Origin of the sequence: Pseudomonas sp. CFBP 13711 (assembly GCF_014842265.1) — a bacterium.
Lineage (GTDB): Bacteria > Pseudomonadota > Gammaproteobacteria > Pseudomonadales > Pseudomonadaceae > Aquipseudomonas.
Genome location: NZ_JACYVI010000001.1, coordinates 576,717 through 634,387, shown reverse-complemented (window position 1 = coordinate 634,387; position 57,671 = coordinate 576,717). Strand labels below are relative to the sequence as shown.

48 protein-coding genes and 1 pseudogene (2 of these 49 cut by a window edge) are annotated in these 57,671 nt (G+C 60.9%); 18 read left to right on the top strand and 31 right to left on the bottom strand.

The window, feature by feature from the left end:
- The 8 genes from IFT47_RS02850 to IFT47_RS02815 all read right to left on the bottom strand — a co-directional run.
- On the bottom strand, window positions 1–4,104 hold the 5' portion of the coding sequence (locus tag IFT47_RS02850; RefSeq protein ID WP_192170941.1) for an Ig-like domain-containing protein. It extends 375 nt beyond the left edge of the window; only the first 4,104 of its 4,479 coding nucleotides appear in the window; it begins with the start codon at window positions 4,102–4,104; the stop codon falls past the left edge of the window.
- Window positions 4,105–4,321: 217 nt separating this feature from the next.
- Window positions 4,322–6,874, bottom strand: coding sequence for a hypothetical protein (locus IFT47_RS02845; protein ID WP_192170942.1), 2,553 nt, complete (start codon window positions 6,872–6,874; stop codon window positions 4,322–4,324).
- Between the two features lie 177 nt (window positions 6,875–7,051).
- Window positions 7,052–7,705 (bottom strand): HAD-IB family hydrolase, encoded by a 654-nt coding sequence (locus tag IFT47_RS02840; protein ID WP_192170943.1) that lies wholly within the window; start codon window positions 7,703–7,705, stop codon window positions 7,052–7,054.
- A gap of 133 nt (window positions 7,706–7,838) precedes the next feature.
- Window positions 7,839–8,825 carry an ABC transporter ATP-binding protein gene (locus IFT47_RS02835; protein WP_192170944.1) on the bottom strand — a complete coding sequence of 329 codons (987 nt, stop codon included), beginning with the start codon at window positions 8,823–8,825 and terminating at the stop codon, window positions 7,839–7,841.
- Between the two features lies 1 nt (window position 8,826).
- Window positions 8,827–9,624 carry an ABC transporter permease gene (locus IFT47_RS02830; RefSeq protein WP_122537490.1) on the bottom strand — a complete coding sequence of 266 codons (798 nt, stop codon included), beginning with the start codon at window positions 9,622–9,624 and terminating at the stop codon, window positions 8,827–8,829.
- On the bottom strand, window positions 9,611–10,453 hold the full coding sequence (locus tag IFT47_RS02825; protein ID WP_192170945.1) for an ABC transporter permease: 843 nt from the start codon (window positions 10,451–10,453) through the stop codon (window positions 9,611–9,613). Before IFT47_RS02825 ends, IFT47_RS02830 begins: the two co-directional genes overlap by 14 nt.
- Window positions 10,450–11,256 (bottom strand): alkaline phosphatase family protein, encoded by an 807-nt coding sequence (locus tag IFT47_RS02820; RefSeq protein ID WP_192170946.1) that lies wholly within the window; start codon window positions 11,254–11,256, stop codon window positions 10,450–10,452. Before IFT47_RS02820 ends, IFT47_RS02825 begins: the two co-directional genes overlap by 4 nt.
- 147 nt (window positions 11,257–11,403) lie before the next feature.
- A complete protein-coding gene (locus IFT47_RS02815) occupies window positions 11,404–12,471 on the bottom strand; it encodes an ABC transporter substrate-binding protein (RefSeq protein WP_192170947.1) in 1,068 nt (355 codons plus the stop codon).
- Window positions 12,472–12,831: 360 nt separating this feature from the next.
- Here IFT47_RS02815 and IFT47_RS02810 point away from each other — a divergent pair, with 360 nt between their 5' ends.
- Complete coding sequence (locus IFT47_RS02810) at window positions 12,832–13,551, top strand: UTRA domain-containing protein (protein WP_192170948.1); 720 nt, start codon at window positions 12,832–12,834, stop codon at window positions 13,549–13,551.
- Window positions 13,552–13,557: 6 nt separating this feature from the next.
- Here the strand turns inward: IFT47_RS02810 and IFT47_RS02805 are convergent, their stop codons facing one another.
- From IFT47_RS02805 to IFT47_RS02790, 4 genes are all read right to left on the bottom strand, one after another.
- Window positions 13,558–15,747, bottom strand: coding sequence for a mechanosensitive ion channel family protein (locus tag IFT47_RS02805; RefSeq protein ID WP_342345348.1), 2,190 nt, complete (start codon window positions 15,745–15,747; stop codon window positions 13,558–13,560).
- A gap of 242 nt (window positions 15,748–15,989) precedes the next feature.
- Entirely contained in the window at window positions 15,990–16,388 is a 399-nt protein-coding gene (locus IFT47_RS02800) for a hypothetical protein (protein ID WP_192170949.1), read from the bottom strand.
- 426 nt (window positions 16,389–16,814) lie between these two features.
- A complete protein-coding gene (locus tag IFT47_RS02795; RefSeq protein WP_192170950.1) occupies window positions 16,815–18,104 on the bottom strand; it encodes a M18 family aminopeptidase in 1,290 nt (429 codons plus the stop codon).
- A 544-nt stretch (window positions 18,105–18,648) separates the two neighbouring features.
- Window positions 18,649–19,350, bottom strand: a complete 702-nt coding sequence (locus IFT47_RS02790) for an OmpA family protein (RefSeq protein ID WP_133777092.1) — start codon at window positions 19,348–19,350, stop codon at window positions 18,649–18,651.
- Window positions 19,351–19,593: 243 nt separating this feature from the next.
- On the opposite strand from IFT47_RS02790, the gene IFT47_RS02785 reads away from it, so the two are divergent.
- Entirely contained in the window at window positions 19,594–20,091 is a 498-nt protein-coding gene (locus tag IFT47_RS02785) for a DUF6231 family protein (RefSeq protein ID WP_192171567.1), read from the top strand.
- A 10-nt stretch (window positions 20,092–20,101) separates the two neighbouring features.
- Window positions 20,102–20,575, top strand: coding sequence for a YchJ family protein (locus tag IFT47_RS02780; protein ID WP_192171568.1), 474 nt, complete (start codon window positions 20,102–20,104; stop codon window positions 20,573–20,575).
- Between the two features lie 41 nt (window positions 20,576–20,616).
- Here IFT47_RS02780 and IFT47_RS02775 read toward each other — a convergent pair whose 3' ends face one another.
- Window positions 20,617–21,222, bottom strand: coding sequence for a hypothetical protein (locus tag IFT47_RS02775; protein ID WP_192171569.1), 606 nt, complete (start codon window positions 21,220–21,222; stop codon window positions 20,617–20,619).
- 115 nt (window positions 21,223–21,337) lie between these two features.
- Here IFT47_RS02775 and IFT47_RS02770 point away from each other — a divergent pair, with 115 nt between their 5' ends.
- The 4 genes from IFT47_RS02770 (at window position 21,338) to IFT47_RS02755 (ending at window position 25,425) form a co-directional block, all read left to right on the top strand.
- Window positions 21,338–21,823 carry an LEA type 2 family protein gene (locus IFT47_RS02770; protein ID WP_065992587.1) on the top strand — a complete coding sequence of 162 codons (486 nt, stop codon included), beginning with the start codon at window positions 21,338–21,340 and terminating at the stop codon, window positions 21,821–21,823.
- Window positions 21,824–21,827: 4 nt separating this feature from the next.
- Window positions 21,828–22,034 (top strand): SEC-C metal-binding domain-containing protein, encoded by a 207-nt coding sequence (locus IFT47_RS02765; protein ID WP_192171570.1) that lies wholly within the window; start codon window positions 21,828–21,830, stop codon window positions 22,032–22,034.
- A 120-nt stretch (window positions 22,035–22,154) separates the two neighbouring features.
- Window positions 22,155–22,799 (top strand): glutathione binding-like protein, encoded by a 645-nt coding sequence (locus IFT47_RS02760; RefSeq protein ID WP_192171571.1) that lies wholly within the window; start codon window positions 22,155–22,157, stop codon window positions 22,797–22,799.
- Window positions 22,800–22,941: 142 nt separating this feature from the next.
- The gene (locus IFT47_RS02755; RefSeq protein ID WP_192171572.1) at window positions 22,942–25,425 is read left to right on the top strand and encodes a penicillin acylase family protein; all 2,484 of its coding nucleotides are present in this window, start codon (window positions 22,942–22,944) and stop codon (window positions 25,423–25,425) included.
- Window positions 25,426–26,117: 692 nt separating this feature from the next.
- Here IFT47_RS02755 and IFT47_RS02750 read toward each other — a convergent pair.
- From IFT47_RS02750 to minC, 4 genes are all read right to left on the bottom strand, one after another.
- Window positions 26,118–26,753, bottom strand: coding sequence for an RluA family pseudouridine synthase (locus tag IFT47_RS02750; RefSeq protein ID WP_192170951.1), 636 nt, complete (start codon window positions 26,751–26,753; stop codon window positions 26,118–26,120).
- 151 nt (window positions 26,754–26,904) lie between these two features.
- Window positions 26,905–27,159 carry a cell division topological specificity factor MinE gene (minE, locus tag IFT47_RS02745; RefSeq protein ID WP_037013831.1) on the bottom strand — a complete coding sequence of 85 codons (255 nt, stop codon included), beginning with the start codon at window positions 27,157–27,159 and terminating at the stop codon, window positions 26,905–26,907.
- Entirely contained in the window at window positions 27,159–27,971 is an 813-nt protein-coding gene (gene minD / locus IFT47_RS02740) for a septum site-determining protein MinD (protein ID WP_037013830.1), read from the bottom strand. Before minD ends, minE begins: the two co-directional genes overlap by 1 nt.
- 200 nt (window positions 27,972–28,171) lie before the next feature.
- Window positions 28,172–28,918 (bottom strand): septum site-determining protein MinC, encoded by a 747-nt coding sequence (gene minC / locus IFT47_RS02735; RefSeq protein ID WP_074890214.1) that lies wholly within the window; start codon window positions 28,916–28,918, stop codon window positions 28,172–28,174.
- Between the two features lie 142 nt (window positions 28,919–29,060).
- Here minC and IFT47_RS02730 point away from each other — a divergent pair, with 142 nt between their 5' ends.
- Together IFT47_RS02730 and IFT47_RS02725 are read left to right on the top strand one after the other, a co-directional pair.
- Complete coding sequence (locus IFT47_RS02730; RefSeq protein WP_192170952.1) at window positions 29,061–29,993, top strand: lipid A biosynthesis lauroyl acyltransferase; 933 nt, start codon at window positions 29,061–29,063, stop codon at window positions 29,991–29,993.
- 19 nt (window positions 29,994–30,012) lie between these two features.
- A pseudogene (locus IFT47_RS02725) lies at window positions 30,013–31,244 on the top strand (patatin-like phospholipase family protein).
- 30 nt (window positions 31,245–31,274) lie between these two features.
- Here IFT47_RS02725 and IFT47_RS02720 read toward each other — a convergent pair.
- The 3 genes from IFT47_RS02720 to IFT47_RS02710 all read right to left on the bottom strand — a co-directional run bounded on the left by IFT47_RS02720 (window position 31,275) and on the right by IFT47_RS02710 (window position 34,464).
- The gene (locus IFT47_RS02720; RefSeq protein WP_192170953.1) at window positions 31,275–32,129 is read right to left on the bottom strand and encodes a pirin family protein; all 855 of its coding nucleotides are present in this window, start codon (window positions 32,127–32,129) and stop codon (window positions 31,275–31,277) included.
- Window positions 32,130–32,369: 240 nt separating this feature from the next.
- Window positions 32,370–33,173 carry an MlaA family lipoprotein gene (locus tag IFT47_RS02715; RefSeq protein WP_192170954.1) on the bottom strand — a complete coding sequence of 268 codons (804 nt, stop codon included), beginning with the start codon at window positions 33,171–33,173 and terminating at the stop codon, window positions 32,370–32,372.
- A complete protein-coding gene (locus tag IFT47_RS02710; RefSeq protein WP_065986875.1) occupies window positions 33,166–34,464 on the bottom strand; it encodes a serine/threonine protein kinase in 1,299 nt (432 codons plus the stop codon). The genes IFT47_RS02715 and IFT47_RS02710 overlap by 8 nt, the downstream gene beginning before the upstream one ends.
- 221 nt (window positions 34,465–34,685) lie before the next feature.
- Between IFT47_RS02710 and IFT47_RS02705 the strand changes: the two genes are divergently transcribed.
- On the top strand, window positions 34,686–35,051 hold the full coding sequence (locus IFT47_RS02705; RefSeq protein ID WP_192170955.1) for a hypothetical protein: 366 nt from the start codon (window positions 34,686–34,688) through the stop codon (window positions 35,049–35,051).
- A 596-nt stretch (window positions 35,052–35,647) separates the two neighbouring features.
- Here IFT47_RS02705 and IFT47_RS02700 read toward each other — a convergent pair.
- Entirely contained in the window at window positions 35,648–37,246 is a 1,599-nt protein-coding gene (locus IFT47_RS02700; RefSeq protein WP_192170956.1) for a glycoside hydrolase family 17 protein, read from the bottom strand.
- A gap of 361 nt (window positions 37,247–37,607) precedes the next feature.
- Here IFT47_RS02700 and IFT47_RS02695 point away from each other — a divergent pair, with 361 nt between their 5' ends.
- The 4 genes from IFT47_RS02695 to IFT47_RS02680 all read left to right on the top strand — a co-directional run bounded on the left by IFT47_RS02695 (window position 37,608) and on the right by IFT47_RS02680 (window position 41,448).
- Window positions 37,608–38,465 (top strand): glycine betaine ABC transporter substrate-binding protein, encoded by an 858-nt coding sequence (locus tag IFT47_RS02695; protein WP_192170957.1) that lies wholly within the window; start codon window positions 37,608–37,610, stop codon window positions 38,463–38,465.
- A gap of 219 nt (window positions 38,466–38,684) precedes the next feature.
- On the top strand, window positions 38,685–38,996 hold the full coding sequence (locus tag IFT47_RS02690) for a DUF485 domain-containing protein (protein WP_108122019.1): 312 nt from the start codon (window positions 38,685–38,687) through the stop codon (window positions 38,994–38,996).
- Window positions 38,993–40,651: a cation acetate symporter gene (locus tag IFT47_RS02685; protein WP_192170958.1), complete on the top strand. Its 1,659-nt coding sequence runs from the start codon at window positions 38,993–38,995 to the stop codon at window positions 40,649–40,651. Before IFT47_RS02690 ends, IFT47_RS02685 begins: the two co-directional genes overlap by 4 nt.
- A 527-nt stretch (window positions 40,652–41,178) precedes the next feature.
- Window positions 41,179–41,448, top strand: coding sequence for a hypothetical protein (locus tag IFT47_RS02680; RefSeq protein WP_192170959.1), 270 nt, complete (start codon window positions 41,179–41,181; stop codon window positions 41,446–41,448).
- Window positions 41,449–42,006: 558 nt separating this feature from the next.
- Here the strand turns inward: IFT47_RS02680 and IFT47_RS02675 are convergent.
- On the bottom strand, window positions 42,007–42,165 hold the full coding sequence (locus tag IFT47_RS02675; protein WP_020290439.1) for a DUF3309 family protein: 159 nt from the start codon (window positions 42,163–42,165) through the stop codon (window positions 42,007–42,009).
- Window positions 42,166–42,613: 448 nt separating this feature from the next.
- Between IFT47_RS02675 and IFT47_RS02670 the strand changes: the two genes are divergently transcribed.
- The 3 genes from IFT47_RS02670 to csrA all read left to right on the top strand — a co-directional run bounded on the left by IFT47_RS02670 (window position 42,614) and on the right by csrA (window position 44,230).
- Window positions 42,614–43,426: an SDR family oxidoreductase gene (locus tag IFT47_RS02670; RefSeq protein WP_192170960.1), complete on the top strand. Its 813-nt coding sequence runs from the start codon at window positions 42,614–42,616 to the stop codon at window positions 43,424–43,426.
- Window positions 43,427–43,498: 72 nt separating this feature from the next.
- Window positions 43,499–43,831 carry a YnfA family protein gene (locus IFT47_RS02665; RefSeq protein ID WP_192170961.1) on the top strand — a complete coding sequence of 111 codons (333 nt, stop codon included), beginning with the start codon at window positions 43,499–43,501 and terminating at the stop codon, window positions 43,829–43,831.
- A 201-nt stretch (window positions 43,832–44,032) separates the two neighbouring features.
- Entirely contained in the window at window positions 44,033–44,230 is a 198-nt protein-coding gene (gene csrA / locus IFT47_RS02660; protein WP_192170962.1) for a carbon storage regulator CsrA, read from the top strand.
- 44 nt (window positions 44,231–44,274) lie between these two features.
- Here the strand turns inward: csrA and IFT47_RS02655 are convergent, their stop codons facing one another.
- The 9 genes from IFT47_RS02655 to mnmC form a co-directional block, all read right to left on the bottom strand.
- Entirely contained in the window at window positions 44,275–44,505 is a 231-nt protein-coding gene (locus IFT47_RS02655; RefSeq protein WP_065986890.1) for a YheU family protein, read from the bottom strand.
- 64 nt (window positions 44,506–44,569) lie between these two features.
- A complete protein-coding gene (locus IFT47_RS02650; protein WP_192170963.1) occupies window positions 44,570–45,754 on the bottom strand; it encodes an osmoprotectant NAGGN system M42 family peptidase in 1,185 nt (394 codons plus the stop codon).
- Window positions 45,755–45,881: 127 nt separating this feature from the next.
- Entirely contained in the window at window positions 45,882–47,630 is a 1,749-nt protein-coding gene (gene ngg / locus IFT47_RS02645; RefSeq protein WP_192170964.1) for an N-acetylglutaminylglutamine synthetase, read from the bottom strand.
- 3 nt (window positions 47,631–47,633) lie between these two features.
- The gene (locus tag IFT47_RS02640) at window positions 47,634–49,406 is read right to left on the bottom strand and encodes an N-acetylglutaminylglutamine amidotransferase (protein ID WP_192170965.1); all 1,773 of its coding nucleotides are present in this window, start codon (window positions 49,404–49,406) and stop codon (window positions 47,634–47,636) included.
- 437 nt (window positions 49,407–49,843) lie between these two features.
- Window positions 49,844–50,071, bottom strand: coding sequence for a hypothetical protein (locus IFT47_RS02635; RefSeq protein WP_192170966.1), 228 nt, complete (start codon window positions 50,069–50,071; stop codon window positions 49,844–49,846).
- 136 nt (window positions 50,072–50,207) lie between these two features.
- Complete coding sequence (locus tag IFT47_RS02630) at window positions 50,208–51,290, bottom strand: lipocalin-like domain-containing protein (protein ID WP_407073210.1); 1,083 nt, start codon at window positions 51,288–51,290, stop codon at window positions 50,208–50,210.
- Between the two features lie 4 nt (window positions 51,291–51,294).
- Window positions 51,295–53,775: an ABC transporter permease gene (locus IFT47_RS02625; protein ID WP_192170968.1), complete on the bottom strand. Its 2,481-nt coding sequence runs from the start codon at window positions 53,773–53,775 to the stop codon at window positions 51,295–51,297.
- A gap of 1 nt (window position 53,776) precedes the next feature.
- Window positions 53,777–54,445 carry an ABC transporter ATP-binding protein gene (locus IFT47_RS02620; RefSeq protein WP_192170969.1) on the bottom strand — a complete coding sequence of 223 codons (669 nt, stop codon included), beginning with the start codon at window positions 54,443–54,445 and terminating at the stop codon, window positions 53,777–53,779.
- 149 nt (window positions 54,446–54,594) lie between these two features.
- Complete coding sequence (gene mnmC / locus IFT47_RS02615) at window positions 54,595–56,601, bottom strand: bifunctional tRNA (5-methylaminomethyl-2-thiouridine)(34)-methyltransferase MnmD/FAD-dependent 5-carboxymethylaminomethyl-2-thiouridine(34) oxidoreductase MnmC (RefSeq protein ID WP_192170970.1); 2,007 nt, start codon at window positions 56,599–56,601, stop codon at window positions 54,595–54,597.
- A 136-nt stretch (window positions 56,602–56,737) separates the two neighbouring features.
- On the opposite strand from mnmC, the gene IFT47_RS02610 reads away from it, so the two are divergent.
- A protein-coding gene (locus IFT47_RS02610) for a dermonecrotic toxin domain-containing protein (protein ID WP_192170971.1) crosses the window boundary here: on the top strand, window positions 56,738–57,671 show its 5' end (the start). It continues 3,365 nt past the right edge of the window; 934 of the gene's 4,299 nt are visible here — the first part of the coding sequence; its start codon is at window positions 56,738–56,740; its stop codon lies off the right edge, out of view.

Genomic DNA, 57,671 nt, shown 5'->3' with positions numbered 1-57,671 from the left:
CACTTTTGAGTCATCGCTGGATGTGTACGTGTAAGGTGCCACCCCGCTGGTTGGAGTCCTTCGGTAAGTCGTGCCTGCTGGCCAGTTCAAAGGTTCATAGCCTGGGTAACCTGCCAACCCCCATAGCCCACCATTCAGCGAAACGGACGACGGATCCAGGACAAATGGCGGTATCGGAGAAATAACCGAAAACTGACGCACGCCCGATGCAGGATTTTCAGCGTATTGCCCCACGGCCTTGAGACGGTGAGAACCCAGCGCCACACCCACCGACAGCCTCCAGTTACCGTTACCCCCCACTGCGGTCTTCCCTTTGGAAGTGTTCTCGTCGAAAACTTCCACTTGTTCGTTCGGCGCAGCCGTGCCCGATGCCGTCACGGTGGTCTCCGTGGTGGTGCCTCCCTGATTGATCTCGCCTTTTGAGTCGCGCACGCTCAGGGTTGGCGCCGTTGCCGCCTGAACATTGAACGTCCACGGTGGGGACACCGGATGACTCGCGTACAACGCTTTGGCAGTCAGGCTATGGGCGCCGACCGACAGGCCGCTGACTGACCGCGACCAGTCGCCGCTGGTGTTCACGCTGGCAGTGCCTTTGGAAGACGCGCCGTCGAACACCTCCACGGACTGACCGATCGACGCCTTGCCCGACGCGGTGACCGTGTTGGCGTAAGTTGAACCGCCATTGCTCACCGGCGTTCCATCGGGTTCTACGACCTGGGTGATGGTCGGGGTCACCAAGGCTGTGATCGTGAAGTTTCGCACCGGAGATTCCGGGTAGCTTGCGTAGTCGCCTTTGGCTTTGATTCTATGGACGGCGACGTTCAGGCCGGTCAGAGGCAGTGTCCATTGTCCAGCCGCATTGGCGCTGACTTTGCCGAGCGTCGCCGCACCGTCAAAAACCTCGACCTGCAGGTTCGCACTGGCGCTCCCCGTCACCACGACATCGGTATCCACTGTAAATCCGTCGGGCGGAATCTCGACGTTTTTCGAGTCCTTGATGCTGGTAATCGTTGGGGTAACGGCGACCGCGACGATCACTGTCCAGACCGTTGATTCGGGCTCCGTGCCATATAGCGCTTTAGCCTTGAAGGGATGCGAGGCTACCGTCAGCCCCGAAACGGTCAACGACCAGGTACCGGCATTGTTTGTACGCGCCGTACCTTTGGAGGTGTTGTCGTCAAACAGCTCGATCTGTTGATCGGGACTGCCCTGGCCGGACACTGTGACGCTGGTCTCGACGGTCGATCCGCCGTTGCTGATTGGCCCGTTTGAATCGAGCACCTGAGTTATGGTCGGCGTCAGGTTGGCCACCACATCAAACCGACGGGAAGGCGAAACCATTCCGCTTCCATCCAGCGCGCTGGCCTTCAGGCTGTAGGTTTTCACGGTCAATCCCGGCAGGGATCCGCTCCAGACGCCGCTGCTGTTGGCAGTCACGGTGGACAGACGCGTGCCACCGTCGAGAATTTCCAGCTCGGTTTCGACGGTGGAAGTGCCGCTGATGCTCACTGTGGTATCGAACGTCGTCCCTCCGTCAACCACTTCGCCCTTGCTGTCGCTGACGCTGACGATCTGCGGGTTGACCCAGTCATGGTGCAGCTTGAAGGTGTACGCCGTTCGCGGAAACTGCACGGCAGTGCTCTCGCTGGCGGTGCGGTCGAAGGCAACATTGCAGATCACCTCAAGGCGGGTGTCCTGCCCGAGTTTTTCGAGCTCGGTGCGCGGGACGCTCTCGGACAGACCATTCGTGGCCTGGGCACTGGTCAGCACCGCGCCATCCAGCAGCGTGATGCTGTAGACGCCGCCGCTGCCGGTTTCCCCTTCAAGACGCAGCCACACGCGTTGCTCCGCCGCAGCAAAAGGCCACTTGCCCACGGTCGTCGTCGCGTTGCCGGTGAAGGTTGCCAGGTTCAGCGTCTGACCGTCGGCCTGGGTGATGGCCGGATGCGGCAAGTCCTTGTCAGGGTCGCCAAAGGGCAGTACAGAGAGCATCAAGGCGATGGACTGTTGCTCTGCCATGTAACGTTTGACGCGGTAGGACACGCTGACACCGCGCCCAATGTTCGCGCCGACCACGGTAGCGGGCACGATGAAGTTGACTGGCCCATTCTCGCTGACCGTCTGTTCCTGGTCGGCAGGTGAACCGGCCCCCGGACTGCCCAGCCACATCATGGTGACGGTATCCTTCGGCTGCATGCTCTTGTAAAACACCTGCACGGTCACACCGGCCTGCGCCTTGATGGGGTCAAGCACCCCGTTGCTGGCTTCCAGTACGGTGGGGGCGGGCAGTTCGCCAATGGGTTTGCCGATTACCAGATCCAGTGTTTTCGAGTACTGAAAATGGCCGGTGGCGCCGCGTTTGAGTGTGTACAGCACCCTCACCACATTATTGATGTTGGCATCGACCAGGGGCCGCCGAACCTTGAAATCGACCGGCTTGCCGGCAATGGCAGTGGTGATGGGGAGCCAGTCGCTGCCGCTGCCCTCCAGCGGATGACCAAGCCAGTACCAGGTGAGCGTGTCTCCGGCGACCGTGCCGTTATAACTGACCTGTAACGTGACGTCGGCACCGGGATTCAGCTCGGGGTCGAGCTCGCCGCCCGGCGCTTCGAGGATGCTCGGCGCAGGCAGTTCGGCCAGGTGTTGTCCGACCTTGACGAGCAGATGCTCCGAGACCCGCACCGTGGATACATCGTTGAATACCCGGTAGCTGACGTCCAGCGTGCCGTTCTCAAGCAAGGCGATGTGTTCGCCCATCACAGGGATATAAACGACGTTGCCTACGTCGTTGGCGGTCACGAAGTGTTGGGTTTCATATAGATAGGGCGTGCCATTAACGCGGGTGCCGAGCCAGATCAGTTCAATCAGATCGCCATTGGCCATGCCGACGTAGACCGGAATCTCCACGTGGACGCGCTCTTCGAACGGGTCGAGCACATCACCGATCAGTTCCAGAATGCGCGGGATTTTCAGGGGGGCCACGCCGGTGATTCGGGCGATTGCCACTTTCGATGACTGCGGCATTTCACCGCTGGCTTTGTTCAGGACGTAGGACGCTTTAGCGGCGCCGCCGAGCAAGTCGCGCACAAGTGCGTTGGGGACAGTGGTGTAATAGATCGACGGGATGTTGCTCACCGTCACGGTCTGGCTATGCGTCACCGGCGCACCTGTGATTGGGGTACCGAGCCAGGTCATGGTCACGGTGTCGCCAATATGGAAAGGACCCACGGTAATGTTGATAACCACCGTGACGTCGGCGCTGCCCAGATCGCCGAGGTCGATCACCCCGTTGAAGGCTTCTTCGATGATCGGTGCGGGCAGCGTCCAGGCGCCGGCGTCCACCTTTACGCAGGTCGGAAGCGACCAGTCCTCGGAGAAGTTCCACACCTCGTCGTAGACCTGATGGTGGACGAGCAGCGCTGGGTCATTGCCAGCTGCGAGTATGGCGTCCTGATCGACGGTGATGACGATAGGCTCTTCGCCCCCGGCCTCGGTTTCAGTGATCTGCCGACGGAGAGACACAGTGCCCCACTGCAACTCGACAGTGTCGCGAGCCTTACGTCCGGGGTAATTGCGGATGGTCACAGGGATGCCAGCAGCTGCCGAATTTTTATCAACGCCGTTATTGACAATGTCCTCCGGCAGCTCTGGCGCCTTGAGTTCGGAGTGCCCGGGTTTATGCGGATCCTGGTCCACGCCTCCCGGCCGATCGAGTTTGACCCGCAGGCGCAACGGCACTGAGTCTTCGGGCGTGTTTGTGCCGGTGCGGGTCAGTCTGTAGAACACCCTTTCAGCCCAGTCAGGCATGTCCCAGTCGGTGTGCAGCGTGAAACCAATGCGCTTGTCGATATCGTCGGCGACCACCGTGTGACTGTCCACCCGAGTGTCGTCCCAGTAAAACTCGACAAGGTCGCCCTCCTGCATGCGCAGCCAGGGGTCGACGGAAACTAATATACCGTCCGGGTCTTCTACGAGGTCGATATTGATCCCGCCGTCACCGCCCTCGACGGGGGTGACCAGACCAGTGATCAGCACCGGACGCAACGCGAGTATCGAGTAGTCGCCGTCCGAGGGTGGGAGGAGGGTGCCTGAGTCTCGTTTCATGGTGAGCTTCCTTGTTCAGGGGGGGACGCTGACCGGGGATTGGCAGCAAAACGTCTGCATAGGCTGCCGTCGACTCCCCAGCGGAGATTTGATCGGGAGCGCCATCCACCGGCCGGCCCTGGACTGGCCTTACAGGTGTCGCGCCCCAGGTTGATAAACACTGTCGAGCTGAACATTCATCGCGGCGTGAACCCCATGTCCCCGCCGCACTCGCTTTTCATACCAACGTGAAATACCGAAGGCGGGAGGGCGCCCCGTTACCCAGAATCCAGACTCGATGGGAAGAGTGTTCAGGAACGGTGACCTCTAATGTCCACTGGCCGTTGGCGCTGGCCATCACAGTACCGAGCTGCGCGCCTCCTCCTTGTTCGCTCGGGGCGTCCAGGAGCTTCACTTCCAGGTTTGGATAGGACGTACCAGCAAAGGTCAGTCTTCGGTCGGAAGTCGTGCCGTGGTCCGGTATTTCGTCGCCGCTTGAGTCCTTGATGCTGGTAATGACCGGATTGGCAGGCATGGCGTTGACGCTGAAGGTGCGCACCGCCGACTCCGCTTGATCGCCATACAGCCCTTTGGCCTTTATGGCGTGGGATGTAACAGCCAGACCACTGATCCCGAACATCCACTGGCCGTCCGCGTCTGCAGCCGGTTTGCCCTGGGAGGTAGTGCCGTCAAACACTTCCAGGCCAAGGTTGGGTGCCGCGGTGCCACGCAGGGTCACGCTGGTGTCGGTTGTCGAACCGTTGTCGGGGATTTCCTGCTCGTTGGAATCCGTGATGCTGCTGATCACGGGAGGGTCGAGCACCACCGGCTGACCGATGCTGAACACCAGCTTTTCGGAATCGCTGCGGCGATCCGCACGCTTCACCCAGTACGAGGCCTCGACAGTGCCGCCCTTGTTGCCTGAAATAGCTGCTTGAGAAATCTCGAACACTATGTCTTTGTTCAGGGTGAGTGATGTGATCGTGATCCAGTCTTCCACGTCGAAAGCGATGCCATGCCACAGGTAATGCACTTCATCGCCTATGGCCATTTCCCGGTAGGCCGTAACGGTCAGCTTTGTTCCGGGTAACTGGGGATCCATCACTCCATAGGCATCGATCCCTGCAACTGCTGGCGCCAGTAACTCGGCAAGCGGCTGGCCGATGTTCAGCGTTGCGGCGCGGGCAGATTCGCGGTTGACGGGCCTGCCTTCCACATCTCTGATGAGGATGAAATACAACCCGAGGGTGCCGCCCTCGATCGCTTTGAGGTGCGTGCCCGGCACGGTGATATTGATCGGAGCCTTGTTGGTCGCTTCGCCGTTGGTGATGTTATGCGGGCTCAACAGCGGGTCGTAAATGCTCAAGTCAGGCCGGATGCCGATCCATCTCAGGACGAGCTGGTCGCCTGCCAGCATGCTGTCATCCCACGGGATCTGCACGGTCGTGATGGGGAGGTTCGGATTGATCGCGCCCTGCGCGGCATCAAGGGCAACCGGCGCGGCCATGCGCACGGCCTCGCCAATGACACTGATGAACGCCCCATTGGACTCCGACCTGGTACTGTCCTGATGCAGCAAATAATAAGAGAAAGCCGCCTGGGTTTGAGCCAGCTGTCGGACCACGGCGTTGGGGATCTGTATCTCGTACATATCGGGCAAGTCGTCGATAATGACTTCCGGCGCCTCATGGGTGACCTGCTGGCCCTCGGCAGTGGTGCCCGTCAACTTCACCACGATCTTGTCGCCCAGGAGGAAGCCATCCTTGACCTCCCCGAAACGCGAGAGTGCCTGTTTGCCCATCGACGCGCGCAACTGCGCGGCCTGTTGCGGCGTTAATGATTTGTAGAGTTGCTTCGTCATCTTGCGATTATTGGACGCCCAGACCACCACCGTTACCGGGCTGCTCCCCAATGTGTCCAGGTCCAGCACGTTACTGGTTGCTTCACGGACAATCGGCGAGGACAGCCGGGAGGTATCGGTCCTGACGGTGATACGGATCTCGGCGGCCCAGTCCTCCGAGCGGTTATCGACGATGTCGTAGACTTCATAGGTCACGGCCAGGCCTTCATTGTCTGAGTCTCCAGCCTCAAGAATGACTGCCTCGTCAACGGTGATCACGATCGGTTGATTCACTTCCTCTGCAGTGACCTGGTGGTACACAAACTTCCCGCCCCAGGAAAGCTTGATGACGTTCCATTCAGCCATTTCAGGGTATGGCGCAATCGTGACCGGCACGCCCGCCTTGGCATCCTCATCATCTACGCCAAATTCAACGATCTCCGGCGGCATTGACAGTCTTAGTGCCGAATGCCCGGGGGTATCCCCGTCCTGATCTTTGCCACCGGGGCGCTCGATTTTGACCATTATGTCGGTGGGGTCGGACCGCTCAACTTCCTGGCCCAGCCGCTTCACGTTGTACCACAGGGTGTAAATGCCGGAATTGAGGTGCCTGGCCTGAATAAAGGCAGTCACCCGCTGGTTGACCTCCTCCGCCGTGATGGACTCCGAGGTGACCTCCACGGGCTGGCCTGGATTATGCTCAGGGTCAGAGAGGAGCGACACCGACACGCTGTCGCCGGTACCCATGGTCGACCACGCCGGAATATAGAGCTGCAAGCCGTTTTGCGGAAAGTTATCCAGCACGGCGCCGTGGTTGATGCCCCATAGCGTCTGGTTGGGTGCAGCGGGTGGCTCGGGAAGAGGCTGATTGGTGCGACCGGGGATTTCCAGCTTGTCGAGAGCGTTGGTACCACTGGAAGGGCGAGACGAGTTGCGCGGCGCTGAGGTCATGGCAGTTGACTCCTGTCGGGAAATTTCCAGGAGTCATTGGGCGCCGGATTGAAGGAACTGACTACTGTCAGAAGTGACAGGTTCGGCTGCCTTTGGTCGGCTTTAACGGCGTGCAGCACTGCCTGTCATTGTTGGGCAGATGACACGTTCAGAGGTGTCCGGCCGTTGAGTGGAGGGTTATTTCCAGCTGTGAATGGGCCAGCCCGCTTGTTCAGCCCTCTCGCGCAGCACGGGGTCCGGGTTCACTGCGTGGGGGATATCCACCTTCTCCAGCAGTGGCAGGTCATTGCGCGAATCGGAATAGAAACTCGCGCCCTCCAGGTTTTCGCCTTCCTGATCCAGCCACGCCATCAGCCGTGTGATTTTGCCTTCGCGGTAGGTGAGCACGCCGGTGGTCTTGCCGGTGTAAACGCCGTGGGCGACTTCCAGGTCGATGGCCAGCACTTCATCAACGCCGATGCGCTCGGCAATGGGCTTGACCAGATGCACGCCCGACGCCGAGATGATCAGAATGCGATCGCCGGCAGCCCGGTGTTCGGCGATGGCCTTGGTGGCATCGCTGAAAATGATCGGCTCGATGTAGTCCTCGACCCAGCGCCCCACCAGAAAATCCACTTCCTCCGGCGTGCGCCCGACCATCGGGTCCAGGCTGAACGCCATGTAATCTTCCATGGCGAGTTCGCCCCTGCCGTAGGCGGCCATCAGCTCATGGTCCTTCTTCATGAACCACTCGGGATCGACCCAGCCCAGCCGCCCCATCTGTTCGCTCCACAGGCTGGAACAGTCACCGTGGATCAGGGTTTCGTCCAGATCGAAAATTGCTAAAGGCACGCGCGCGCTCCTCTCATCAGTGTGGGTTCGGTCGGCGTCTGGCGCGCAGCTACAAGTATCAAGCGGCAAGCTGCAAGAGGGAGCGGTGGTAATCCAGCTTTTTCTTGCAGCTTGTCGCTTGAAGCTTGCCGCTTCAAACGACACACAACGCCGAATCTTCGATGTGCAGGGTGACGCGCTGGCCGTTCGGGTGCAAGTCGCTGGCCGAGCGATTGAGCACGTCGACCACCAGTTCCACGCCCCGGGCCTCGACGCGATAGCGGATCACGTTGCCCAGCAGGCTGTGGCTGCGCACTTCGCCTTCCAGCGAGCCGGTCAGGCTCAATTGAATCGCTTCCGGGCGGATCGCCACGCGGCTGTTGATCGGGCGTTGCATCAGGCGGCTGGCGGCGTCGGCCTCCAACAGGTTGTAGTTGCCGATGAAGCCGGCGGCGAACGCATCGACCGGCGCGGTGTACAGGGTTTCGGCGTCGCCGCTCTGGACGATTCGGCCCTGATTCATCAGGAAAATCCGGTCGGACATGGTCAGCGCTTCTTCCTGATCGTGGGTCACGAAAATCGTCGTCAGCCCCAGCTCCTGCTGAATCGCACGGATCTGCTCGCGCAGGTGCTTGCGGATGCGCGCATCGAGGGCCGACAGCGGTTCATCGAGCAGCAGCAGGCGAGGGCGGGTCACCAGGGAACGCGCCAATGCGACGCGCTGACACTGCCCACCCGACAGCTGATGGGGATAGCGCGTGGCGAACTCGTTCAGCTCCACCAGCTTGAGCACCTCGGCCACGCGCTGCTTCATTTCATCGGTGCTGACTTTCTGCATGCGCAGGCCGAAGGCAACGTTCTGTTCCACGTTCATGTTGGGGAATAGCGCGTAGCTCTGGAACACCATGCCGATGCCGCGCTTCTGCGGCGACACCGGCACCAGGTCTTTGCCGTCGAGGAAGATGCTGCCGCTGGTCACCGACGTCAGCCCCGCGATGCAGCGCAGCAGGGTGGACTTGCCGCAGCCGGACGGGCCGAGCAGGGTGACGAATTCGCCTTTTTGGATTTCGCAATTGATGTCGCTGAAGACCGCTGTGCTGCCGTAATTCTTCTGCAGGTTTTCGACACTGACGAAGCTCATATCAGTCTTTGTCCTTGTTCAGTCGGTTGGCCGCCCACGTCAGCAGCAGTACGAAAAAGAAGTAGGAAATCACCAGCGCGCTGTTGAAGTGGCCGCTGCTGTTGCGCATGTTGTTGAGGTAAACCTGCAGGGTTTCGTAGCGGGTGCCCACCAGCAGATTGGCGAACACGAACTCGCCGAACAGGAACGAGAACGACAGCAGCAGTGCGATCATCAAGCCCTTGCGCAGGTTCGGCAGCACCACCAGAAACGCGGCTTGAAAGGTATTGGCGCCAAGCAGTTGCGCGGCGTCCATCAGATCGACCAGGTTGATCGCTTGCAGGTTGTTGGTGATCGCCCGGTACATGAACGGCAATGCCACGGTGAAGTAGCAGCCGATCAGGATCCACGGCGTACCGACCATCGCCAGCGGCCCCGAGCCGTAGAGCTGCAACAGGCCCACCGACGACACCACCGGCGGCACCGCGAAGGGCAACAGGATGAGGATGTTCATCAGCGCGTCGAGCTTGGGGAAGTGGTAATGCACAACGAACAGCAGCGGCAGAATCAGCACCACCGAGAGCACCAGCGCGCCGACGCACACCAGCAGCGACTGGCCGAACGCGCGCAGAAAACGCGGATCGCTCCACAGCGCGACGTACCATTTGTAGGTCAGGCCGTCGGGCAGAATCGTCGCTGACCAACTGGTGGCGATGGAATACACAAAGGTGCCCAGCAGCGGCGCCAGCAGAATCAGAAATAGCAGGTACACCACGACGCGGTGGTAAAGCCCCGGCGGGCGGCGTTCAGCGCGAGACATGGTAGCTCCTCTTCAACAGCCACTGATGCACGACGGTCACCAGCGTCATCATCCCCACCAGAATCATCGCCAGGGCGCTGGCCATGTTCGGGTCCAGCGTGATATCGCCCGCGACCATCGCCGCAATGCGGATCGGCAAGACGTTGAAATTGCCGGTGGTCAGCGCGTACACCGTGGCGTAGGCGCCCAGCGCGTTGGCCAGTAGGATCACGAACGTGCCGAGCAGCGCCGGGGTCAGCACCGGAATGCCGATGTGCCGCCAGAAATCCCAGCCGCTGGCGCCCAGCAGCGATGCCGATTCGCGCCAGTCTTCCCGCAGCGCGTCGAAGGCCGGGTAGAGCAGCAGCACGCCCAAGGGGATCTGGAAGTAGGTGTAGAGAATGATCAGGCCGGTTTTCGAGTACAGGTTGAAGTCATCGATGATCCCGGCCTGTTTGAGAATCAGCGTCAGCGCGCCGTTGAAGCCGAGCAGGATGATGAAGGCAAACGCCAGCGGGACGCCGGAAAAGTTACTGGTCATATTGGCAAAAGCGCTGACGAAATCCCTCAGCCGCGACGGCACCTTACGCAGCGAATAACTGCCGAGAATCGCGATGACGATGCCGATCAGGCTCGACCAGAAGCTGATCTCTAGGCTGTACTGCATCGCCTGGCGGTAGAAGCGCGAATTGAAGGCCTTGATGAAGTTGTCGATGCCCCAGCCGGCGTCCGATTGCAGGCTGTTGATCGCCACCCAGGCCAGCGGCGCGATCTGAAACGCAATGAAGAAAACCGCAAACGGCACGAGGCACAACAGCCCCAGCCATTTGCCGCGGCTTTGTGAATTCACTTGAGCACCTCTCTGCACACAGGTTTGTCGTGGGGCACACCGAGCAGTTCGCAGACGGTGCCGCAGATCTCGGTCTGCTTCGGTTGCGCATCGGGGTGGAGGCTGAAGGCGTCACCGAGCACGAACAACGGGACCTCGCGTTCTTCCGGCAGCACGCCGTTGTGGGAGCGGTCGTTGTTCATGCCGTGGTCGGCGGTCACCAGCACTTGATAGCCCGCATCCAGCCAGCGCTGCAGGTACTCGGCGAGAATGATGTCGGCGGTACGCGCGCTGTTGCGGTACTGCGGGGTGTCGAGGCCGTGCTTGTGGCCGGCGTCGTCGATATTCATCGGGTGGACGAACAAGAAGTGCGGTGCGTGGGCGGCTCGCAGATGCTCGGCATCGTCGAACAGGTGTGAATCGGGGTAGTGATCGACGTAGTAGAAATGCCCGTGTTGAATCGGCAGGTCGACGTCGTCGGTGTGACGGTCGCGTGCGGCAATGAAGGGGCTGCGGTTGTATAACTCGCTGACCCAGTGGTACGCGGCAGCGGCGGTGGTCAGCCCGGCGTCGGTGGCGTAATGGAACACGCTGCGCTGGGTGGAAAGCCGGGACACCTGGTTGTGCACGATACCGCTGTCGATGGGCGCAACGCCGGTCAGAATGCATTCATACAGCGGGCGCGACAGCGACGGCAGTTCGCATTCGAGTTTGTACAACGCCGCGCGGCCTGCATTTCGGTAGGCCAGCAAATGCCCCATCGCATGGTGCGCCACGCTGTAACTCAGGCCGTCCAGCAGGATGAGGATGACGTTGTGTTTCATGGCGTCTCCGGAGGGGGGATCCCCAAACATTGCTGTAGGAGTGAGCTTGCCCGCGATCGCGGTATGCCTGGGACAGACAGGTTGACTGACACACCGAAATCGCGAGCAAGCTCACTCCTACAAGGGGCCTGCATCAGCAGTAAAGGATCACTGCATCTCGACGATGACTTGCTCGTTCCACAGTTGTGGCAGGGCTTTCGAGGTTTTTTCCCAGGCTGCCGCGTCTTTGATCGGCGTCACGTTCTTGTACTGCTCGTTAGGCAGTAGCTTGGCTTGCACGTCTGGCGGCAGGGTCAGGTGTTCGGCGCGGATCGGGCGTGCGTTGCCCTTGGCCAGGTTGATTTGGCCGGCGTCGCTGAAGATGTATTCACGGGCCAGCTTGGCAGCGTTCGGGTGCTTGGCGTATTTGTTGATGATCGTGGTGTAGCCCGAGATCACCGAACCGTCGGACGGGATCAGCACAACGTAGTCGTCAGGATTGGACATCTTGGCCTTGTAGCTCAGGCCGTTGAAGTCCCAGACCACGCCCACTTCCACTTCGCCTTTTTCCATCGACTGAATCGACGGGTTGTTGATGCCCAGGCGCTTTTGTTTGGCCAGTTCGGTGAACAACTGCAGGCCCGGCGCGAGGTTGGTTTCATCGCCTTTCATGGAGATCGCAGCGGCCAATACGCCGTTTGCAGCCTGGGCCGCAGTGCTGACATCACCGATGGTGACTTTGTATTTACCGTTCTTCAGGTCAGCCCATTTGGTGGGTACGTCCGAGCCGTGCAACAGCTTTTTGTTGACGATGAAAGCGATGGTGCCGGTGTAGGCCAGCGCCCAGTGACCGTCTTTGTCCTTGGCCCACTCCGGCACTTGCGCCCAGGTGCTCGGCTTGTAGGGTTGGGTCACGCCCTTCGCCAAAGCGATCGGGCCGAATGCGGCACCCACGTCGCCAATGTCGGCGCTGGCGTTGTCTTTTTCCGCATCGAACTTGGCCACTTCCTGAGCCGAGCTCATGTCGGTGTCCATGTGCACCAGACCGTACTTGGCGGTCAGGTCGGTCCAGGTGCCTTTCCAGTTCGCCCAGTCATCGGGCATGCCCACGCTGTTGACCGCGCCTTCAGCCTTGGCGGCGGCTTCGAGTGTTTTCAGGTCGGTGTCGGCGGCCATGGCCGAAGCGCTCAGCGCGATGGCCGAACCCAGGAGTGATGCCAGCAAAAGGTGTTTCATTCGAAGCTCCTTTGTGCACTTCTCGACGGACTCATAGAAGTGTTCGTTGCGGATGGTTGGTCTAGGTCAGCAATACCTGAGCCAAGTTAGGCCAGTTACATGACGCTTTCGTGTCTGGACCGACTCTTGCTATGACCAGCAACAGCCCGGGCGATCGCTGTGAAATGAGCGTAGACCATGCTCAACCGCTTGATCTAAAAGGCCCGGATGATTTCCTGAGCGCTAGTCTTGCTGCCGCTCCTGGCTGGAATGTCACGCAACGGTCATCTAGGCTGCCTAGGCTCTGGAGCACCGAAACGGGCCATTCGGCGAGCGACACTGCCCTTAAATAGCGCTGGTCTAGTCCAGATAGGTAACGTAATGCGCGAAGAAATGCCCCGAGCGGTGACGACCATCTGCAACGCGCTGCAAGAGCAGATCGAACACGGCCTGTTGCCGCCGGGCAGCAAGTTGCCCGCTGAACGCAAATTGAGTGAGGTCTTCGACACGACGCGCATTACCTTACGCGAAGCGCTGGTGCAGCTCGAAGCCCAAGGTTTGATCTACCGCGAGGAGCGCCGAGGCTGGTTCATTTCACCGCCGCGACTGGCCTATGACTTGATGCGCCGCAGCCACTTTCACGCGATGGTTCAGGCCCAGGGCCGAGTGCCTGCCACCCAAGTGATTTCCGCGCGGCTGCAACCTGCATCGGCGGTGATTTGCGGGCTGCTGCAACTGCCGGCGCTGTCCAGCGTGATCCAGATCTGCCGCGCCCGCCGGATTGATGAACGGCTGGTGCTTTACGTCGAGCACTACCTCAACCCCGATTACTTCCCGCATATTCTCGATAAGGACCTGAACCAGTCGCTGACTGAGCTCTACGCCAGCCACTACGACATTCGCTACGGCCAGGTGCGTTTCGAGATGGTGCCCACGGCGTTGCCCGTGGAAGCGGCGGCGGCGTTGAAAGTCTCCATCGGCAGCCCGGGCCTGCGGATCGCCCGGGTCAACCACGATCAGCGCGGGCGGCTGATCGATTGCGATCTGGAGTACTGGCGCCACGACGCGATTCACGTGAGCGCGGTGGTCGCGGATATCTAGCCCGGCTTACACCGACGCGTCGTCCTTTTTCTCGCGCACCTTGTTCACACGCCCGCCACTGGTGCTGACCTGCACGTTCAGGCGCGGCGTCGCCAGGTCCATGCCGGCTTCATCCAGATAGCGTTTGAGCGACAGGTTGAACGCCCGCGACACTTCCCATTGCTTGATCGGCGCGGTCTTGAAGCGGGCGCGGAGGATGGCGTTGCCCGAGTCGAAACTCTCCACCCCCTGAATCTCCAGCGGCGACCAGATGTTGCGCCGTTGCAGGGGATCGGTACGCATTTTCTGGCCGACGTCGCGGACCATCTTCAGCGCGTCATCGATGTTCATGTTCGCCGGAATCGCGATGCGGAAGATCGCGTAACCGAACTCCCGCGAGTAGTTCTGGATGCTCTTGATCTCGCTGAACGGGATGGTGTGGACGATGCCGTCGATGTCACGCAGGCGCACGGTGCGGATGGTCAGGCCTTCCACCGTGCCCAGGTGACCGCCGACGTCCACGTAATCGTCGATGGCCAGGGAATCTTCGATGATGATGAACAGCCCGGTGATCAAATCCGCCACCAGCGACTGCGCGCCGAAACCGATGGCCAGGCCGATCACACCGGCACCGGCCAACAGCGGCGTCACGTTCATGCCCATGTTCGCCAACGCGACGATCAGCGCAATGATGAAAATCGTCACGAACAGCACGTTGCGGATCAACGGCATCATGGTCTGCGCGCGGGTATTGGCCAGGCCTTTGCGCGAGCGGGTCAGGGCGTGGTGAATCGCTGTGTCCGCGAGAATCCAGATCAGCCAGGCAAACATCAGCGTCGCCGCCAGCCCGATCAGCCGAAGACTGATGTCGCGGCCATCGCCCTCGGCGAAGCGGATCAGCGACAGGCCCCAGACCCGAAGGCCCAGTTCGATGAACACCAGCCAGATGAGCAGGTGCGCGACCGTGTAAAAGAAGTTCTTCAGGCGGTCCGAATACAGCGCGTGACGCTTGTGGGCATGGCCAGGCTTGAGCGAATGGCGTTTCACCAAGCCGTTGATGACCATGCACAACACCAGCAGCACGGTGCAGATCAGGGCCTGACGCAAGGCGGTGCTGGTGTCGCCCGCCGAAAAGAAGGTGGCGAACAGGGAAACGCCCACCAGCACCAGCGCCGGCAAGTACCAGAACGTGCCGAGGACCTCGATGCTGTCGCTCAGGGCGCGACGTTTGAAACGACGCGACAGCGCCTGGTTGCGGATCAGATGCGCGATCGGGCGACGGAAGCGGATGATGAACAATCCCGTGGACAGCGCAGCCATGACATTGGCCAGGGTCGCGGCGGTGTGCGCCAGGTGCACCCCAAGGCTGGCGACCAGACGCGGGTCGCTCAACGCCTCGCCGAACGCGGCAAAACTGCCGATCCACCACAACGGCCGAAACGCCTGATGGCGCAGGATATACAGCGCTTGGTGGCGGTGCGGCCCGTCGAGCAGAGAAAACGCGATGACACAGACCGCCGAGAACAGCGTGCCGACCACCAGCGCGTAGGCGAGCACCATTGCCAGATCCCTACCCAGCGAGGGCGGCAGCGAGTAACTCAGGTAGATCGTGATCACCAGCGCCACCAGCCACGGGCCCAGCTTGCGTAGGGCGAAGCGCAGCATGTCCGACAGGCGGGGGTGCTGCGGAAGCTCGGCGGAAAGGCCGAAGCGCAGGCGCACCTTGTGGCCCAGCCAGATCAACGCCGCCGCCAGCAAACCCCAGATCGCCAGCACCACGGCAAAGCCCCAGATGATCGGCCACCACTGGTTGGCCGGCAGCATCAGCGCCATCAGCTCGTCCTCCGCCAGCGCCGCTTCGTCCCCCCAGCGGCTGAGCGGGCTGTCCGCGCCGGTGAACTGTTTTTCCAGCTCGGCGAACGAACTGCCGATCAGGCCCAGCACGCCCTGCTCCACGGTCGGCTGCGCCTTCTTGGTGGCGTCCCGCAACTTCTTCAGGTCATCAAGCAACTTCCTGCGCTGCTGATCGTTTTCCAGCGACGTGATCACCTCGTCCAGGGACTGCCCCAACGGCTCCTGGGCCTGGGGCTGCGTCTTGTCACCGCCACTGAGCAGACTCGGCAGGCCAGCGGCATGGCTCAACGCAAACGGAAAGAGCGCCAGCAGGCACAGCAGGAACAGGCGGGGCAGAACGGAAAGGCGGGTGGGAGCGATCACCTGGAAACAAACCTCGGATAGACAGGCGCTTGGGGGGGGGCGTGGTGGGGAACCGTGCCCGGTCAAGCAGAGGCGGATGAGTTTACGAGGGGATGGGGGGTGTGGCGAGTGGATTTTGGCTTAGTTATTTACCAACATCGTCAAGCGGCCAGAGTTTTGATAGAAAACCCGAGGCCGCCTGGCGACTACAACAATTGACCAAGTAGCCAGCTCAGTCGAGCACCACTATTACTCTGATGTATTTATTCTTCTCTGGTTGTATCTGTAACAATGAACTCGAATACTTCTGAGTAGGCACGTTGACCACTGCTATCTTTTACTGAGTACTTAGCCGTCACCTGGCTGCCTGCGGGGTGCTGGAATAAACCGTATAGCTGCGGACCGGTCAGCTCAATCGTCAACACCTTGGATATATCAGATGCGCCGACGGGGAGCGGTTTGGATGAAGGGAATGGCCCAGGCGGGGGAGGACCTCCATCGACCCGTGTTACTTCAGCGATATAAACAGTGATTTCATCGCCAGCCTTAATTGTATCGCCGTCTACAAAAACGCCAAAACTGAATCCTTCTGCAGTTGTGTACTGTTGTCCATTGAATTGGAGTTTTTTAACGATGGGCGGGGCCAAGCTTTTTATGCTCATTACGCATTTCCTTTTGCGTGATTAGATTGCAAGCAAAGTATTGGCAGTGGAGGACAGAGGGTCAAGTAATTGCGAGCCGAACATCTAGACGTTTTTGCGATTGCCTCTATTGCTGTTGGCTATTAGTTATGTGTGACCCTGTACTGAGAGGGCATCGCTCATGCGACTCTTGGGAGAATCTTGACAACTTCCGTACAGCATCATCAGCATGCCAAATGTGATAGATGCAATGCCGCTGCTGTAATCGCGTTAGCTGAAACCGACACACAGCAAAAGCAATCTCATCACGACGAGGATGAGAAGGATAAGGTAGTCATCCATGACAGCATGCTCTTTTGAGAAGCAGTGCTGTCAAGTTAGGTCGGATTGGGGAAATGACTGGCGCCAATGCTAACCGCGGACTAGCGCGCTCTTACCAAGCGTCGTTCAGGGCAACTCGGCGCTCGCATAAAACGCTGATAGCACTTTCACCAGATGCGCCAGGTCCTGGCTGCCCGCCAATTCACGGATCGAGTGCATGGCGAAGGTCGGCAGGCCGATGTCAACGGTGCGCACGCCCAGATGACCGGCCGTGATCGGGCCGATCGTCGAGCCGCAGGCCATGTCACTGCGCACGACGAAGCTCTGCACCGGCACTTCTTCGGCCATGCACAGGTGGCGGAAGAACCCGGCGGTTTCGCTGTTGGTGGCGTAGCGCTGGTTGCTGTTGACCTTGATTACCGGGCCGGCATTGAGTTTCGGCCCGTGGTTGGCGTCGTGCTTTTCAGCGTAGTTGGGGTGTATGCCGTGGGAATTGTCAGCTGAGATCAGCAGGGATTTCTGAATGGTGCGGACGTAGTCGTCACCTTCCGGCAGCAGACGTTGCAGCACTTGTTCCAGCATCGGGCCGTCGGCGCCGCACGCAGACGTCGAGCCGACCTCTTCGTGGTCGGTGCAGATCAGCAGGCAGGTCTCGTCACCATCGGCATTAAGCAACGCTTGCAGCCCGGCGAAGCAGGACAGCAGGTTGTCGAGCCGCGCGCCGGCGATGAAGTCACCGTTCAGGCCGATGACGGCGGCGCTTTGGGTGTCGTAGAAGCTGAGTTCGTAATCGAGGACGACGTCGGCGTTCAGGCCATGCTCGCGGGCCAGTTGATCGGTGAGCAGGGCGCGGAAGTCGGGGCGTTCATCACCGGCGACCTGGGCCAGGATCGGCGGCAGTTCAGTTTGCGGGTTGATCGCCCAGCCTTCGTTGGCGGTGCGATTGAGGTGGATCGCGAGGTTGGGGATGATGGCGATCGGCAGTTTGAAGTCGATCAACTGGCTTTCGACTTTGCCGTCGCGGCGGAAGGTGACGCGGCCGGCGAGGGAGAGGTCGCGGTCGAACCACGGCGCAAGCAGGGCGCCGCCGTAGACTTCGACGCCCAGTTGCCAGAAGCCCTGGCGTTGCAGTTCGGGTTGCGGTTTGACGCGCAGGCACGGGCTGTCGGTGTGGGCGCCGACGAGGCGGATGCCGCTGGTGAGGGGCGACAGGCGACCGAGTTTGAAGGCGACGATGGAGGAGTCGTTGCGGGTGACGTAGTAGCGGCCGCCGGCTTCGGTGTACCAGGGCTCGCGTTCGTCGAGCCGCTGGTAGCCGGCGCCTTCGAGGCGTTGGACCAGGCTGGCGGTGGCATGAAAGGGGGTGGGGGAGGCCTTCAGGAAATCGATAAGGCCCTGATTCAACTCTTCGCGCATAGGTTACTCCAGGCAGCAATGGGCGGGAGTTTACAGGCCAAAAGGTGTTTTGATCGAGATCAAGATCAATATCAAGATCCTTAAGATCAAGAGCGTCTGTCTGGGGACAGACTGTTTCGCCTTCGGCGAGTTACTTGGAAAAGCACCCCAAGTAACCAAGGGTGCTTGCTCCTGGTTGGGCCCGACTTCGTCGGGTTCCTTCACTCCGGTCCCGCTCCGTAGGCCCGCGCCGAACGGACATCCATGTCCTGACGGCGCTCTCGCCGCATCCATGCGGCTCGGCCCACTGCGCGAGACCTGCGTTCAGCCTGCACCCAAGTCGCGTTCTGCGGTGTTTGAACCTTTTGCGCACGAAGATCAACAGCAACGGCTTCCCGGCTGAAGCCGGTCCCACTGAATGCACGCGCGGCTGTTAGTGGGACCGGCTTTAGCCGGGAAGGGGCCGGTCTGGACAATGGTTTTTCTGAACATCAAAACTGAGTGCCGGAAATAGAAAAGCCCCGGCTTTCACACCGGGGCTTCCTTTGGAAGCATCAACCTGGTCTCAGCGGTTGATTTTGATCTCGACGCGGCGGTTCAGCGCTCGGCCGTCGGCGGTTTTGTTGTCGGCTACAGGGCGCGCTTCGCCATCACCTTCAACGGACACGAACGAGGCACGCGGGATGCCGGCGCTGACGAGGTAGTCGGTCACCGATTGCGCGCGTTTTTGCGACAGTTTCTGGTTGTACGCATCGCTGCCTACGCTGTCGGTGTGGCCGCTGACGTGGAGTTGCACGTTCGGGGCTTCGGTTTTGAGTTTGGTCGCAACCATGTCCAGCTGCTGTTTGTCACCCGGTGTCAGCGTGGCTTTGTTGAACTCGAAGTGCACGTCACGAATGGTGATGATTTCTTCTTTCGGCAGCACCACCGGAGCAGCAACTGGCTCAGGCGCAGGTGTCACGATCGGGCAACCGGTCGCATCGACCGGGGTGCCTTTCGGCGTGTTCGGGCATTTGTCCTTGCTGTTGAGGACGCCGTCGCCGTCATCATCACCATCCCCGTGAGCCCAGCAATACGCGCCGGCCATCACGCCCACCGCACCACCGAAGCCTGCCGCCACCGAGGCGGTCTGGAAGGCGCCGATCGCGGCGCCAGTCAGCGCGCCGCCGGCCGCACACAGTGGCCAGTCGGTCTTTTGCAGGCCCGCACACCCCGTCAATACACTGGTAACCAAAATCAGAGGTAACGCTGTCCGAATCATGCTCATACAGTTCTTCTCCTTTGGTATCGGCTAAAACCGACTGAAATGCAGTAAAGACGCGTGTGAGGCCGTTCGCCACCCCGATTTCAGGGGTTTACGGGATTTCACCGCACAATTCGGACTCTTCTTTGGGGAATAGCCTTTTGCCTTCACTCCGTACGCTTTGTCATATCGCGAAATGAAAAAGTTCAAGCACTAGGCCATCGAAGTTCAGCGCGCTACCCTTGCCCGCCTGACCGAGGAACTCCAATGACTGATCGCTTCTCCAGCCGCACGCCGCAACAGGCCCTCGCCGCCCTGCTCGACCTTTATGCGCCGAAGCGTTTGCTGCTGGTGGGCGCCGGGGAATTTCCGGCGTTGCAGGCTTTTCGCGAAGCGCATCCGCAAACCGAACTGGCCCAGGCGGCACCGGGCCTTTTGCCCGCCGATCTGGCCGGGCAGCGTTTTGATCTGGCACTGGTGGTGGACTGTCTGGAGCACATACCCAAGCGTGCGGGGCTGGAGCTGTTGGGCGGAATCCGCAACCTCAATGCCAGCCGGATCGCCGTGCTGGCGGACCTGGATGCCTGCGGCTGGCAATCCACTGATTTCTACTCGCTGGCACTCCAGGTCAGTGAACGGTTTTCCCGGGATGAGCAAGTGCTCACGCTGTTCACCTACGATCTGCGGGAATACAAACAGGTGCCGGACTGGCTGAACGCGAAGTTCTGGGCCAATCCGGAGAATTACGGCAAGTACTGGTGGTGAGAGACGCATCATGAGCAGCGCAATTTGCCCCTGCGGCAGCGGCAATCTTCTCGACGGTTGCTGCGGCCGCTATCACGCCGGTCAGCCTGCCCCTTGCGCCGAAGCGCTGATGCGTTCGCGCTACAGCGCTTATGTGCTGGGATTGGTGGACTATCTGCTGGACACCACAATGCCGGCGCAGCAGCCCGGGCTTAACCGAGATGCCATCAGCCAGTGGAGCGCCCAGAGCACCTGGCTGGGCCTGGAAGTGGAAGGCGCCGAGTTGATCGGCGGCCAACCTGAGCACGCGTTCGTGACCTTTAGCGCCCGCTGGCACGATGCAGACGGCGAGCATTGTCATCGCGAGCGCTCGGCGTTCGTGCAGCATGAGGGACGCTGGTATTTCATCGACCCGACGGTCTCGCTCAAAGCCGGTCGTAACGACGCCTGCCCCTGCGGCAGCCGGCAAAAGTTCAAGAAGTGCTGTTCGGCTTATCTCGCCTGACCTGTCAGCGGCAACGCAGTAACCTCTATGACAGGCAGTCCTCAGGCCAGGCGGATGTGGGAAACGTCCGGCACCAGCACGTGCTCAACCGGCTTGTCCTGACCCAGATCAGCGCCCGCCGGGGCCAGGCTCAAGCCGGACAGGTCCAACTGCGGCGCACGCGTCGGCATTCCCGGATCCTGCACGTCCTCGCCCGGCTCGGAGAGCGTGTAGTCAGGCGCCTCGACGTCCACAAACGCAGCCATGTAAACATCACGCGGCTTGACACTGGCTTTGCGCGTCGGCGTGGCGTCGTTGCGCGGCGCCGTCAGGCTTGAGGGTTTGCGCGTCCAGCTCGGCTCGTCGGGCGGCGGAGCCAGTTCGACCTCTTCTACTTCAACCTGGGCCGGCGCTTCTGCAACAGGGGCCTCCACGACATGCGCCATGGGCGCGACCTGGGCCATGGCTCCGGCACGTTCGAGGGTCGAGCGGTACTTTTCGGCGGCCGTCTCATCGAGGTTGTTTTTCAGGACCAGCCGACGGCCGGAGAACAACAACGCGATGCGCTGAGCGTCCGCCTGAAACAGCTTCGCCAGGTTGGCCTTGACCAGATCCGGCTGCGCGCCGGGCACCAGTTGGCCGGAAAACACAATTTCGTAGAGCTTCATGGTCAATACTCCTTCGACACATGGCGCGAGTATGGCGCAGGCTGTGGAGAACGGCGAGTCACGTGCAGTGGCGGTCAGACCGGGCCTATCAGACCGGACACAAAGGGAGCGACCCATGATGTTTGCAGCACACGTCCTCAGAATCGCAGGCCTCTTCGCGCTCCTGGCGCTGTCGGGCTGCTCAACCTGGATAACCGGGGGCTTCGAAGACCCCGACGTCAAGCTGCTCAAGGTCGAGGTGGTCAAGGCCAAGTTGCTGCGTCAGGACTTCAAGCTGCGCTTTCGGGTCGACAACCCCAACGACTCCAGCCTGCTGGTCCGCGGCCTGCGCTACAAGATCCTGCTCAACGACATGTTGCTCAGCGAAGGCGTCTACAGCGACTGGTTCATCGTCAAAGCCAACAGCCACAAAAACTTCTCCGTGCCGATCCGCACCAATCTGTGGGAACACCTCAAGGACATCTCCAAGGTGCTCGGCAAAGCCAATCAGCCAGTGCATTACCGATTGGAAGGCAAGCTCAAGACCGGATTTTTATTCGGACACAGCGTGCGCATCGGGCGCAATGGCGACATAATCCCCGGCGATTTGATTCCGGAGTAACCCCATGAACCAGCAAGCCCACGTGCACGGTCCCGATTGTGACCACGATCACGACCATCACGATCACTATCATGACCACGGCCACGTGCACGGCCCGCATTGCGGCCACGCACCTCAAGAGCCGGTCCGCAACACGCTCAAGGATGTCGGCCGCAACGACCCTTGCCCGTGCGGCAGCGAGAAAAAATTCAAGAAGTGCCACGGCGCGTAACGCACCGGTTCCTTCCACGGCCTGATCTTCAGGCCGTTTTCATTTGTGCGGCGGACGTTTGAAGGCGTAAAACAGGTGCAGCCTTAATGGCAGTCGTGATGACTTCACCTGGAGCGCGCAATGATCGATCTGCACTACTGGACCACCCCCAACGGCCACAAAGTTTCGATTTTCCTCGAAGAAGCGGGCCTGCCGTACACCATTTTCCCGGTCAATATCGGCGCGAACGAGCAGTTCGAAACCGATTTTCTGAAGATTTCCCCCAACAACAAAATTCCAGCCATCGTCGACCACCAGCCTGCTGACGGCGGCGAACCGCTGAGCCTGTTCGAGTCCGGCGCGATCCTGCTGTACCTGGCCGAGAAGACCGGCCGGTTCATTGCGACAGACCTGCGCGGCCGGCAGGAAACCCTGCAATGGCTGTTCTGGCAAATGGGCGGCCTGGGCCCGATGGCCGGCCAGAATCACCATTTCAACCGGTTCGCCAAAGAAAAAATCCCCTACGCGATCAAGCGCTACGTCGACGAAACCGCGCGTTTGTACGGCGTGTTGAACGAGCGTCTGGCCGATCGCACCTTCATTGCGGGCGAGGACTACGGCATCGCAGACATGGCGATCTACCCGTGGATCGTGCCGCACACGTTTCAGGAGCAGGACCTGGATGACTTCCCGCACTTGAAGCGCTGGTTTGACGCGGTGGCCAATCGCGATGCGGTGAAGCGGGCCTACGCACTGGTGGACAAGATCAATCCGCCGAAGCCGTAATCTCAGGGTCGACAGGGTTCAGGGGGACGCGCTGATGTCCCCTCTGAAACCCGAAAATAAACTCCCTCCCCCGGCTTGCGTGACGCCCGCCTGCTCTCTAACGTAGCGCCTTTTCTACGCCCACCCCCGCAGGAGCTCCATCATGGCCTCGCCAGCCCTTTCAACTTTGAAGACGCGCATGAGCGCGGCCGCTGCCATGATTGGACTTTTGAGCCTGGCCGGTTGCCAGCTGGGCGGTGAAGACCGCGACAGCCTGCCGCCTGCCAGCGGGGTGTTTGCCATTAAAGGGCTGGCGCAGAACGTTTCCATTCGCCGCAACAATCTGGGCATGCCGCTGATAGAAAGCAGTACGTTCCATGACGCGCTGTTTACCCTCGGGTATGTCCACGCCAGCGATCGGATTACGCAAATGATGCAAATGCGCCTGCTCGCCCAGGGCCGACTGTCGGAAATCGCGGGGCCGGGCGCCCTCGATCTCGACCGCATGATGCGCGCCGCCAACCTCAAGCAGACCGCCGGCCAGTTGTATGCCGCTTCGTCGCCGCGCCTGAAACGCTTCTTCGAGGTGTACGCGCGCGGCGTCAACGCTTACCTGTTCCGCTACCGCGACAAACTGCCGACTGACCTCGCTGATTCGGGTTACAAGCCTGAATACTGGAAGCCCGAAGACTCGGCGCTGATCTTCAGCCTGCTTAACTTCAGCCTGTCGGTAAACCTGCAGGAGGAGATTTCCTCGCTGGTGCTGGCGCAGAAAGTCGGCGCGGACAAGCTGGCCTGGCTGCTGCCGACCTACCCCGACGAAGCGTTGCCCTTCGCTGAAGCCGACAAGCTCAAAGGCCTGAACCTGGGCAGCCAACTGCCGGGCCTGAGCGATCTGGACAAAGCGGCGCTGCAGCTTTCGGACCTCAACCTGCTGGGCGTTTCGGCGTCGAACAACTGGGTGATCTCGCCCCAGCGCGCCCGCGCCGGCAAGAGCCTGCTGGCCACCGACAGCCAGTTGGCGCCGACCCTGCCGTCGATGTGGAATTTCGTGCAGATCCGCTCGCCGAAATACCAGGCTGCAGGCGCGACCGTTGCGGGCTTGCCGCTGGTCTTGTCCGGCTTCAACGGCAAACTGGCCTGGGGCATGGGCCCGGCGATGGGCGACAATCAGGACCTGTTCCTGGAAAAGCTCAAGCGCGAGAACAACCGCCTGATGGTCATGGCCGACGGCAAATGGGTCGCGGCGGGCGCCCATGAGGAAACCTACTTCGTCAAAGGCCAGAGCCCGGTGCGCGAGCCTGCCTACGAAACCCGTCATGGCCCGCTGCTCAACGCGAGTTCTGCGCAACTGGCCAGCGGCCTGGGCGTTGCCCTGCAGATGCCCGACGCCAAGGACGACAAAACCCTCGACGCCCTCTTCGATCTGACCCGCGCGCAAAACGTGCAGCGAGCCTTCGACACCACTCGGGAAATTCGTGCCATCACCCTGAACATGGTGTTCGCCGATGCCTCGAACACCGGCTGGCAAGTGACCGGCAAATACCCGAACCGCCGCGACGGACTCGGCCTGATTCCTTCGCCGGGCTGGGATGGCCGGTTCGACTGGGACGGCTACGCCGACGCGATGCTGCACCCGTACGATCAGGATTCGCAGCAAGGCTGGATCGCCACTGCCAACCAGCGCACCGTGCCAAAAGGCTATGGCATGCAGCTGTCCAATTCCTGGGACTACCCGGAGCGCGCCGAACGCATCGCCGAACTGGCCAATGCCGGCAAGCAGGACACCCGCAGCACCGTCGCTATGCAATACGACCAGACCACGACCTTCGCCGCCAAACTGAAGAAAATGTTCTCCGAGCCCGGCATGTCAGCGCCGCTGAAACAGGCCATCGACGCCCTGCCCGCGCCAGAGCGCGACAAAGCCCGCGAAGCGTTGAACCGCCTGATGGCGTTCGACGGCAGACTGTCGCCCGGTTCGGCAGATGCGGCGATTTACGAACTGTTCCTGCAAGAAAGCGCACGCCAGACCTTCCTCGATGAACTCGGCCCGGAAACCAGCCCTGCCTGGAAAGCACTGGTGCAAAGCGCGGACCTGTCCTACTCGCCCCAGGCCGATCACCTGCTGGGCCGCGAAGACAGTCCGTATTGGGACGACGTCAAAACGCCGCAAAAAGAAGACAAACCCGCCATCCTCGCCCGCAGCCTGGCCGCCGCCATCACCGTTGGCGAAAGCCAGCTGGGCGCCGATCACAAGGTCTGGCAGTGGGGCAAGTTGCACCAGACCACCTGGACCGCCCAAAGCGCCCAACTCAGCGCTGCGCTGGGCGGCAGCAAGGCAAGCGTGACCAAAGGCCCGATCGCCACCGGCGGCGACCACACCACGCTCAACGCCTCGGGCTTCCACTGGGGCCAGGACTTCAACGCCGCCGTCGTCCCGGCCATGCGCATCATCGTCGACTTCGCCCAACAAGAACCGATGATGGCGCAAAACGCCGCGGGCCAATCCGGCAACCCCGCGAGCCCATACAACGCCAACGGCATCGACCCCTGGATGAAAGGCCTGTACATGTCCGTGCCGATGCAACCGGAAAACTTCGAAAAAGCCTACGGCAAACAGCGCCTGACGCTGACGCCCGGGAAGTAAATGGTCCAGCGATCCGGGATGACGCGGAGCGTCTCGGGATGCATTCCCACGCAGAGCGTGGGAACGATCAAAGAAGTGGCGCCTGAAATGGCCCCTTCCCGGCTAAAGCCGGTCCCACTAAAAGCGATGCGTGCATCCAAGATTGATGGTGCCTGAAATGGCCTCTTCCCGGCTAAAGCCGGTCCTACGAAAAGCAGCGCGTGTGGTCAACAGGACCTGCGGCGCCGTAGGACCGGCTTCAGCCGGGAAGCTTTCGATCTGCNGCTTTTTGTGGGACCGGCTTCAGCCGGGAAGAGGCCAGTATGTGCGCTGGCAGTTTTGCAGACCGGCCCCCTTCCCTGTGGGAGCGAGCTTGCTCGCGAATGCTGTTGCTGTTGCTGTTGCTGTGCTTTTGATCTTCCTACACAAAAAATCCAGACACCGCAAAACGCGACTTTGGTGCAGGCTGAACGGAGGTTTCGCGGAGTGGGCCGAGCGGCATGGATGCCGCGAGAGCCGCCCCCCGCCATGGATGGCGGATGGCGGCGGGCCCACGGAGCGAGACCGGAGTGAAGGAACCCGACGAAGTCGGGCCCAACCGAGAGCACGCACCCTTGGTTACTTGGGGTGCTTTTCCAAGTAACTCGCCGAAGGCGAAATGATCTGCCGTTAGGCAGATGTTCTTGATCTTCAGTCTGTCCTGACTAACGAAATCAAAACGGCGCCGGGCACTCGAACCGAACCCGCTCGCCCGTCCCCGGATGGGTGAACGCCAACATGCTCGCATGCAGACACAACCGCGGATAGGCCGCCAGGGCCTCCGAATGCGCATACAGACCGTCGCCCAGCAACGGATGCCCGATCGACAACATATGCACCCGCAACTGATGCGACCGCCCGGTAATCGGCGTCAGCTCGACCCGGCAATGGGTGTCATACCGCTCCAGCACCTTCCAGAACGTCAACGCATGCTTGCCCAATTCATGATCCACCACATGACGCGGCTTGGTTGGCGGGTCGTAACGCAATGGCAGATCAATACTGCCGCTGTCCAGGTCTGGCTGGCCCCACGCCAACGCCGTGTAAGCCTTCTCCGTCTCGCGGTCATGAAACTGCCGGGACAACTCACGGTGGGTGTCCGCGTCACGGGCCAGCAAAATGATCCCGGAGGTTTCCCAATCCAGCCGATGGACAATTCGCGCCTCGGGGTAGCCGTTTTCCTGCAGGCGGGTAATCAGACAGTCCTTGTTGTCGTCAGCGCGACCGGGGACCGAAAGCAGCAGGGTGGGCTTGTTCACCACCAGGACGGCGTCGTCCTGATGGAGGATATGAACGTTGGACAGCGGCATTGAACGCCTCATCACTCAAACAGGTGCACCGCGATCGCAGCAGCCATCGCGGCGCAGAAAACAGGTCTTCAATGACGCCAACGGCGGCGCGCTTGCCTGACTCCGCAAAGGGATTCAGGCAACCGGGCCGCCGTAGCGACTGCCGTTTCGATCAACGATCAGGCAGGGTGATGTTCAGTTCCAGAATCGAGCAGCTGCCGTCGTTTTCAAGGGCGACATGCACGTCATCGTTGCCGATATTGACGTACTTGCGGATCACCTCGACCAACTCCTTCTGCAAGGCGGGCAGGTAATCCGGGGTGCTGCGTTGGCCGCGTTCATGCGCCACGATGATCTGTAGACGCTCTTTCGCTACCGACGCGGTGCTGGGCTTTTTGTTGGCACGAAAGAAGTCAAAAATGCTCATCAGTTACCCCCGAACAGGCGTTCGAAAAATCCTTTTTTCTGTACGTCCAGGAAGCGGTGCTCACGGTCCTTGCCCAACAGACGGTCAACGGCATCGCTGTACGCCTGGCCAGCGTCGCTCTGATCATCAAGGATGACCGGCACGCCCTGGTTGGACGCCTTGAGTACGGCCTGGGACTCCGGAATCACGCCCAGCAGAGTCACCGCGAGGATTTCCTTGACGTCTTCGACGCCCAGCATCTCGCCCTTGCTCACGCGCTCAGGGTTGTAACGGGTCAGGAGCAGGTGCTCCTTGATCGGGTCTTCCCCACGCTCGGCGCGGCGGGACTTGCTGGCCAGCAGGCCCAGCATGCGGTCCGAGTCACGGACCGAAGACACTTCAGGGTTGGTCACGACGATGGCTTCGTCGGCGAAATACATCGCCAAGTGAGCGCCCGTTTCGATACCGGCAGGGGAGTCGCAGACGACGTACTCGAAGGTTTCCTTGAGTTCCATCAGGACTTTTTCAACGCCCTCTTTGGTCAGCGCATCCTTGTCACGGGTCTGGCTGGCAGCGAGGACGTAAAGACCTTCGATCTTCTTGTCCTTGATCAGCGCCTGCTGCAGGTTGGCTTCGCCGTTGACTACGTTGACGAAGTCATAAACGACGCGACGCTCGCAACCCATGATCAGGTCGAGGTTACGCAGGCCGACGTCGAAGTCGACGATAACTGTTTTGTGGCCGCGCAGTGCGAGACCGGTACCGATGGCGGCGCTGGTGGTGGTCTTGCCCACACCACCCTTGCCGGATGTAACCACGAGAATCTTGGCCAAGGTGTATCACCCCTAGAGGAAAAGGACGTTGAGTCCCTGAAGAGCCCCTCATGACGGCGCAACTAAAGCGGGCGAGGGCGGTGATCGGAACCCGTGAAGGAATTCCTGTTCGGGCGAACAAAAAAATATCCCGAACGTCCCGGTGCCTTCGCGTCGTTTTCGCGACGAATCAGAGTGGCTTAAAAATGGCGCAGTATCCGTTAAAGACGGGTGATGTTCAACACGTCGCCGGACAGACTGATCTGCACCCCGGCGCCCCACAGCGGATCCCGGCGCAGGTCTTCGGACACCTTGTACTGGCCGGCGATCGAGATCAGTTCGGCGACCATCTGCTGGCAGAAAATCCGTGCCTTGGTATCGCCTTTGATCCCCGCCAGCGCGCGGCCGCGCATCGGGCCGTACACATGAATGTTGCCGTCGGCGAGCAGTTCGGCGCCGGGGCTGACCGAGGAAATCACCACCAGATCCGAGCCCTGGGCGTAGATCTGCTGACCGCCGCGCACGGGGGCGGTGATGATCTTGGTCGGTTTGATCAGCGGCTCGGGCGGCTTTTCGATGATTTCCGGCTTCTTTTTGACTTCGCCTTCCGTCGGATCAAGCGGTCGCTCGCGCGCGCCCGAAGGCGGCAGCACCGGCAGGTCGATGGAAATGGCGGCGGCGATGTCTTCAATCCGGTTGGCCCGAATGGCCAGGGTGCGCAGACCGTGCTGACGGCAGATGCGCATCATCGCCGGCAGGTCGATCGCGCCTTCATCCGGCGGCAGTTTGTCGAGGGCCAGCACCAGCGGTGTATTGCTGAAGAAGTTCGGCGCCTGGGCGACTTTTGCCGCCAGTTGACGATCCAGCGCTTCGAGGTTGTTGCGGGCCAGTTCCAGCACAGTGATGGCCAGCATGCTGCCCTTCAGCTGGAACACGGGGTCCTTGTCTTGCAATTCGATTTGGCTCATGTCGGCATACAGCGGCTTGTCGCTAAAAGTGCCGAGACTTATAACGATAACGCCCGCCAGCCGCAAGGGAGGCGCAACCGACGGCGGCACGATCCGCGCGAACCGATGTAGAATGCCCGCCTTTGTCCTGACGGAAGCTGTAATGGATCGCCCGCGTTTTCGAGCTCATTTTCTTCATCCCCGCTTCTGGCTGCTGTGGCTGGGGCTGGGCTTGCTCTGGCTGATCGTGCAGTTGCCGTTTCGCGTGTTGCTGGTGATTGGCCGTGCGTTGGGCTGGGTCATGTATTACCAGGCAACCGATCGGCGGGTGATTGCCGCGCGCAACCTCGAGCTGTGTTTCCCCCAGTATTCAAAGGCCGAGCGCAAACGCCTGCTGAAAGAAAACTTCGCCTCCACCGGCATCGCGTTTTTTGAAATGGCCATGAGCTGGTGGTGGAGCAAGCCCCGTCTCGCGCGGTTGGCGCACATCGACGGCCTACATCATTTAAAGCAGGCGCAGCTGGACGGCCATGGCGTGATCCTCATGGCGCTGCACTTCACCACCCTGGAAATCGGCGCGGCCCTGCTGGGTCAGCAGCACACCATCGACGGCATGTACCGCGAGCACAAGAACGCGCTCTTTGATTACATTCAGCGACGCGGCCGCGAGCGCCACAACATGGATTCCATCGCCGTCGAGCGCGAAGACGTGCGCGGCATGATCAAGCAACTGCGCAAGGGCCGGGCGATCTGGTATGCGCCGGATCAGGACTACGGCGCCAAGCAGAGCATCTTCGTGCCGCTGTTCGGCATTCAGGCCGCCACCGTGCCGGCCACCAGCAAATTCGCCAAGCTCGGCCACGCGCTGGTCGTGCCGTTCACTCAGGAGCGTCTGGCCGATGGCAGTGGCTACAAGCTGGTGATCCATCCGCCTCTGAGCGATTTTCCGGGGGAGAGCGACGAGGCCGACTGCATTCGCATCAATCAATGGGTCGAGCGCGCCGTCACCGCATGCCCCGAGCAGTATCTGTGGGCGCACCGGCGTTTCAAGAGTCGGCCGCCGGGCGAGCCGAAGCTGTACAAGAAGCGTGGCTGAAACCAAGAGCTGAGACCCCATGACGACAAGCGCCACAGAACAACACGCGGTGCGCAACGCCTCAGCCTTGGCTCCCGGCGTCGAGCCAGTGACCGGGCTGATCCTGTCCGGCGGCGGCGCTCGTGCGGCGTATCAAGTGGGGTGCTGGCGGGCATCGCCGACCTGCTGCCGGTCGGCGCCAAAAATCCTTTTCCGGTGATCGTCGGCACCTCCGCCGGGGCGATCAACGCGGTGAAGCTGGCCAGCGGCGCCGCGCAATTTCGTACGGCAATTCACGAACTCACTGAGTTTTGGCAGGGCTTTCGCAGCCATCAAGTGTTGCGCAGTGACTGGCCCGGCGTCGTTCGGCAGGCGGCGCGGTTCTTCGGTCGCAGCTTGCTGGGCATCGGTCGCCAACAGGTGCCGGTGGCGCTGCTCAACAGCTCGCCGCTAAAAGACCTGCTGACCGCGCGACTCAACCTCGACGGCATCCAGGAAGCCATCGAAGCAAAGCATCTGCGCGCGGTGGCGATCACCGCGTTTGGTTACGAGTCGGGGCAGGCGGTTACGTTCTATCAGGGCAAGGGCACGATCGAATCCTGGCTGCGGCATCGCCGGATCGGCTTGCCGACGCGCTTGACCATTGACCATCTGCTGGCCAGCTCCGCAATTCCGTTGCTGTTCGCGCCGGTGAAACTGGGGCAGGAATATTTTGGTGACGGCGCGGTGCGGCAGTCGGCGCCAATCAGTCCGGCGCTGCACCTGGGCGCCAACCGCGTGCTGGTGGTGGGCGTCAGCGGCAACCCCCGTGGCCCCGGCGCCAATCCGCCCCTGCCGCGAGCGGTCCGTGGCGTGCAGCCGAGCCTCGCGCAGATCGGCGGGCACATGCTCAACAGCACATTCATTGACAGCCTGGAGAGTGACATTGAACTGCTGGAGCGGCTGAATCTGGTCAGCCGCATGCTGCCCGGGCCCGACGTGCCCAGGCCGCAGTCGTCAGACTCGACGCCCATTCAGTCCCTGGCGCCGGTCGAAGTGTTGGTGATTTCGCCCAGCCAGCCCATCGATGAAATCGCCGCCCGTCATCGCCGCGAATTGCCCCCGGCGCTGCGCACTTTTCTGCGCGGCCCGGGTGCGACCAAGACCAGCGGGGCTGGGGTGCTGAGCTATCTGTTGTTCGAATCGGGTTATTGCAGTGAACTCATCGAGCTGGGCCGCCGCGACGCGATGGCCCAGAAGGAGGAGTTGATGCGGTTCTTGCGGTCGGAGTAGTTGCTCTGCTGAATGCCGGGTTCAGGGCGGTCAAGCCGTCAGTTTGTCATCCCGAAAATCCCGCAGCGCCTGTTCGATTTCTTCCCGGCTGTTCATCACGAACGGCCCGTATTGCACGATCGGTTCGCCCAGGGGCTTGCCAGCGATCAGCAGCACGCGGGCGCCCGTCTGAGTGCTCAGCTGAATCTCACCGCTTTCCGACAATCGCGCGAGACGGCTCGTACCCAGTTTCTGTGGCTGTCCTGCGATCTCGACTTCACCTTCGTACACGTACAGCAGCACGCGATGGCCGTCGGCGACGCGCGGGCTGATGTGGCTGCCGGCGGGCATGTGGAAATCGAAATACTGTGGCTCGGTGTCCGGACGCTGCACGGCGCCTGGCTGGGACGTCTGGCCGTCGTCGAACTGACCTGCGATCACCACAACGTCGACGCCGTTTTGCGTGGTGATGCGCGGAATGCGCTCGGGTTGAATGTCGTCGTAACCGGCGTCGCCCATCTTCGATTTGGCCGGCAGGTTGAGCCACAGCTGGAAGCCGCGCATGGCGCCTTCTTCCTGCTCGGGCATCTCGCTGTGGATGACCCCGCGCGCAGCGGTCATCCATTGCACACCGCCGCCTTGCAGCAGGCCGACGTTGCCCATGTGGTCTTCATGGCGCATGCGGCCTTCGAGCATGTAGGTCACGGTCTCGAATCCGCGATGGGGGTGGGGCGGAAAGCCGGCGATGTACTCGTCGGGGTTCTCGGAGCCGAACTCGTCGAGCATCAGGAACGGGTCGAAGGCTTCGATGCCTGGCCCGCCGAACACACGGGTCAGCTTGACGCCGGCACCGTCGGACGTTGGTTGGCCGGCCTGGATCGACAGCACTTTACGAAATTGAGGCATGGGGCTCACTCCGGCAGAAGGGGAATGGCGCCTATGGTAGGCCTGTTGGAGCGATGGATGGGTGAGGTTTTTGCGGGGGAATGATCGGGTTTGGCGATGGGTCTGGGCGAAGTGTGGGAGCGAGCTTGCTCGCGAATAGGTTTATAGCCGCCAGATCTCCAGCGGCCGTAATAACGTCTTCGTGAGCAAGCTCACTCCCACAAGATCCCTGCCAGCAGTGCCAGCAGTATTCAGATCACGTTACTCGGACACCTGCAGCTTGCGGGCTTCGGTGTACACGTAACGCACTTTCTCGTACTCGAACGGCGAGTCCATCTGACCGTAGCGGAAGCTGGTCGTGTAGCGACGGTCGATGGCGCGCAGCAGGTACAGCTCAGGATGGTCTTCGCTGACCTGAGCGACGTTGAGGAAGTTGATCTGCGACTCTGCGGTGAAGTCGAAGACCAGACCGCCGGTGTCACGCAGGTTCGACGGGCCAAGGATCGGCAGCACCAGGTACGGGCCGGCCGGTACGCCATAGAAACCCAGGGTCTGACCGAAGTCTTCGCTCTGTTTCTTCAGGCCCATCAGGGTCGCCGGGTCCCACAGCCCGGCAATGCCCAGGGTGGTGTTGACGATCAGGCGGCCGGTGGTTTCCATCGAACGCTTGCCCTTGAACTGCAGCAGGCTGTTCAGCAGGTTCGGCACATCGCCCAGGTTGCTGAAGAAGTTGCTGACGCCCGTGCGCACGAAGCTCGGTGTCACGTATTTGTAGCCGTTGACCACCGGCAGGAACACCCACTCATCGAAGCGATAGTTGAAGTGGTAAACCCGGCGGTTCCAGGATTCGAGCGGATCGTAGACATTCAGCGCGTTGAGGGACGAACGCTCGAACTCCTGAGCATCCAGACCCGGGTTGAATTTCAGCGACTTCAACGGCTCGGTGAACCCGTCCGGATTGTCGATCCGCTGGACCGGGGCTGCCTGGGAAACGATCGGCGCGTCGGCCGCGTGGACGGCGCCAGCGCAGAGGAGGGCGGCGATAAGCAATAGACGTTTAGCCACGGAAAAACTCCAGCATGGCGTCGCTGTTGACGCGATAGTTCATGTTGCCGCAGTGACCGCCGTAAGGGTAAACGGTCAAGCGATCGCCAAAAGTCTTGCGCAGGAAACCGAGGTCGCCCGGGCCGAGGATCACGTCGTCGGCGTTGTGCATCACGGCGATCTTCTTGCTGCTCGCCAGGTAATCCTTCAGCGCGTACAGGCTGACCTGATCAACCAGTTGCAGCAAGCTGCCGCCGTCGGTACGGGCACGCCACATCGGGATAACCTGCTCGGTCACGTAGCAGTCGAAATCGCATTGCAGCGCGCGCTTGAGGAACGGCGTCAGGCTGGTGCCTTCGCTGATCGGGGTCTTCGGCGGGGTAATCAGGCCGCGACGGTTGATCAGGTCGGAGGTGAAGGCGATGTCGGCTGCAGAGAACCGGAACGAGGTGCCGATCAGCATGGCCATCTGTTCATTGGACAGGTGCTGCTTGGACTGCTGGAAGTCATACAGCAGCGCATCGTTAAGGTCGATGTAGCCTTTTTCGCGGAAGTAGCGGGTCAACTTTTGCAGCACCAGTTCATAAAAGGTGGTGCTGTTGGTGATGCCTTTAACGTCGGTCTGCACCATCTTGTCGAGGTTGGTGATCGACGTGTACAGGTTCACCGGCGGGTTGATCAGCAGCACTTTCTTGAAGTTGAAGCTGCGACGGGTTTCGTCGAGTTTGCTGACGAACGCCGCATCCAGTGCGCCTAGGCTGTAACCGGTCAGGTAATACTCGGTGACCTGCAGCTTGGACTGCTGGGCGCGAACGGCCTGCATGACGCGGTACAAGTCTTCGGCGTCTTCCTTGGTCACGCCCGGGGTGGCGAAACGTGAGGCGGCGCTCATGAAGTCGTAGCTGGTCGGCGACGAAAGCTGCACGACGTTGTAACCGGCGCCGTAGTACAGCTTCTTCAGGTATTCATTAAGGGTGCTGTTATAAGGCGCGCCGGTGCCGGCGATCAGGAAGATCAACGGCGCAGGGTGGTCTTGTTTGGCGAGGCGGTAACGCAGTTTTTTCACGGCCCAGAAGTTGTCCGGCAGTGTGAACTCACGCTCCGGACGCATGGTGAGGCTGTAATCGTCCTGATCGATGTCGGCGTCTTCAGGCACCTTGGCACGCAAATCCGGTGGGGTCGTGGCGATGGTCGCTTCGAACGGATTGGTCAAGGGGAAGCCATAGCTGGACGGATCGATATCGACCGCCATCACGGACGCACTCAAAAACAGGCCGCCTGATAAGGCGGCGAGGCGCAGAAAACGAAGCATGACTGAATCCCTTGGGAATGATGTGCTGTTGAAATACGCAGGCTATGACACGGGTGTAGTGCCAAAGTGCCGTGACGGCAAGTGACTCTCGCATGACCCTCCGCGACGATACAGGTTATGGCACTTCTGGCCTGTCTGCTCGTGCTTTTTATTGCCCGTATGGTTTTGCCCCGGCCGCTCCGGCTATGCTGCGCGCCGTTGGTCATTTTCTGGAGTGTATCGTGTCCCGTCGTCTGCCGTTGGTGGTGCTGTTTTTCGTTCTGGCGCTGTGGCTCGCCGTCAGTTACGGCTTGCGTTACGGCCTGATGGAAGACGTGCAATGGGTAGGAATCTGCGCGGACGAGGCGTCGAAATGGCAGTGCCAGTTGCGCTCGAACCTGGGCCTGTGGATTCACTTCGGCGTGTTCGGATGGGGCGCGCTGATCACATCGCTGATCGCGTTCTTTATTCCGCGTCAGGTTGGTCGAGCGCTTGCAGTGGTCGGCTTGCTGCTGGGGATATTGGCGCTGGTGCTGTACACGGCCAGCCTGGCAGTGTTCGCGGTGGTGATTGCCGGGTTGCGCCTGGTGCGTCGTCAACGGGCCTGACTTCACAACGGGCCCGGCTTCAAACGCCAGACGCCGGACAGCATAAAGGGGAGCCGAGGCTCCCCTTTAAATCGTTGCACGTGCTCTTTCTTATTGTTGTAGGGCGGTCTGTTGTTGTTATTGGCAACCGGTCCCTCTACAGCGTCTTTCGGTGATCCCCATACGGGATACAAGAGCAAACGTATTTTTTTGAGCGCTGACCTGCTTTGATTCCTCTTCTGCGAGAGGTGATCCAACCCGTTCTGGCCGCTACCTGAGGGTAGTTTTATTATTCTCGGTCGGGCTGCGAGGCCTAAGCCTCGGTAAAGCGTTTCTACTCCAAAAAAATCTGTTGGCTGCGTCTCTGTGCCGTTGTTCTTGTTATGTCAGAGCCGATTCATCTTATTTTTATTGGGTTTTCACATTTTGTTCTTGTTATGCAGGAGATATAGCAGGGTGCGTGCCAACTTTTGTAAACCCTTGCAAATCAATGGTTTGCGAAATCCGATCGTTTGGCCTCCCCGCGATGTAACGGAATTCTGTTTCCGTGTTACCCGCCTGCGGGCTTTTCAGTCCTTCGGCGGTAACACAATGTATCCGTCGCCCTGCACACTCGGTTACACAGCGTCGGCCATCGCCTGCGCATTGCTCGTTGCCTTCACCCGAGCGCTGATCTGCACGCTGCGCCACAGTGCCAGCGCCATCAACACACTCACTACCGCCCACGCCCACGCCTGGGGATTGCTCAAGCCCTCGCGAAACAGTTGCGGCACGATGCCCGCGCCGACGATGAACATCAGCAGGCCGATCTCCCGACGTGGTGCCGCCACCGGGCGGATCAGGTAGACCAGGGCGGGCACCCACAGCGTCGCGGTCGCGAAACTGCGGTAGCGCGGATCAAACACCATCGCCAGCATCATCACCGCCGCCGCGAAACCGCTGGCGTACAACCACCATCCGCCACGAGCGTCCAGCCAGGCAAACGCACGCTCGCGCCACCCTGCGCGGGCCGACAACGCCAGCGCCGCATGGGCGAGCACCAGCAGATTCAGCGTCACCAGCGCCGTCGCCCACAAGTATTCGCCGGCAAAGCGGCTGGTCACCCGGGCCAGTTCACCCCAGGTGCCGATGCAGCACCCGGCGAACGCCGCCAGCAACGGAAGCATCAGCGCGCTGCGTGCATGACTGACCCGACCCGCCCACGCCAGGGCCAGCAAGGCAATCGCGCCACTGACCGTCAGCCAGAATGGCCACAACGGCAGGTTCGACACCGGTCCGGCCAGCACGCCTTTGTCCTGGCGATCTGCATCGAACAGCCCCCAGTAACCGCCCACTGCACCTTCGGACTGGCGCTTCCACGGCTGGTCGAACGCCTCGATCAGGTTGTAGTGCCAGCCGTGTTGCTCGGCCATCGCGACGAAACTGCGAATGAATTTGGCCTCGTTGACCCGGCTGGGCAGCGCGGTTTCACGCTGGCGGCCTTCGCTGGGCCAGCCGGTTTCGCCGATGAGAATGTCCTTGGGTGCGAATTGCTTGCCGAACGTTTCACGGATCTGCGCGACGTGGGCCAGGGCCTCGTCGATGCCGGTGGGATCATCCTCCCAGTACGGCAGCAGATGGATCGTCAGGAAATCCACGGCAGGCGCGACTTCCGGGTATTGCAGCCAGTATTCCCAGACATCTGCATAGGTGACCGGCTGCTTGACCTGCGCTTTCACCTGACGAATCAGCGTGGCCAGTTGAACGCCGGTGACTTCCTTGCGCAACAGGCTCTCGTTACCGACGATCACCGCGGTCACCACATCCGGGTGGGTGTTCGCCGCCGTCACCAGCGCCTTGATTTCCTTGGCCGTGTCGACCGGATTGCCGTTGACCCAAGCGCCGAGCATCAGCTTGAGGCCGTACTTGCGGGCGATGTCGGGCAGCGCCTCCATGCCGGTCATTGAATAGGTGCGTACGCAGTCGAAGCGCGTCGCGAGGAGCGCCAGGTCAGCGTCCATCCGCGCGGGGCGCAGGGTGAAGGGCTGGTCGAACGGGGACTGGTCCTTGTCGAACGGCGTGTAGGACGCGCATTGCAGTTTGTGGGTCGGCGTGGCGGCGTCCGGCAGAATCACCGGCTTGCCCAGCCAGTACCAGTAGCCGCACAGGCCAAGCAGGGCAATCACACAGGAGAACAGATAAAGGAAGACGACAGGCGAGCGGGACGGTGCGGACATGATGGGGCCGAAGTGAGGCGAAGGGCGGCATATTAGCAAGATGGCGCGGCTACACACCTCATCCTGTCAGCGCTTTTGTAAACCATGCAATTTCCGGACGACTCGCTAGCCTCTTTACGACCTGTCTGTCGTTGATGGCGCGGTGATGTCGTTTACCGGGTGGCTGGGTGTCGCTGGCAGGAAAGGCACAAGGTGTGTGGGGGTTGATGATCAATCGTCCACGCAGCGATTGCGTCTGCGCAGGCACGTGGTGGAAGCGTGAAACGCGTGGCTTGCCCCGAACCAGGGCGCGAGTGCGACGTTATAAGAACGTTAACGATACCCGACCGCTGTCGGGTTCTGGACTACCGGGGAAGTGAAAATGACGATGCGAAAAATCCTGGGTGTCGGTGCCGCGCTGGCACTGGCCATCAGTTCCACGCTGGCCCATGCCGACGCCAAACCCGAGCTGAGCATCGGTTACGTCGATGGCTGGTCCGACAGTGTTGCAACCACCAACGTGGCCGCCGAGGTGATCAAGCAGAAACTGGGTTATCCGGTGAAGCTGCAGGCCGTTGCGGCCGGGATCATGTGGCAGGGCGTCGCGACCGGCAAACTGGACATGATGCTGTCTGCCTGGCTGCCCGTGACCCACGGCGAGTACTGGACCAAGAACAAGGACAAGGTCACCGACTACGGGCCTAACTTCAAGGACGCGAAAATCGGCCTGATCGTGCCTGAGTACGTGAAAGCCAACTCGGTGGCGGACCTCAAGACCGACGAATCCTTCAAGAAGAAAATCGTCGGCATCGACGCCGGTTCAGGCGTGATGATCAAGACTGATCAAGCGATCAAGGATTATGGCCTCGACGGTTACAAGCTGCAGGCCAGTTCTGGCGCCGGCATGATTGCCGAGCTGACCCGTGCCGAAAACAAGAAAGAATCTATCGCGGTGACCGGCTGGGTGCCGCACTGGATGTTCGCGAAGTGGAAACTGAAGTTCCTGGAAGACCCGAAGGGTGTTTACGGTGCGGCTGAAACCGTCGACAACATCGGCAGCCTGGATCTGGCGAAGAAGGCCCCGGACGTTGCGGATTTCCTGAAGAAATTCCAGTGGACCAGCAAGGATGAAATCGGCGAAGTCATGCTCGCCATCCAGGACGGCGCCAAGCCCGAAGCGGCGGCCAAGGACTGGGTCGCCAAGCACCCGGATCGCGTCAAGGAGTGGACCGGTAAGTAATCGGTCACAAAGATTTAACGTCTTACCGAACCGCTTGGCGAGCCATCGCCAGGCGGTTTTTTATTGCGGAAATGATTGGGGGCAATCAACTGCGCGCAAAAGAGGCAATCCTTCGAACATCAACTAATGTCGTTCTAATACTAAGGTCGTCTGGAGTGCATCGCAGAGCGGACTAAAGTGCAAACCGTGACATCCATCTGTGCTGCGAGGACAAAAACAATGAACGACAGCATTTACCTCTCGATTCAGAACAGCCCGCGCTTCAAGGAGCTGGTCTCGAAAAGGGAACGATTCGCCTGGATTCTCTCGGCAATCATGCTTGGGCTCTATGCCGCATTCATCCTTCTGATTGCGTATGGACCTCAGATTCTCGGCGCTAAACTCAGCGCCACATCAACCATCACTTGGGGTATGCCGATCGGCGTCGGGCTGATTGTGTCCGCGTTCGTTCTGACCGCCATCTATGTTCGCCGCGCAAACGGTGAATTCGATGACCTGAACAACGCCATTCTGAAGGAGGCGCAGCAATGATCCGGCGCCTGCTTGCGGCCTTTGGCCTTGCCGCTTTCGCGCCGACACTCTGGGCAGCCGAAGCGCTGACCGGTGCGGTGCAGAAGCAACCGTTGAACGTGTCGGCGATCATCATGTTTGTGGTCTTCGTCGGGTTCACCCTCTACATCACTTACTGGGCGTCGAAAAAGAACAAGACAGCGTCGGACTATTACTCGGCAGGCGGCAAGATCACCGGTTTCCAGAACGGTCTGGCCATTGCCGGTGACTACATGTCGGCGGCGTCATTCCTGGGGATTTCCGCGCTGGTCTACACCTCCGGCTACGACGGTCTGATCTACTCCATCGGCTTCCTCGTCGGCTGGCCGATCATCCTGTTCCTGATCGCCGAACGCCTGCGTAACCTGGGCAAGTACACCTTCGCTGACGTGGCGTCCTACCGCCTGAAGCAGAAGGAAATCCGTACCTTGTCCGCCTGCGGTTCGCTGGTGGTTGTGGCGTTCTACCTGATCGCGCAGATGGTCGGCGCCGGCAAGCTGATCCAGCTGCTGTTCGGTCTGGACTACGCGGTGGCGGTGGTGCTCGTCGGTATCCTGATGTGCCTGTACGTACTGTTCGGCGGCATGCTGGCGACCACGTGGGTACAGATCATCAAGGCGGTGATGCTGCTCTCCGGTGCGTCGTTCATGGCGTTGATGGTGATGAAGCACGTCAACTTCGACTTCAACGTGCTGTTCTCCGAAGCCGTGAAGGTTCACCCGAAAGGTGAGGCGATCATGAGCCCGGGCGGTCTGGTTAAAGATCCGATCTCGGCGTTTTCGCTGGGTCTGGCGCTGATGTTCGGCACCGCGGGCCTGCCACACATTCTGATGCGCTTTTTCACTGTGAGTGATGCGAAGGAAGCCCGTAAGTCGGTGCTCTACGCGACCGGTTTCATCGGCTACTTCTACATCCTGACCTTCATTATCGGCTTTGGCGCGATCCTCTTGGTCAGCACCAATCCGGCGTTCAAGGACGCGGCAGGCGCGCTGCTCGGTGGCAATAACATGGCAGCGGTTCACCTGGCCGACGCGGTCGGTGGCAGTCTGTTCCTGGGCTTCATCTCGGCGGTGGCGTTCGCGACCATCCTGGCGGTGGTGGCGGGTCTGACATTGGCCGGTGCATCGGCGGTGTCCCACGACTTGTATGCCAGTGTGATCAAGGCGGGCAAGGCCAACGAGAAAGACGAGATCCGTGTATCGAAGTACACCACGGTGGCGTTGGCGGTCGTGGCGATTCTGTTGGGTATCGCGTTCGAGAGTCAGAACATCGCGTTCATGGTGGGCCTGGCGTTCTCGATTGCGGCGAGCTGTAACTTCCCGGTGTTGTTGCTTTCGATGTACTGGAAAAATCTGACGACGCGTGGCGCGATGATCGGCGGCTGGATGGGGTTGATCAGTGCGGTGGTGTTGATGATTCTGGGCCCAACGATTTGGGTGCAGATTCTGCATCATGAGAAGGCGATTTTCCCGTACGAGTATCCGGCGTTGTTTTCGATTGCGATTGCGTTTGTCGGGATCTGGTTTTTCTCGATTACGGATAAGTCGAAGGCGGCGGAGGGTGAGCGTGCGTTGTTCTTCCCGCAGTTTGTGCGTTCGCAGACGGGCCTGGGGGCCAGTGGTGCGGTGTCGCATTGATTTGAGGTAGTGTTGTTGTGAAAACGCCCCGATCTCCGGGGCGTTTTTGTTTTAAAAGCGCTTAAGATCAAGATCAAGGGCGTCGGCCTAATGGCTCGACTGTTTCGCCTTCGGCGAGTTACTTGATAAAGCCCCAAGTAACCAAGGGCTTGTGCTCCTGGTTGGGCCCTTCCTTCACTCCGGTCTCGCTCCGTGGGCCCGCGCCGAACGGACATCCATGTCCTGACGGCGCTCTCGCCGCATCCATGCGGCTCGGCCCACTCCGCGAGACCTCCGTTCAGCCTGCACCCAAGTCGCGATTGGTGTCGTCTGAACTCTCTGCGTATGAAGATCAAGGTCACAAGCGCGTCCGGTGTAGGACCGGCTTTAGCCGGGAAGGGGCCAGTTCAGGCGCGGGTAAATCTGAGGCAGATGTCATTTTTGCGTTCGGAGCTAAAAAGATTGAACCGCTTTCAAGCCGCTTCGCCTAATGATCAGCGTGTGGAGATTCCCACAGGCCTTGTGCTAATACCGGCACTCTTTGAGAGGTGGTTAACGTGGCTAAAGACGACAAGAAAACCAAAGGTGAAGCTTCGAAGGCCAGCAAGGATTTGAAGGACAAAAAGTCCTCTCCGGAAAAGAAATCAGCGGCGGCCTCGGCGCTTTCGAAGTCTTCCGACAAGAAAGACGCGAAGAAAGACACCAAGAAAGCGGCTGAGCCAAAAAAAGCTGCAAAGAAAGCGAATAGCAAGCCAGAGAAGGCCAAGAAATCCGATAAGGCAGAAAAAGCCGACAAGCCTGCAAAAAAGAAAAAGTGATAACTGCACTCCGCTAGGGCTTTACGCCCTAGCTTCCTTAGAACGTCCTGTTCGATTGTTGTGAATCCTCACTCCCGCTTATCTCTTTAACGCCCAGTCGCAGCCGCCGACGGGTGAGCGCACGTTTAAATTTACGGTGTTCACGCCGGCCCCTTCCCGGCTAAAGCCGGTCCCACTAAAAAGCACCGCGGAGACCCTTGGGACCGGCTTCAGCCGGGAAGCTTTTGATCTGCTTTTGATCTTCAAACGCAAAAAGCCCAATCGCCGCCAATCGCGACTTGGGTGCAGGCTGAACGCAGGTCTCGCTCCGTGGGTCGAGCCGCATGGATGCGGCGAGAGCGCCGTCAGGACATGGATGTCCGTTCGGCGCGGGCCCACGGAGCGGGACCGGAGTGAAGGAACCCTGACGAAGGAAGGGCCCAACCAGGAGCACAAGCCCTTGGTTACTTGGGGCTTTATCAAGTAACTCGCCGAAGGCGAAACAGTTCTGCTCCAGCAGAACCGCTTCCATAAAAAAACCGCGCCTAAGCGCGGTTTTTTTATCGGTGGCCTTAGCAGTTAAATCCTGCCCAGCAACACCAATATCAGCAGGATCACCAGGATCGTACCGATGATGCCCGACGGACCGTAGCCCCAGCTCCGGGAGTGTGGAAATACCGGAAGTCCACCGACCAACAGCAGGATAAGGATGATGATCAGAATTGTGCCGATGCCCATGACGAGTTCCTTCTAGTGTTCTTGGAAGATGGCTGTGCAGTTCAAGAGGTTGCCACGACGGCTAATCATTGTGCTGCTTGATTGATCCGACTGTCGGACCAATCAAAAGGTTCTCAGCTGCCGAAATAAAAAATAACATCTTCAGGAAAGGCCGGGAAAATCATAGGCCTGCGTCTTTAACAAAAGTATTTTCCGCATTCAAATGCTGATTGGAAAAGCGCAAAAAGTACCTCGCCTAGTGTGGAACCAAGCGGTAACTAACCGGTCACCAAGTTTGATGTAACGCGCTTCTCGTTAATCATCCACCTGCCTAAATACATCCAAAAGAGTGCCGACCCATTCAAACCATCGGTTTGCCTCCCATATTCAGCGATCTGATGAAGGGTTTGTCGGACAATCTGTCTGTTTACACTCTAGTGACTTCTTAATAACCGACAAGGCGTCTGCTATGCACAATCGCATCATGATCACCGGCGCAGGGTCCGGGCTGGGACGCGAGATCGCGCTGCGCTGGGCGCGCGAGGGCTGGCAGCTAGCGCTGTCGGACGTCAGTGACAGCGGCCTTCAGGAAACCCTGCGCCTGGTGCGCGAAGTGGGAGGGGACGGTTTTATTCAGCGCTGTGATGTTCGCGACTACAGCCAGCTCACCGCATTCGCTCAGGCCTGCGAACAGAAATTCGGCGGCATCGATGTGATCGTCAACAATGCCGGCGTCGCTTCAGGCGGTTTCTTTGGCGAACTGTCCCTCGAGGATTGGGACTGGCAGATCGCGATCAACCTGATGGGCGTCGTCAAAGGCTGCAAGGCGTTTTTGCCGCTGCTGGAACAGAGCAAGGGCAAGATCATCAACATCGCCTCGATGGCCGCGTTGATGCAGGGCCCGGCGATGAGCAACTACAACGTCGCCAAGGCGGGCGTCGTTGCGCTGTCGGAGAGCCTGCTGATCGAGCTGCGCCAGCAGGAAATCGGCGTGCATGTGGTGTGTCCGTCGTTCTTCCAGACCAACTTGCTGGATTCCTTTCGTGGCCCCACGCCGGCGATGAAAGCCCAGGTCGGCAAGCTGCTGGAAAGCTCGCCCATCAGCGCAAAGGACATCGCCGATTACATCTATCAGCAGGTCGCCAGCGGCGAATTCATGATCCTGCCCCATGAACAAGGGCGAATGGCCTGGCAGCTCAAGCAGAAAAATCCCCAGTTGCTGTACGACGAGATGGCCAACATGGCGGAGAAGATGCGCGCCAAGGCGAAGTCCGGAAGCTGAGTCAATCGTTCGCCACGGGTCTTTTCTGATAGGGTTGCCGGCACTTTCCGGCTGACCTGGACGAGGCTCATCGTGCTCAATTACCTGTGGTTCTTCCTCGCTGCGCTGTTCGAGATCGCCGGGTGTTATGCCTTCTGGATGTGGCTGCGCCAGGGCAAGAGCGCGTTGTGGGTGATTCCCGCGTTGATCAGCCTGACGCTGTTCGCCGTGCTGTTGACCCGGGTCGAAGCCACTTACGCCGGACGCGCCTACGCGGCGTACGGCGGCATCTACATCATCGCTTCCATTGCCTGGCTGGGCGTTATCGAACGTGTTCGCCCGTTGACGTCGGACTGGATCGGCGTCGGCCTCTGCGTCATCGGCGCCACCATCGTTCTGTTCGGCCCGCGCTGGTCTGCCGCCTGATTTTCCGTGTTTTAGGACCAAACTGACGTCTGCCGGACCTTTCGCTGACGTGCAGGCCGGAAATGCCCGGGCGCGTAGGAAGCGTCTGTCAGCCATGGTCTTGAAGGGTTGAAGGGCGTTACTGATTTTGCTCTGGCGCATTGAAGCGCCGGGACCTGAGCGTCAACCTGCTTCCTCGGTTACAGCCAAGGAGCAGGACGTATGCTGGTATTGACGCGAGAAATCGGCGACACCTTCAACATTGGCGATGACATCACCCTGAGGGTGCTGGGCATCTCCGGCAATGAGGTGCGCCTGGGAATTGATGCACCGCAAAGCGTCAGAATTCATCGGGCAGAAGTTATTCGACGAATCGCCTCACGACTGCAGAACCTGGCCAACCGGGGGCCGGGCAGGTAAGTCCACCTTAGTCGCCATCCAGACCCGGTTGTGGGCGCAGGGGCCTATTCCTCGAAATATTCCTTGGGCACTTCGTGCTTGAGCATCAGCTGACATTGCTGGCTGTCCATGTCGAAGAAAATCACCGCCTGACCCTTGCTCAACGCATGGCGTACCCGCAACACGCGGGTTTCAAGGGGGGTGTCATCGCCATTGTCAGTGCCATCGCGGGTCACGAAGTCCTCGATCAGGCGCGTCAGGGTGTCGGCTTCGAGTTGGTCGTAAGGGATCAGCATACATTTCTCGGCAATCACAAAAAGTACACGGGGCGGCGATGCTATCGCGCCCCGTACGGGCAGGCTATCGCTGCCCCACCAACGTATCCACCGATGGCACGCGCGTGTCGCTTTCCATCTGCGCGTCGTGCTCCAGCTGATGGCTGAAATTCTCCAGCGACGCGTTGGACGGGTGCGCATCGCTGGCGAATACCGGCGGGCTCATGATGTAGGCGGTGAGCAGACGGCTCAGGGTGCTCAGGCTGTCGATGTGCGTGCGCTCATAGCCATGGGTCGCATCGCAGCCGAACGCCAGCAGGGCCGTGCGCGTGTCATAACCGGCAGTGATCGCCGAATGCGCGTCGCTGTAGTAATAGCGGAACAGGTCGCGGCGCACGGACAAGTCGTTTTGCACACCCAGGTGCAGCAGGTGCCGCGACAGATGATAGTCATAGGGACCGCCGGAATCCTGCATCGCCACGCTGACCGCGTGTTCGCTTGAATGCTGGCCGGGCGCAACGGGCGCGATGTCGATACCGACGAACTCGCTCACGTCCCACGGCAGGCTGCCTGCAGCACCGCTGCCGGTTTCTTCGGTAATGGTGAACAGCGGGTGGCAATCGATCAGGGGCTCGACGCCGCTGTCGACGATGGCTTTGAGCGCGGCGAGCAGGGCGGCCACGCCAGCTTTGTCGTCCAGATGGCGAGCGCTGATGTGCCCGCTGTCGGTGAACTCGGGCAGCGGGTCGAACGCCACGAAATCGCCGATGTTGATGCCCACCGATTCGCAGTCCGCGCGGGTGGCGCTGTAGGCGTCCAGGCGCACTTCAACGTGGTCCCAGCTGATGGGCATGGTGTCGACGGCGGTATTGAACGCATGCCCCGACGCCATCAACGGCAGCACGCTGCCGCGAATCACGCCGGTGTCGGTGAACACGCTGACGCGGCTGCCTTCGGCAAAGCGACTGGACCAGCAACCCACCGGGGCCAGGCCCAGTCGGCCGTTGTCTTTCACTTCACGAACGCTGGCACCGATGGTGTCCAGGTGCGCGGAAACGGCACGATCGGGGCTGTTCTGTTTGCCTTTCAACGTGGCGCGGATGGTGCCGCGACGGGTCAGTTCGAACGGAATGCCCAGTTCTTCAAGCCGCTCGGCGACGTAGCGCACGATGGTGTCGGTAAAACCGGTGGGGCTCGGGATCGCGAGCATTTCCAGCAGGACTTTCTGCAGGTAATTCAGATCCGGTTCAAGGATGTTTGCAGTCGTCATAGGGACCTCAATGTGTGGCGCAGATTAAGCTGAGAGCGGACTCGCTCGCGGGACGGGTCTGGTGTCGACGAATTCGTCGTCCGGCCAGACCTGTCGCGGGCAGGCTCAGGGCTACAGCGGTTGCGCCTTAGCCATGTGCAGGCTGGCTGTGGGGAAACAACAGATCGACGAAACGCTCGGCCGTCGGTTGTGGCTCGTGATTGGCCAGGCCGCAGCGCTCGTTCGCTTCGATGAACACATACTCCGGCTGATCGGCGGCGGGCACCATCAGGTCCAGACCCACCACCGGGATGTCGAGGGCGCGGGCGGCACGTACGGCGGCGTCTTTCAGCACCGGGTGAAGAATCGCGGTGACGTCTTCCAGGCAGCCGCCGGTGTGCAGGTTCGCGGTGCGGCGCACGGCCAGACGCTGATCGGCCGGTAACACGCTTTCGAAGCTGAAACCCGCGTCCTCTACGGTGCGGTGAGTTTCGTCGTCCACGGGAATCTTGCTCTCGCCGCCCGTGGCTGCAGAGCGACGGCGACTTTGCGCCTCGATCAGCTGACCCACGGTGTGACGGCCATCGCCGATGATCTCGGCAGGACGGCGGATGGCCGCAGCGACGACCTCAAATCCAATCACGACGATGCGCAAGTCGAGCCCTTCGTGGAAGCTTTCGAGCAGCACACGGCTGTCGAACTGGCGAGCACGCTCGACCGCCGCCTGGACATCTTCGATCGTACGAAGGTCCACGGCCACGCCCTGACCCTGTTCGCCATCGACCGGCTTGACCACGACGCGCTGGTGTTCTTCGAGAAACGCCAGGTTGTCGTCGCCGTTACCCGCCAGTTGCTGCACCGGCACTTCCAGCCCCGCCGCCTTCAGCGTCTTCTGGGTCATGCGCTTGTCCTGGCACAGCGTCATGCTGACGGCGGTGGTCAGGTCGCTCAACGACTCACGGCAGCGCACCCGGCGGCTGCCATGAATCAGCGTGAACAGTCCGGCCTCGGCATCATCTACTTGCACCTCGATGCCGCGACGATGGGCTTCTTCGACAATGATGCGCGCGTACGGGTTGAAGTCTGCCTGGGGGCCGGGTCCGAGAAACAACTTCTCGTTGATGCCGTTTTTTCGCTTGATGGCAAAGGTTGGCAGATTGCGGAAGCCCAGCTTGGCGTACAGGCTTTTTGCTTGTTCGTTGTCGTGCAGCACCGACAGATCAAGGTACGCCAGACCCCGGCTCTGGAAGTGCTCGACCAGATGACGCACCAGCACTTCGCCGACGCCAGGCCGTGTGCATTGCGGATCAACCGCCAGGCACCACAGGCTGCTGCCGTTTTCGGGATCGTTGAACGCCTTTTGGTGATTCAGGCCCATGACGCTGCCGATCACGGCGTTGGTGGTCTCGTCTTCAGCAATCCAGTAGACCGGGCCGCCTTGGTGCCGAGGCGTCAGCAGGGCAGGGTCAATGGGCAACATGCCACGGGCGATGTACAAATTGTTGATCGCGGTCCAGTCACCTTCGCTTTGCGCTCGGCGAATCCTGAAGCCACGAAACACCCGCTGGGCCGGGCGGTAATCGCTGAACCACAGGCGCAGCGTGTCTGACGGATCGAGAAACAATTGTTGCGGCGATTGCGCCAGCACCTGTTGCGGTGCGGCGACATACAAGGCGATGTCGCGCTCGCCCTGCTTTTCGTTGAGCAACTCTTGCGCGAGGGTTGCCGGGTCAGGGTAGGTATGGCCAATCAGCAGCCGTCCCCAGCCGCAATGCAGAGCCAGCGGTTCTGTCTCAGGCGTGCTGCCGTCTTCGGCAAGGCGAGCCTGCAAGCGCTCGTACGACGGCGCCTGGCCGCGCAACAAACGCTGGTTATGAATCGAAGCGTTGGCTTTCATCGGTCAGAGTCCTTGTTCGCTGAGCCACAGGTTCAGCGCTGCGAGCTGCCACAGCTTGGAGCCGCGCAGGGGCGTCAGTTGACCCTGTGGATCGGTGAGCAGTTTGTCGAGCATGACCGGGTTGAACAGGCCACGGTCCTGGCTTGGATCGAGCAGCAGATCGCGGACCCAGTTCAGCGTATCGCCTTCCAGATGCTTGAGGCCCGGCACCGGGAAATAACCTTTCTTGCGATCAATGACTTCGGACGGGATCACCAGTCGCGCGGCTTCCTTGAGCACCTGCTTGCCGCCGTCCGGCAACTTGAAGCGGCCCGGGACCCGAGCCGACAGCTCGACCAGTCGATAGTCGAGGAACGGGGTGCGTGCTTCGAGGCCCCAGGCCATGGTCATGTTGTCGACGCGTTTGACCGGGTCATCCACCAGCATGACCGTGCTGTCCAGTCGCAGGGCTTTGTCCACGGCGGCATCAGCGCCCGGCATCGCGAAATGCTCGCGCACGAAATCACCGGCCGCGTCATTCGCCGTCAGCCATTTCGGCGTGACGGTCTCGGCGTATTCGGCGTAACTGCGGTCGAAGAACGCATCGCGGTAGGCGGCGTATGGGTCACTGGCGCCGTCCACTTGCGGGTACCAGTGATAACCGGCGAACAACTCGTCCGCGCCCTGACCGCTCTGAACCACCTTGCAGTGCTTGGCCACTTCGCGGGACAGCAGATAAAAGGCGATGCAGTCGTGGCTGACCATCGGCTCGCTCATTGCACGGAAGGCGGCGGGCAGTTGCTCGATGATTTCGCTTTCCTTGATGCGCAGTTGATGGTGGTTGGTGCCGTAGTGTTTGGCGATCAGGTCCGAATACTGGAACTCGTCGCCGCGTTCGCCGCCGGCATCCTGAAAGCCGATGGAGAAAGTCGACAGATCTTTCACGCCCACTTCACGCAGCAGACCGACCAGCATGCTCGAGTCAACGCCGCCGGACAGCAGCACCCCAACGTCCACCGCAGCGCGTTGACGAATGGCAACGGCTTCGCGCGTGCTGTCGAGCACACGGTCGCGCCAGTCTTCGAGGGTCAGATTTGCTTCGTCGGCACGCGGGCCATAGGGCAGGGTCCACCAGACTTTCTGCTCGACCTTGCCTTCGGCGCTCACGCGCATCCACGACGCCGGCGGCAGTTTTTCCACACCGGCCAGCAACGTGCGCGGCGCAGGCACCACGGCGTGGAAGTTCAGGTAATGATTGAGCGCGACCGGGTCGAGCATCGGGCTGATGTCGCCGCCTTTGAGCAACGCGGGCAGCGCGGACGCAAAACGCAGGCGCTTATCGGTGCGCGACAGGTACAGCGGCTTGACGCCGAGACGGTCGCGGGCGATGAACAGGCTTCTGTTGTCGCGCTCCCAGATGGCGAACGCGAACATGCCGTTGAGCTTGGGCAGCATGTCAGCGCCCCAGGCATGGTAGCCCTTGAGCAGCACTTCGGTGTCGCCGCCGGAGTGGAACTGGTAGCCAAGGCTTTCGAGCTCGGCACGCAGTTCCGGGAAGTTGTAAATCGCGCCGTTGAAGGCCAGGGACAGGCCCAGGTGGCTGTCGATCATCGGCTGCGCCGAGCCGTCCGACAGGTCCATGATTTTCAATCGACGGTGGCCGAGGGCAATCGGCCCCTGGCTGTGAAACCCCCACGCATCCGGGCCGCGAGCCGCGAGATGATGGGTGATACGTTCTACTGCGGCGAGATCCGCAGGTTGATTGTCAAAGCGTAGTTCGCCAGCTAATCCGCACATCTGTCCTAAACCCTTTATGTTTTCGGCGTGTTTGGCGTTACTGGGATTGCGCGGCGATAGATGCCGGGTTCATTCCGGGCATCAGGCGCATGATTGCGTACATATGGCGCGTGTCGTACATCCTGCGCTGTCTAATCCCGAGCCTGCGCAATGCACTCAGCCAGTAACGATTCGGCCCTGTCCCGGCGCGGATATACAGCCCTGACACGAGCCCGCTTCCTATCGGCGCGAACACGTCATCAGGGCGCGCTGCCGTCAGCGGCCTAGCTTTATCGAGTACCAGCAGGCGTGGATCGTTCAATAAAAAAACATTGCAAGGGAGGGAGGTGTGGCCGGGTTTACAATCACCGACGACGTTTTTCGTGGGGTGTCGACTCGCTCATAGGTGCAAGAGGCGCTGCCCACGTGATGCCTGGGAAGCGCATATCTCGCCCGAGTCAACGCGAGCGGTTGGCGATCCGTAAAGCCGCGGTTTTGATGTACCTCACCGAGTTGGCGAGGTTACCGGCGTGACTTTCGAGGAGCATGAGGTCCTCTTGTCGACACACAACTCTCTGAGCCTTCAGGTAGATGGCATGACCTTCGAGAAATTGCGACAGAGAGTCAAAGTAAGCCGCCGAATCTTCGAGATCCGACTGCATATCTTTCAAGCTTAATGTAGACATCGAGGCTCCAGACGCTATTGAAGCAGGCGTCCTGGCCTGACGGGGTTGGGGTATCGGGTTCACTGTCCGATGCTTTGTTTATCGGCAGCCATCAGGAAACTTTAGATGATTATTAGGGTCTGGCGCCGGCGGCGTGTCAGTAGCCCGTCATCTCCAGATACCCCACACCCTCATGGCTACCGCTCAGGGTGACCGGCCCCTCCCAATAAGGAATCTGCAGGTTCATCCACGCCTGGGGGTTAAGCGCTTCGACCGCGATATCCACGGCCCTCGACGGGATTTTCACCGACCAGCGTGTGGGCATGTCGCGGCCTTCAACGTCAGTAGTGTCTTCCGGGACCAGTTCGATATCTTTCGCTGCCAATTGCTCGGTGCTGCCATCGGCGTTGATCCATGTCCCGGTCAGGTACGGCTCGCCGTCCTTTTGCCGCATGCGATAGAGCATGACTTCGTTGCCATCACCCAGATGCAGCGAGAACCAGTCCCAGCCCGTTTGATTATCCGTGAGCGGCTGGCTGCTCCACTCCCGGTCCAGCCACGCGGGCCCGGACACCTGATAGGTTTTGCCGTCGATTTCGAGGCTGCCGTCCGCCTGAAAAAACGGCTGGCTGTAGTAGTACGACGCCCGACCCTGCTCGGACTTCTGACTGAAGCCCTGTTTGCCTTGCAGCACCAACGGCTTCGTGGCTTTCAGGTGCAGGCGATAGTTGAACTGCGGACTGCCGGCCTGCAACTGCATGTCCGCCAGCGGGTCATCGTTGGCAGACTGGCTGGTGAAGGACCAGTCATCTATCCAGGCTGCGAACGGTGCCAGCGTCACCCCGGCCTGCTGCACGCCGCCTCGGGCGTAGCGTTCCGCTGCGAAATGATCGTCCTGGGACGTCACGGCGGCGTGGCCCATCCACAGATTGCGGTTATTCCAGCCAGACCCATCGCCTTGCAGCCCTTTCGCGCGGGGGAGGGCATTGCGAAATAGGGTCCATTGCACGCCGAACGACTGGCCGTCGGCATCCTTGAGGTTGGCGGTGACGTACCACCACTCGATGCGGAAATCATCGTGGGGGCCATGATCGTCGGGAAACACGAAGCGCTTGTCCGGCGTTACCTGTGCGTAACTTGAGGCGTCGTCGGCAAGGCCTGCGAAGCCTTTTTCTTCCTCGGGTTTGTCGTCGCAGCCGCTAAGCAGGGTGACGAGCAACAGGCCAACGAGCAGCGGCAGGGCTTTAACCTTCATTGGCGAAAGTCCTCAGCAAATCAGCAGGGCGGGTGCGGTACAAACGGTAGAGCGGCCATGCCGAGGCCAGCAGTGTGGCGAGCATTGCCAGCAGCGTCAGGCGCAACAGCTGCATCGGGAACACCTGCAGCGGCAGGCGCCAACCGAAGGCTTGCACGTTGATCACTGCGTCCAGACACCACGCCAGTAACAGCCCCAGCGGAATTGCCAGCACCAGCGTCAGCACCGCCAGGAGCCACGTCTGCGCCAGATTGAGCAACATCAATTGGCGCCGCGTCACGCCCAGCGCCCACAGCGGCGCCAGTTGTGCGAGGCGGCTCTGGCTCTGGGTGAGGAGACTGATGAACAGCGCGACGCCGGCCACCATCAAGGTCAGGCTGTTCAACGCGGCCGTGGCGGCGAAGGTGCGTTCGAAGACCTGCTGCGACCAGGCTTTGAGCTGAATCTGATCGACGATGCGGTTGTCGTCGATGGTGAATTTGTTGTGCAGCACCCTCAGCAGTTGCGGGATGGCGTGGGGATCGATGCGCAGATTGAAACGGTTGGGCGTCAGCTGCGGCCAGTGCTTGAGCAGGTGGTCGGCGTTCACCAGCATGTGGCCCTTGGGATTGCCGTAATCGGCATAAATGCCAACGACCCGCAGCGGCCACGGCCCGTCCGGCGCCGGCAGTTTCACTTCATCGCCAACGCTGACGTCCAGACGGCGGGCCAGTTGTTCGCTGAGCATCAGCGTGTCTTCCTGCGCCAGTTGCTTCCAGGCATCGCCGCTCGCCGATTCCAGCAGCGGCCAATGCTGGCGATAGTGCGGATGGTCGATGACGCCATACAGCTCGGCCGGCCAGCCATGCAGCTGCAGCGACACCTGCCAGTTGGGCAGCACCGCCGAGGTCAGCGGTTGCTGACTCAACCACTGCTGCAACGGCGCGGCCTGGGCGGGATTCTGCGGATTGATGTACAGCTCGGCGCTAAGGCGTTGCTCCAGCCAGTGGGTGAACGTCTGGCGGAACCCCGACGTCATGCTACCCGCGCCGATGTTTGCTGCCATCGCCAGAAGTAAGGCCATGAGCGCTAGGCTCAGGGCCGGCAATTGTTGTCGGCAGTCAGCGAGAAACCACTGACCCAGCACCGAACGGCTCCTGCCCAACAGTGCGTTGAGCAGCAGGTTGAGCAGCACCGGAAGGCCCAGCGCCGCACTCAATAACAGGCTGGCCATCAACACGAAGCCCAGCGCCAGGCTGTCGCCAAACAGCGCGGCCGATACTGCAATCAACGCCGAAATCCCGGCAACCCAGCCCTGGCGTCGCAGCCATTTGGCGTGGGTTTCGTGCCATGCCTGGGCATTGGCCAGCGCCAGCAAGGGCAGACGCGCCGCGCGCAGCAGGCTGCTGGCGCCCGCGAGAAACGCGCCGAGCAGACTGACGCCCAATCCACTCAGCCACCACCAGATGCTCAGGTTCAGGTGGCCCGCGACTTCAGCGCCGTACAGCCCGCGCAGACTCGCCGCAACATCGGGCAACAGCGCGCTCGCCAGCCAGTAGCCACTGATGACGCCGGCGATGCCGCCGAGCAAGGCCAGCACCCCAAGCTCGACCACCAGACTCACCATCAACCCACGTGCGCTGACCCCGCAGGCACGCAGATTGCGCAGCAGCCCACGACGCTGTTCCAGCGCGAGACCAATGGCCGCGTGCACGATGAACAGCCCGACTACGAACGAGAGAAAACCCAGCGCGTCGAGGTTCAGGTGGAAGCTCTCGGTGAGCCTGCCCAGGTCGTTGTCTTCGCCGCTTTTGCGCAGCACCAGTTCGCCGTTCAGCTCGGCCGGCAGGGGAGGAGCGTTTTCGGCAAAATCCTTGGGCAGCACCAGCCGCGAGATCTGATTGGGCTGGTTGAGCAGTTGCTGGGCGAAACCGATGTCCATGAGCAGTACACCCGGCGCCATGTCGGTTTTCCCGCGCAGTGGCGGCAGCACCTTGCCGGAGTCGATGACCGGCTGCTGGCCTTCATGAAGACCGAGGGCCGCGAGGGTCTGCGGCGAAATCCAGGTGGTGCCGGGAGGGGTGAAGAAGTCGACGATCTGCGCGGTGTCCAGCGATTGCCCCGCCAGCGCGGTGTTCACCGGCAGTGAGACTGGCTCGATGCCGAGCACGGTCAGGCGCTGCTCCGGCGCTTCCTTCAGGGTGACGCGCCCGCGGAGTGCGGGGGAGACCGGCCATCCCGCCCGGCGCAAGGTCACGAACAGGTCCTGGGAAAAGTTGGCGCCGTTGGGCGAGACCAGGATCTTCTGCGGCTCGCCACCGATCATCTGACTGGCTTTGGCGTAGCTTTCACGGGCCTGACTGTTCAGCGCCTGTACGCCGGTCAGCAGGCTGGTCGCCAGCCACAGGCCGGTCAGCACGCTGAAAAACTGCACGGGATGGCGCCGCCAGTGGCTCAGCAGCGCTTTCAACGTCCAGTAGAAGACAGACATCTCAGCGTTCGCCTTCGCTGACCAGCCGACCCAGATGCAGCACGGCCTGACGCTGCAATCGTGCCGCCACCCTCGGGCTGTGGGTCACCATCAACAGGCTGGTCGTGCTGTCGGCGAGGAGGTGCAGCAACAGTTGCAGCACTTCATCGCTGGTGGCTTCGTCGAGGTTGCCAGTGGGTTCGTCAGCGAGCAGCAGGGCCGGGCGAGACGCGAGAGCCCGGCCAATCGCAACGCGCTGCTGCTGGCCGCCGGAAAGCTGTTCGGGGTAGCGCTTGAGCAGCGCGCCCAAACCCAGCCGCTCGGTGAGTTCGGTCTGCCATTCGGGCTGGTAGCGCCCGGCCAGACGCGCCTGGAACGCCAGGTTGTCTTCGACCTTCAGGCTCCCGATCAGGTTGAACTGCTGGAACACCAGGCCGACTTCCGTACGCCGCCAGTTGGCCAACTGCGCTTCGTTCATCTGGTCGAGACGCTGCCCGGCGACCTCGATGCTGCCCTTGTCCACGTGGTCCAGACCGGCCACCAGATGCAGCAGCGTGCTCTTGCCGCTGCCGGACTCACCCATCAACGCCAGACTGCCGCCCTGATCCAGTTGCAGGTCCGCGCCACGCAAAACGGCCAATGGGCCCTGGGCCGTGGCATAGCTTTTGAACACACCCTGGACTTGCAGCATCGACACGCACCTGAATGGAGGGATGGGCTGGAGGATAACGGTTTGGCCGGAGCTGATGTAGCTGGCGAAGCAGTGGATCTTCGGCAGGAGCAAGAAGTTGCGTCGGATAGCGGCGACGGGCGCCTGGACAGCCGATACCGCAGGCCTCTCTACTTCCCGCGAATCAGCCCGCGCAGCGCGAATCGGTTGGGATGACAGGCTTCGGCCACGCTTCGCGGCAGCGGCAGAGGTTCGTCATCCAGCCAGGCGGCAATCAGTTCGCCGGACAGCGGCGCAGTGATCAGACCGCGAGAGCCGTGACCGCTGTTGACGTACAGCCCGGCGAGCCATGGGCACTCGGTATCCGGCGTCTGGCGCGCATCCTTGCGCAGCACGGCGTACGTTTCAAGAAACGCCGCCCGATCTGCCAGCGGCCCGACGATGGGCAGGTAATCCGGGCTGGTGCAGCGAAACGCGGCGCGACCTTGCAGATCCTCCGCTGGCAGCGCGGTGGCGTTCAGCCGCTGGGTCAGGTCCTCGGAGATCTCCCTTAGCAGTTCGAGATTGCCGAGATGTTCGGCCGTATTCGGCGTCAGGTCATCGCTGTTGAAGGCGAAGCTTGCCCCCAGCGTGTGTTCGCCGCCGCGCGCAGGCGCCACGTAACCCTCGGCGCACACGACAGTCGTCAACGCGCGGCTTTCGGGGGTTGCAGCCAGTCGGGTAATCTGCCCGCGAATACGCTTGAGGGGCAGGTCAGCGCTGGCCGGGAAGCGTTTGACTTCGGCTGCGCCCGCCAACACGACGACGGGAGCAGAAGCCAGCAGACGCTCGCCATCCCACGCCTGCCACAGCGCCCCGTCCCGCCGCAGCTCGATCACGTCATTGTGGGTCAGCAGTTTGATGTTGCTTGCGCTGGCCTGATCGCGACACAACGCCGGCGGATGCACCCAGCCACCTTGGGGGTAAAACAAACCGCCGCTGTTCAATACCACACCCGCCCGTGACTCGGCGTCAGCCCGGTCCAGCACATGCAGCAGATCCTCGGGGAACGCCGCCGCCAGTTGCGCCTGCCGCGCTTGCTCTTTCTCGTCGAAGGCAAGCTGCAGCACGCCGCAATCGTCCCAGTCGATGCCCCGTTGCAGGCGTTCCAGCAAACGGCGGGTGTGACCAAATCCGCTCAAGATCAGCTGCGACAACGGGGTGCCGTGGGCCGACAGCTTCAGATAGAGCACGCCTTGCGGATTGCCCGATGCTTCTTGCGCCAAATCCCCGTGACGTTCCAGCAGACTGACGTGCCAACCGCGCGCTGCAAGACTTGACGCAGTGGCGCAGCCGGCCAGGCCTGCGCCGATTACCAACGCCGTGCGCGGGCCGTCCGGTGACGTCGGCCGGGCAAACCAGGGTTTGGCGCGCGGAGGCGTTGGCACATCTTCGGGCCAACCGATGAAGCGGCCTTTGAGCACTTCCCACTTATGCCCGATCCCCGGCACGCGCTTCATCTTGAAACCGGCTGCGTTCAATGCCCGGCGCACCCAGCCCGTGCTGGTAAAGGTGCCGATGGTCGAGCCCGGTGCCGCCAGCCGCGCCAGCTCTGCGAAGAGTTCGGGCGTCCACATTTCCGGGTTTTTCGCGGGGGCGAAACCGTCGAGAAACCAGGCGTCGATCTGTCCGTCCAGCTGCGGCAGCATGTCCAGCGCATCGCCAACCAGCAAGGTCAGGGTCACGCGGCCGCCCTCGAAGACCCAGCGCTGGAAGCCCTGATGCACCGCCACGTATTGATCCAGCAACTGATCCGCTTGCTCCTTGAGCTCGGGCCACAAATTCAGCGCGCGTTCCAGATCGGCACGGGTCAACGGGTATTTTTCGACGCTGACGAAATGCAGGCGGGCGTCTGCCACTGCGCTGGCATTGAACAGCTGCCAGGCGCACAGGAAATTCAACCCAGTACCAAACCCGGTTTCGCCGATCACCAGCCGACCACCCGCCGGTAACGCAGCAAAGCGCTCGGGCAGCTCGTTCTGGGTCAGGAACACATGGCGGGTTTCATCCAGGCCCGATCCGGTCGAGAAATAAACGTCGGCGAACACCCGTGAATGCGGATTGCCGTGTTCGTCCCAGTCGATCTGGGCGTGGGCAATCTGGTCATCGGCGATCTGGGTGTGGTCAGTGCTGGTCATGTTCGGCTCGGGGCGGGCGAGGTGGCGATGGTACTCCAGCGTCCGGGGAGGCGTGCACTACATATGTATGCCACTTTGAGGGTGCGTTCCTGTTTATCTATGCGCCTTTGATCACACGCAGAAACAAGGACGTCACATGAACACCGCCAGTCAGGCTCTTACGACTTCATTCATCCAGGACACGCTGCCGCAATGGTTCATCCAGGCGACCCCGGCAATGCGCGATGCCCTGCGTCAGGACATGACCCTCGCGCAGGCCGCTCGGGAAAACCTCAAGCAGGTGTTCCAGCGCATTCAGGACCTGCCGTCATTTGCGCGGCCGTTGCTGACCCAGGCCCTGGACGCCGAATTCGGTCCGGGTCTCGATGTCGACCGCGACCGCTTCTTCCACGCCAGATTCCAGCGCGACTGGCTGACCGGTCGTGCTTCGCCTCAGGGTTCCAGCACACGTTCGCTGCTGGCCGCCGCCCTGCAAAATTTCGAAGCGGTCGAAGCGACGGACGCTGATCGTGAAAGCACCTCGGCAATCATTGGCGGCACGCCGGACACATCGGCGCGGCCGGAAGCCGTTCATCCATCAAGGGTTAGTCCCGGTCGCTTCATCGAACTGTGCCGCCGGCTTGACCTGGGCGGCCAGTATCAACGGCACTTGCATCATGTGTTGCACCCCGTCGCGAGGCCGGACGTCCCCGGGAGTCTGGACAGCAATGACATCAAGTCGCGCATTATCGAGCACGCCCGTCTGACCTTGCGGGTCGACTCCCACATCGCACGCCTCAAGGGCTCTATTGATGAGGCGCAGTACCAGAGGCTGCTGCAGCTCGACGCCTACGGCCCCGCGCATCAGGTGTCCACCCTGCAACTGCTGGGCTACAAATTGCGCGGCCCGCTGTTATTCAAATCCACCGAGCAGACGCGTTGCGTGGTGTACCTGCCTGGGGAAGCCAGTGGCGCAATCCAGTCCTACCCCTCGTTGGAACATTTCACACAGGCGCTGCGGACCAAACTGCGCTCCGAGGCGTATCAACGCTACTTCGATCGCTTCATTCCCGAGCGCAGCAAAGGCGCTT

Excerpts from the sequence above, each read along its gene's own strand:
- IFT47_RS02845 (WP_192170942.1), bottom strand. The coding sequence starts at position 6,874 with ATGACCTCAGCGCCGCGCAACTCGTCTCGCCCTTCCAGTGGTACCAAC.
- IFT47_RS02835 (WP_192170944.1), bottom strand. The coding sequence starts at position 8,825 with ATGAGCTTCGTCAGTGTCGAAAACCTGCAGAAGAATTACGGCAGCACA.
- IFT47_RS02830 (WP_122537490.1), bottom strand. The coding sequence starts at position 9,624 with ATGTCTCGCGCTGAACGCCGCCCGCCGGGGCTTTACCACCGCGTCGTG.
- IFT47_RS02820 (WP_192170946.1), bottom strand. The coding sequence starts at position 11,256 with ATGAAACACAACGTCATCCTCATCCTGCTGGACGGCCTGAGTTACAGC.
- IFT47_RS02815 (WP_192170947.1), bottom strand. The coding sequence starts at position 12,471 with ATGAAACACCTTTTGCTGGCATCACTCCTGGGTTCGGCCATCGCGCTG.
- IFT47_RS02810 (WP_192170948.1), top strand. The coding sequence starts at position 12,832 with ATGCGCGAAGAAATGCCCCGAGCGGTGACGACCATCTGCAACGCGCTG.
- IFT47_RS02800 (WP_192170949.1), bottom strand. The coding sequence starts at position 16,388 with ATGAGCATAAAAAGCTTGGCCCCGCCCATCGTTAAAAAACTCCAATTC.
- IFT47_RS02795 (WP_192170950.1), bottom strand. The coding sequence starts at position 18,104 with ATGCGCGAAGAGTTGAATCAGGGCCTTATCGATTTCCTGAAGGCCTCC.
- IFT47_RS02790 (WP_133777092.1), bottom strand. The coding sequence starts at position 19,350 with ATGAGCATGATTCGGACAGCGTTACCTCTGATTTTGGTTACCAGTGTA.
- IFT47_RS02785 (WP_192171567.1), top strand. The coding sequence starts at position 19,594 with ATGACTGATCGCTTCTCCAGCCGCACGCCGCAACAGGCCCTCGCCGCC.
- IFT47_RS02780 (WP_192171568.1), top strand. The coding sequence starts at position 20,102 with ATGAGCAGCGCAATTTGCCCCTGCGGCAGCGGCAATCTTCTCGACGGT.
- IFT47_RS02775 (WP_192171569.1), bottom strand. The coding sequence starts at position 21,222 with ATGAAGCTCTACGAAATTGTGTTTTCCGGCCAACTGGTGCCCGGCGCG.
- IFT47_RS02770 (WP_065992587.1), top strand. The coding sequence starts at position 21,338 with ATGATGTTTGCAGCACACGTCCTCAGAATCGCAGGCCTCTTCGCGCTC.
- IFT47_RS02765 (WP_192171570.1), top strand. The coding sequence starts at position 21,828 with ATGAACCAGCAAGCCCACGTGCACGGTCCCGATTGTGACCACGATCAC.
- IFT47_RS02760 (WP_192171571.1), top strand. The coding sequence starts at position 22,155 with ATGATCGATCTGCACTACTGGACCACCCCCAACGGCCACAAAGTTTCG.
- IFT47_RS02755 (WP_192171572.1), top strand. The coding sequence starts at position 22,942 with ATGGCCTCGCCAGCCCTTTCAACTTTGAAGACGCGCATGAGCGCGGCC.
- IFT47_RS02750 (WP_192170951.1), bottom strand. The coding sequence starts at position 26,753 with ATGCCGCTGTCCAACGTTCATATCCTCCATCAGGACGACGCCGTCCTG.
- minE (WP_037013831.1), bottom strand. The coding sequence starts at position 27,159 with ATGAGCATTTTTGACTTCTTTCGTGCCAACAAAAAGCCCAGCACCGCG.
- minC (WP_074890214.1), bottom strand. The coding sequence starts at position 28,918 with ATGAGCCAAATCGAATTGCAAGACAAGGACCCCGTGTTCCAGCTGAAG.
- IFT47_RS02730 (WP_192170952.1), top strand. The coding sequence starts at position 29,061 with ATGGATCGCCCGCGTTTTCGAGCTCATTTTCTTCATCCCCGCTTCTGG.
- IFT47_RS02720 (WP_192170953.1), bottom strand. The coding sequence starts at position 32,129 with ATGCCTCAATTTCGTAAAGTGCTGTCGATCCAGGCCGGCCAACCAACG.
- IFT47_RS02710 (WP_065986875.1), bottom strand. The coding sequence starts at position 34,464 with ATGCTTCGTTTTCTGCGCCTCGCCGCCTTATCAGGCGGCCTGTTTTTG.
- IFT47_RS02700 (WP_192170956.1), bottom strand. The coding sequence starts at position 37,246 with ATGTCCGCACCGTCCCGCTCGCCTGTCGTCTTCCTTTATCTGTTCTCC.
- IFT47_RS02695 (WP_192170957.1), top strand. The coding sequence starts at position 37,608 with ATGACGATGCGAAAAATCCTGGGTGTCGGTGCCGCGCTGGCACTGGCC.
- IFT47_RS02690 (WP_108122019.1), top strand. The coding sequence starts at position 38,685 with ATGAACGACAGCATTTACCTCTCGATTCAGAACAGCCCGCGCTTCAAG.
- IFT47_RS02685 (WP_192170958.1), top strand. The coding sequence starts at position 38,993 with ATGATCCGGCGCCTGCTTGCGGCCTTTGGCCTTGCCGCTTTCGCGCCG.
- IFT47_RS02675 (WP_020290439.1), bottom strand. The coding sequence starts at position 42,165 with ATGGGCATCGGCACAATTCTGATCATCATCCTTATCCTGCTGTTGGTC.
- IFT47_RS02670 (WP_192170960.1), top strand. The coding sequence starts at position 42,614 with ATGCACAATCGCATCATGATCACCGGCGCAGGGTCCGGGCTGGGACGC.
- csrA (WP_192170962.1), top strand. The coding sequence starts at position 44,033 with ATGCTGGTATTGACGCGAGAAATCGGCGACACCTTCAACATTGGCGAT.
- IFT47_RS02655 (WP_065986890.1), bottom strand. The coding sequence starts at position 44,505 with ATGCTGATCCCTTACGACCAACTCGAAGCCGACACCCTGACGCGCCTG.
- IFT47_RS02650 (WP_192170963.1), bottom strand. The coding sequence starts at position 45,754 with ATGACGACTGCAAACATCCTTGAACCGGATCTGAATTACCTGCAGAAA.
- ngg (WP_192170964.1), bottom strand. The coding sequence starts at position 47,630 with ATGAAAGCCAACGCTTCGATTCATAACCAGCGTTTGTTGCGCGGCCAG.
- IFT47_RS02640 (WP_192170965.1), bottom strand. The coding sequence starts at position 49,406 with ATGTGCGGATTAGCTGGCGAACTACGCTTTGACAATCAACCTGCGGAT.
- IFT47_RS02635 (WP_192170966.1), bottom strand. The coding sequence starts at position 50,071 with ATGTCTACATTAAGCTTGAAAGATATGCAGTCGGATCTCGAAGATTCG.
- IFT47_RS02625 (WP_192170968.1), bottom strand. The coding sequence starts at position 53,775 with ATGTCTGTCTTCTACTGGACGTTGAAAGCGCTGCTGAGCCACTGGCGG.
- IFT47_RS02620 (WP_192170969.1), bottom strand. The coding sequence starts at position 54,445 with ATGCTGCAAGTCCAGGGTGTGTTCAAAAGCTATGCCACGGCCCAGGGC.
- mnmC (WP_192170970.1), bottom strand. The coding sequence starts at position 56,601 with ATGACCAGCACTGACCACACCCAGATCGCCGATGACCAGATTGCCCAC.